This window comes from Mycobacterium sp. NGS49 (assembly GCF_059812565.1).
Map to the genome: position 1 here is coordinate 56498 of NZ_JCALCX010000019.1, position 57671 is coordinate 114168.

The window sequence follows — 57671 nt, forward strand, 5'->3', positions numbered from 1 at the left end:
ACGCTTCGCACAGCAGCAGGCGCGTCTCGTCCTTTGCGCACGCAACGAACGCGCGCTGCGGGAAGTCGCAGCGCGATGTCGTGAATCCGGAGCCGCCGAGACCGTCGTCCACCCTGCTGACATAAGCCAGACGCCGCAGGTGGAGGAGTTGTTCGAACACGCGATGGCAAAGTTCGGCCGGATCGACGTGGTGGTCAACTGCGCCGCTGTTGCTGCGTTCGGCCGCTTCGACGACCTTCCGGCCGCGGTTTTCGAGCAAGTTCTGAAGACGAATGTGCTCGGAGCAGCCAATGTTGCCCGTTGCTCCCTGGCCCGATTCAAGAACCAGGGCGCCGGAGCTTTGGTGGTCGTCGGCTCACTCCTGGGAACGACCGCCGTGCCGTATCAATCCGCCTACGTCGCAAGCAAGTTCGCGCTGAACGGGTTGATACGAGCTCTGCGCCAGGAGAACCGGCGCATCAGCGGCATCAAAGTGCACGGCGTCTACCCCGGCCCGGTGGAAACCCCTGTGTATCACACGGCGGCGAATTACTCTCCTCGCACGCCACGGGTTCCGCCGGCCGCATACTCCCCAGAGACCATCGCTGATGCCATCGTGTGCGCCGCTGGTCGAAGACGTTCGAGCGAACGCCAGGTCGGCGTCGTGAACAGGCCGTTCATCGCCATCTACCGCCTGCTCCCGTGGGTTTTCGATGCCGTGATTACGCCGCTGCTGCACCTCACGTCGTTCACAGCCGAGCCACACCGAATAGCGACCGGAAACGTCTTCGACCACTCTGGTTAGGACGGTTCGATGGTTCCCGCAGCCCTACGTCTGGACCAGAACCGCCGACCGAATCCTCGAATCCATCGGTAGCCGACGAATTAACGACGACTCACGACACTAGGGACCGGTGACGCCATTGGCGCCAGTCTGAGCCGACGAATTGATCGCGTGGACCGCTTGTTGCTGCGCGTTCGCGACCTCGGCGCTCGCGTAGGCACCGCCTGCCGAGTTCAGCGCGGAGACGAATTGATCGTGGAACTGCGCGGCCTGGGCACTCAGCGACTGGTAGGCCTGGCCGTGGGCGCCGAATAAGGCGGCCATGGCCGCTGAGACGTCGTCGGCGCCCGCCGCCAGGACGCTGGTGATGGGCGTTGCCGCGGCCGTCGTGGCGTCGTTGATCTTCGCGCCGACGCTGGCCAGATCCGTCGCCGCCGACCGCAGCAGTTCCGGCTGTGTAAATAAAAACGACATGGGCGCATTCCTCTTGCCATTCGGGGGATTTGAATGACCGGACAGTAATGCATCAGTCCAGCTGAGTACGCGTTTGTTATAAAATCGTTATAGGAGAACCGGGCCTTGTAAAATGCGTGAACAGGGCGCGATCGTAAACGAGTAAATTATTTTGACAAAGAGCACCGAGGGTTGTGGGCAGACGTGGCCCGTCAAGCAGAGCGCGCCCGAAGGGATTCGAACCCCTAACCTTCTGATCCGTAGTCAGATGCTCTATCCGTTGAGCTACGGGCGCCGGTGTTCAATTGTGGTCGAGCAGGTGTTGCGTGGCGGAGGCGAGAGGATTTGAACCTCCGGTTCCCTTTGAGGGGAACAACTCATTAGCAGTGAGCCCCATTCGGCCGCTCTGGCACGCCTCCATGGCCTTCCAAAGGGTACCCGACCCCGGGTACCGAAGCCGCCGGAGGCATAGCGTACACAGCCGCGACATATGCTGTCGAAGTGACCGCCCGCCTGCGGCCCGCGCTGGCCGGGCTGCCCGTTTACGTTCCCGGCAAAACCGTGCCCGGCGCCATCAAACTGGCCAGCAACGAAACGGTGTTCGGCCCGCTGCCCAGCGTCCGCGCGGCCATCCAGGACGCCACCGACCTGATCAACCGCTACCCCGACAACGGCTGCGTGCGGCTCAAGGAGGCGCTGGCGGAGCACCTGTCCGCCGAGGGACGCGACGTCACCCCCGCGCAGGTCGCCATCGGTTGCGGCTCGGTCAGCCTGTGCCAGCAACTTGTCCAGATCACCGCGTCGGCGGGTGACGAGGTGGTCTTCGGATGGCGCAGCTTCGAGTTGTACCCGCCGCAGGTTCAGGTCGCCGGCGCCGTCCCGGTCAAGGTCCCGCTCGCCGAGCACACATTCGACCTCGACGCGATGCTGGCCGCGATCACCGAGCGCACCCGCCTGATCTTCGTCTGCAACCCCAACAACCCCACTTCGACGGTGGTTGATCCCGACGCGCTGACCCGGTTCGTCGAGGCCGTACCGTCGCACATCCTGATCGTCATCGACGAGGCCTATGTCGAGTACGTCCGCGACGGCATGGCGCCCGACAGCCTGGGCCTGGTCCGCGCCCACGACAACGTCGTGGTCCTGCGCACCTTCTCCAAGGCGTATGGGCTGGCGGGTCTGCGGATCGGCTACGCCGTCGGGCACCCCGAGGTGATCACCGCGCTGGACAAGGTCTACGTCCCGTTCACCGCTACCAGCGTGTCGCAGGCTGCGGCCATCGCGTCGCTGCAGGCCGCCGACGAGTTGTTGGCGCGTACCGACGCCGTGGTCGCCGAACGGCAGCGGGTCAGCGCGGCGCTACGCGAAGCCGGGTTCACGCTGCCCGCATCGCAGGCCAACTTCGTCTGGCTGCCGCTGGGATCGCGCACCCAAGATTTTGTGGAGCGGGCCGCCGATGCGTCACTCGTGGTTCGGCAGTACGGCAGCGACGGCGTCCGCGTCACCATCGGCGCACCGGACGAAAACGATGCCATGCTGCGGTTTGCGCGCGGCTGGATCTGACGCCTGCCCTTCGCCGAACGTGAACTGAGGGCGAGCTTTCCGCGATTTTTCCACCGTGGTTTCACGCTCGGCGAGCAGCAGGCCCGCTACCCAGCGGGATTGCGGCCGGTGAACGCGACCAGCCGCGTCAGCGCGTCGGCGTCGTCGGGCACCTCGACCCGGTCAGCGAAGCCGGCGGCGCCGCGCTGTTGTGGTGTGATCAGCGACCGCGCCAACCCCAGCACGTACTCGGCCAGCGAATCCGGTGCGTCGACGTCATGGCCCACCGCGACCGCATAGTCCCACGCGTGCACCAGGAACTCGATCGAGAACACCGACACCGCCACCCGGGCGGGCATCGAGGCGTTGCCGAACGCCACCTCTCCGTCCAGCCCACGCTTGTGCCAGGCGTCCAGCGCCGGCCGGGCGGTGCTGACCACCAGTTGCTCCACCGAGTTGGTGTCGTGCGAGACATTGAATTCCGCACCCACCATGCCGCCCAGGCTGGTGATCGAATTGATCAGATGCTCGGTCAGTTGCTTGACGTTGTACTCCGAGCACGGCGTCTGCTTGGCCTTGTCGGAGCCCGCCACGGTGTGCAGCACCTGCTGCAGCACCCCGAGTGTCAGTTCGGCACTGCGCAGTTCGTCGGTGGGCGGGGATTCCGGGCCGGGTACCAAGTCATCGGACATGCCAGCCACGCTACGGTCTCGCTATGGGCGAAACATACGAATCGGTCACCGTGGAGATCAAGGACCAGGTGGCGCAGGTGACGCTGATCGGTCCGGGCAAGGGCAACGCGATGGGGCCCGCATTCTGGTCGGAGATGCCGGACGTGTTCGCCTCGCTGGACGCCGACCCCGACGTGCGCGCCATCGTCATCACGGGATCGGGGAGGAACTTCAGCTACGGTCTGGACGTGCCCGCCATGGGCGGGTCGTTCACTCCCCTGCTGTCCGGTGATGCGCTGGCCGGCCCGCGCGCGGTCTTCCATCGCGAAGTCAAACGCATGCAGGGCGCGATCACGGCCATCGCCGACTGCCGCACCCCGACCATCGCCTCGGTGCACGGCTGGTGCATCGGCGGCGGCGTCGACCTGATCTCGGCGGTCGACATCCGCTACGCCAGCGCCGACGCCAAGTTCTCGGTGCGCGAGGTCAAGCTGGCCATCGTCGCCGACGTCGGCAGCCTCGCCCGCCTGCCGCTGATCCTCAACGACGGACACCTACGCGAACTCGCCCTGACCGGCAAAGACATCGACGCGGCCCGGGCCGAGAAGATCGGATTGGTCAACGACGTGTACGACGACGCCGAGGCCACGCTGGCGGCGGCGCATGCGACCGCGGCCGAGATCGCGGCCAACCCCCCGCTGACCGTGCACGGCATCAAGGATGTGCTCGACCAGCAGCGAATCTCGGCGGTGTCGGAGAGCCTGCGCTACGTCGCGGCCTGGAACGCGGCGTTCCTGCCGTCCAGGGACCTGACCGAGGGCATCTCGGCGACGTTCGCCAAGCGGCCGCCGCAGTTCACCGGCGAGTAGCGCTCATCCAGAGAGCGCCGGCCAGCCACCCGGTCGACACAGCCAAGCCGGCGAATTCCAGCCACCCGACCGTCGCGCCGCCGCGGTGACCGGTGTCGACGAGGTGACTGAGCGTGTGCAGAGCCCAGTGCGCCGTGGCGAACGCCAGCGCCGGCACTCGCCAGGATGGCCAGCGCAACGCCGCCAGCAGCAGCAGCCCCTGAGGTAACTCGAACGAGGCGTTGTCGAAGGTGTAGTGGTCATTGCGCACGCCGAACGCACCCAAGGTGTCGAAGAACGTGCCCGGCGCCAGGATCATGAACAACCCCAGACCCACCGAGTAGGCACCGAAGACCAGCAGGATCACCTCGACGTAGCGTGAGCGAACGAGCATGTGTCCAAAGCTAGGCTGGCGCGAGTGACCGCAACACCCGATGGCCGGATTCGTGTGCCGGCAGACCTGGACGCCGTGACGGCGAGCGGCGAGGAAGACCACTCCGAGGTCGACAGCGCCGCCGTCGAACGGATCTGGCAGGCCGCCCGGCACTGGTACCAGGCGGGCATGCACCCCGCTATCCAGGTCTGCATCCGGCGCAACGGGAAGGTCGTGCTCAACCGCGCGATCGGCCACGGTTGGGGCAATGCGCCCACCGACGAACCCGACGCGGAGAAAGTCCCCGTCACCACCGACACGCCGTTCTGCGTGTATTCGGCGGCCAAGGGCATCACCGCGACCGTGGTGCACATGCTGGTGGACCAGGGCGTCTTCGCGCTCGACGACCGCGTGTGCGAATACATCCCCAGTTACACCAGCCACGGCAAGGACCGCACGACGATCCGGCACGTGCTCACCCACAGCGCGGGAGTCCCGTTTCCCACCGGACCCAAACCGGACCTGCGCCGCGCCGACGACCACGAGTACGCGCAGGAGCAGCTCGGCAAACTGCGGCCGCTGTACCCGCCCGGCCGGCTGCACATGTACCACGCACTGACGTGGGGTCCGATCATGCGCGAGATCGTCTACGCGGCTGCCGGGAAAGACATCCGGGAGATCCTGGCTGCCCAGATTCTCGAGCCCCTGAACTTCCGGTGGACCAACTTCGGCGTCAAACCCCAGGACATCCCGCTCGTCGCGCCCAGCCACCCGACCGGCAAGCCGCTGCCGCCGGCCATTGCGGCGATCTTCCGCAAAGCGATCGGCGGGACCGTGCACGAGATCATCCCCTACACCAATACCCCGGCCTTCCTGTCCACCGTGGTGCCCTCGTCCAACACCATCTCGACCGCGGACGAGTTGTCCCGGTTCGCCGAGATCTGGCGCCGGGGCGGCGAACTCGACGGCGTGCGGATCATGAGTCCGGAGCGGATGTACGGCGCGGTGCAGGAGTGCCGCCGGTTGCGGCCGGATGTCGCGGTAGGCCTGATGCCGGCACGCTGGGGCACCGGCTACATGTTGGGCACCGACCGGTTCGGCCCGTTCGGGCGCCATGCGCCCAAGGCGTTCGGCAATCTCGGCCTGGCCAACATCGCGATCTGGGCTGATCCGGCTCGCGGTCTGGCGGCCGGTGTGATCAGCAGCGGGAAGCCGGGCAAGGACCCCGAGGTCAAGCGATACACCGCACTCATGGACACGATCGCCGCCTCGATACCGCTCGTCTAGGTGCGGTCGCCGGACGGCGCGGGCACCGGTGATTGACTCCGAGCGTTTTCAAGAGCTGCGTGACACGCCCGGCCCAGCTACGAACATCACCACGATCGCCCCGAACGCGGACGTGCTCTCCGAACAGGGCCCCGCTGCCGGCCCGACGCTGCATTAGCGGGCCGTGCCCTGCGGTGGACGCGCGCCGGAGACGTTTCGCTCCTGTCGCCCGATCAGTTGTCTGGGACGCCGCAGAAGCGAGGCGGGTGATGGGCGGCTTGCCCTCGCAGCCGGAGGTACAGGCCGGCGCTGGCCTGGATAGTTGTCGCTCGGCCGGCAGCCCGCCGTCGGCGGCGGGAGTCCGCGTCTGGGGGCCGCACCGGTGCACCCGGTGAAACGCTTTGTTCGAAACATTGCAGGAATTGATCTTCCGGCGCCTATTGAATTCCCTGCGGCCAGCGTTATGTTTCCTTTATCGATCTTTGCCGCGGGAACCCAACAACCTAGCCCAGGACACGCTTCCAATTTGATGGTGGTGGCGCCCCGGATTTTGGCTGGACATTGAAAGAGGCGGCGATGTCATTCTTGAATGTGGTACCGGAAACACTCGAAGCGGTAGCGGCCGAACTATCCGTCATTCGTGCGGACCTCGTCAACGCCAGCGCCGCAGCCGCGAGACCTACCACCAGTATTGCCGTTGCGGCAACCGACGAGGTGTCTGCGGCGGCCGCGGATTTCTTCGCGAATCACGCCCGACAATTTCAGTTTATCAGCGGTGCGACGTCAGCATTTCACCATCAGTTGATTCAGTCATTGACTTCCGGCGCGACAGCGTATGCCGGTGCCGAGTCGTCCAACGCCGGCCTCATTCAAGAATTGCTCTACAGAGAGCTGCTCTACCAAGTCAATATTCCATTCCTCGCGTTCACGGCGCGGCCGCTCATCGGCGATGGCGCGGACGGGGCGACCGGGACAGGGCAAAGCGGCAGCGCCGGTGGCTGGTTACTGGGTAGTGGTGGTGCCGGCGGATCTGGCGCAACCGGGCAGACCGGGGGTAGCGGCGGAGCGGCGGGCTTGTTCGGTAACGGCGGCGCCGGCGGGAACGGCGGCGCGGGCGCGCCGGGCGGCGCGGGCGGCGGCGGGTGGCTGTTCGGCAATGGCGGCGCCGGCGGCCACGGCGGCGCAGGAGCCGCCGGCGGTAGTGGCGGCGATGGTGGGTTGTTCTCGGGTAACGGCGGAAACGGCGGAAACGGCGGAAACGCGGTTGCGGACCTCAACGGCGGTCATGCCGGGCGCGGCGGGCAGGGTGGCAACAGCGTCCTGTTCGGCGCCGGCGGCGCCGGCGGTCACGGCGGCGACGGCACGGAGGGGTCGGACGCGGTCAATCCCGTCGGCGCGGTCAACAACACGACCGTAGCGTCCGGTGCCGCCGGCGCCGATGGCGCTGTCGGCCAGAACGGCGGAAGAGGCGGTGGCGGCCAGGAGGCGGGGGCCGCGGTCGACGGGCACGGTGGGCCCGGGGGTGACGGGGGTGCAGCGGGCCCGGGCGGCGCCGACGGCGGGGCCGGCGGGTTCGGCGGAAACGCCGGCTATGCCGGGAAAGCGGGCAACGTGGTTGGGGGCGATGCGGGCAACGGCGCCGATGGCAGCGCCGACGGGGGGGCGGGTGGATTCGGCGGTAACGGGGGCCACGCCGTGACCTTCGACGGTACTGCCAAGGGTGGCGACGGCGGCCACGGCGGTAACGGCGCCGACAGCACTCTTTCCGGCGGCAATGGCACCACCGGGGGGGCCGGCGGAGATGGCGGCCGCGGCGGAGTTCTGGTGGGCAACGGCGGTCAAGGTGGCATGGGTGGCCACGGCGGTGGTGGTGGTGCCGGCGCTCCCGGCGGCAGCGGGTCGAGGGGTGGCTCAGGAGGCGGGGCCCGAGGCTGGCTGGACGACCCGTCGGTGCCTGACTCAGTGGCGGGGCGCGGGGGGAATGGCGGTGATGGCGGTGATGCTTTGGGCACCGGGGGCAGGGGCGGTAACGGGGGGGCGGGCGGCAATGGCGGAGCCGGCGGACGGCTCTTCGGTCTCGGCGGAGCCGGCGGGCAGGCCGGCGGCGGTGGAGCCGGTGGGTCGGGCGGCGACGGCGGTGCCGGCGGTCGTGGCGGGGGCGGCGGCACCGCGCTGGCCCAATTCAACACCCGAGGTGGGGACGGCGGGCTCGGCGGCGACGGCGGGCGCGGCGGGGACGGCGGTAGCGGCGGGTCAGCCGGACTGCCCGGATCCGGCGGTGCGGGTGGACTGCTGGGCGGCGCCGGCATGGGGGGCGACAGCGGTGCCGGCGGTAAAGGCGGCGCGGGCGGTGCGGGCGGTGCCGGCGGGGCGGCAGGTGTAGCCGGCGCGGCAACAGCCGGACCTGCCACGAAGTCGCACATCGACGGCTTAGCCGGCGTCGCCGGCCAGCAGGGGTTGGCGGGAAACTTCGGTCACGACGGTTGACCGGCGCGGGATGCGGTTCACCGAGCGGTGGCGGAGGGATTTGAACCCCCGGACGGTTTTAGCCGTCTCTCGCTTTCAAGGCGAGTGCATTAGGCCGCTCTGCCACGCCACCGCCGCTAAGGGTAGCGGGCTGTAGCGTGACCGACATGCGCGCCATCGTCGCTGAATCCGTCGAACAGCTGGTCTGGCAGGACGTCCCGGATGCCTCCGCGGGCCCGGGTGAGGTGCTCATCAAGGTCACCGCGGCCGGCGTGAACCGCGCCGACGTGCTGCAGGCCGCCGGCAAGTACCCCCCACCACCTGGCGCCAGCGAGATCATCGGCATGGAGGTGTCCGGCGTCATCGCCGAGGTCGGCGCCGAAGTCTCGCAGTGGACCGCCGGACAGCAGGTGTGCGCACTACTGGCCGGCGGCGGTTACGCGGAGTACGTCGCCGTCCCGGCCGGCCAGGTGATGCCGATCCCCGTGCCCGTCGACGTCGTGGACGCGGCCGGGATACCCGAGGTCGCCTGCACGGTGTGGTCGAACCTGGTGATGACGGCACATCTGAGTCCGGGCCGGCTGGTGCTGCTGCACGGCGGGGCCAGCGGCATCGGCAGCCACGCGATCCAGGTGGCGCGGGCGCTGGGCGCCAAAGTGGCGGTGACCGCCGGCTCGGCGGAGAAGCTGCAACTCTGCCGCGACCTCGGCGCGCAGATCGCGATCTCCTATAAAGAGGAGGACTTCGTCGCGAGGCTGAGGGAGGAGACCGACGGCAAGGGTGCCGACGTGATCCTCGACATCATGGGCGCGGCCTACCTGGACCGCAACATCGACGCGCTCGCCACCGACGGACAGCTGGTGGTGATCGGCCTGCAGGGCGGGGTGAAGGCCGAGCTCAATCTGGGCAAGCTGATGGCCAAACGGGCCCGCGTCATCGGTACCACCCTGCGGGCACGGCCGGTCAGCGGCCCGAACAGCAAGAGTGCCGTCGTCGACGCGGTGACGACATCGGTGTGGCCGATGTTCGCCAGCCGGCAGGTCCGGCCGATCATCGGTAAGCGACTGCCGATCCAGGAGGCGGCCGAAGCGCACCGCCTGCTGCAGTCCGGCGAGACGTTCGGGAAGATCCTGCTGACGGTCTAACCGAGTGACGCCAGAGCGCGAACCAACTGGTCCACCTCGGCCATCGTCGAGTAGTGCGCCAAGCCGACGGTGACCGCACCGCCGATGTCGTTGACGCCCAGCACATCGAGCACGCGAGAGCCTGCGTTGGCGATCGCCAGGATCCCGTTGTCGGCCAGCCGCTGCACCACCCGGTCGGCCGGAACCTCGTTCACGGCGAAGCTGATCACCGGTATCCGCGCCTCCGGGCGGCCGAGCATTATCACCAGCGGCAGCGACCGCAGCGAAACCATCAGATAGTCGTAGATCCGGTTGAGGTAAGCCGACGCAGAATGCATCGACACCGCCAGGCGTTCCCGCCTGGTCCCGCGCGACGACTCGTCCAGCGAGGCGAGGTATTCGATGCTGGCGACGACGCCGGCCAGCAAACCGAATTGGTGGGCCCCCACCTCCAGCCGAGCGGGCCCGGTGGCGTAGGGGTTGGTGGACACCGAACTGAACGTGTTGATCAGCGCGGGTTCGCGGAACACCATCGCTCCGATCGGCGGCCCGCCCCAGCCGACAGCGTTCACCGCCACCACGTCGGCTTCGATTTCCTTGATGTCGATCAGCCGATAGGGCGCGGCGGCCGAGTGGTCGACCACCACCAGTGCGCCTACGTCGTGCGCCAGCTTCGTCATCGCCCGCAGATCGGTGACGGCGCCCAGCGTCCCCGACGCTGAGGTGACGGCAACGAGCCGGGTGGACTTGTTGATCAGGCTTTCCCACTGCCAGGTCGGCAGGTCTCCGGTCTCGATGTCGACTTCGGCCCATTTGACCTTGGCGCCGTAGCGGTGCGAGGCCCGCAGCCAGGGCGCGATGTTGGCCTCGTCGTCCAGGCGGCTGACCACCACCTCGTAACCGAGGCCGGCGCGCGCGGACGATGCTTCGGCCAGGGACGCCAGCAGCACCGCCCGGTCGGCGCCGAGCACAACGCCAGAGGGATCGGCGTTGACCAGATCGGCCACCGCTTCGCGGGCCGCGTCCAGCACGGCGGCGCTGCGCCGCGCGGAGGGATGCGCCCCCGTCGTGCTGGCCCCGGACCGGCGGAAGGCCGTCGACACCGTGGTGGCCACGGAGTCGGGGATGAGCATGCCTGTCGGCGCATCGAAGTGCACCCATCCGTCACCGAGCGACGGATGCAGTCCGCGCACCCGGGCGACGTCATAGGCCATGCCAGTCACCTTAGAGCTATCGAAAGCCTGGAAAGCTACAGCCATTTTTTGTGTAGGTGTGGTCGGTAGCGGGTGCGCAATCGACCCTCTTGCCGCGACGGCGTCCCGAGTCAACTCACCCGGGCAGCCATACTAGTCGAGTGAGCTTGTGGTTCGGAACGCTGATCGCATTGATACTGCTGATCGCGCCGGGTGCCATCGTCGCACGTATCGCGCAGTTGAACTGGCCGATCGCCATCGCGGCCGGACCTGCGCTGACCTACGGCGTCGTGGCACTGGCGATCGTGCCCTACGGCGCGCTGGGCATCCCGTGGAACGGCTGGACGGCCCTGGCGGCGCTGGCCGTCGTCTGCGCCGTCGCGATCGTGCTGCAGCTGCTGCTCGCGCGCTTCCGCGACAAACAGGCCGAAGCGCGCGCGATCAACCCCGGCCCGGCGATCGTCGTCGCGGCCGGAGTGCTGTTGGGCGCCATACTGATCGGCTGGGCGGCCTTCAGCGGCATCCCGCACTGGCAGTCGATCCCCAGCACCTGGGACGCCGTGTGGCACGCCAACACCGTGCGGTGGATCCTCGACGTCGGCCAGGCGTCGCCCAACCACATGGGCGAGCTCCGCAACGTCGAGACCCACGCCCTGCTCTACTACCCCTCGGTCTTCCACGCGCTCACCGCGGTGTTCTGCCAGCTGACCGGCGCGGCCGCCACCACCGGCTACACGCTGAATTCACTGGCGGTGGCGATCTGGCTGTTTCCCGTCAGCGCCGCGGTGCTCACGTGGCGGGCCTTGCGCACCCACACGACCGAATGGCGCACCGCCGCCACGGCGGCCACGGCCGCCGCGCTCTCGGCGTCGTTCACGGCCGTGCCGTACGTCGAGTTCGACACCGCCGCGATGCCGAACCTCGCGGCCTACGGCGTCGCCATCCCGGCCATGGCCCTGATCACGTCGACGCTGCAACACCGCGACCGCATCCCGCTGGCCGTCCTCGCGCTCGTCGGCGTCTTCTCGGTGCACATCACCGGCGGCATCATCACGGTCGTTCTGGTCGGCGCCTGGTGGCTCTTCGAGGCGCTGTGGCACCCGGTGCGGGGCCGCATCCGCGACCTGGCGGTCCTGGCCGGCGTCGGACTGACGTCCGGCCTGATCCTGTTGCCGCAGTTCCTGAGCGTCACAAAGCAGGAAGACATCATCGCCGGGCACTCCTTCCTGACCTATCTCAGCAAGAGACACGGCCTGTTCGACGCCGTGTTCATGCATTCACGGCATCTCAACGACTTCCCCTACCAGTGGGGGCTGAGCTTCCTGTGCGCCGTCGGCGGGTTCATCATGCTGGCCAAGAAGATGTGGTGGCCGCTGGCCGTGTGGCTGCTGTTCATCATGATCAACGTCGATGCGGGCACTCCCCTGTGGGGTCCGCTCGGCCGGGTGGCCGGGGCAGTCGGCGAGTTCTTCTACAAGGACCCGCGCCGCATCGCCGCGGCCACCACCCCGCTGTTCAACCTGATGGCCGCCGTCGCGCTGGTGACACTGGTCGCGGGCGGGGTCGCCCTGGCCAAGCGGTTCGTGCAGCCGCGAAAGCCGATGCCGTCGAGCTTCTGGGCGGCGGCCACCGCGGTGCTGCTCGTCGGCATCAGCGTGGCCAGCGCGTGGCATTACTTCCCGCGGCACCGCTTCCTGTTCGGCGACAAGTACGACTCGATAATCGTCGACCAACGCGACCTCGACGCCATGGCCTACCTGGCGAAACTGCCGGGTGCGCACAACACGATGATCGGCGACTCCAATGTCGACGGCACCTCGTGGATGTACGCGGTGGCCGGTCTGCACCCGCTGTGGACCCACTACGACTACCCGGTGCAGATGGGCCCGGGCTACCACCGCTACATCTTCTGGGCCTACGCCAAGAAGGGCGATTCCGATCCGCGGGTGCTGGAGGCGATCAAGGCCCTCAACATCCGATACGTCCTCGCCAGCGGCCCGACGATCCGAGGGTTCAAAGTTCCCGAAGGGCTATATTTTCTGGACAAGTCGCCGTACTGGACCATGATCTACGACAACGGCGGCGCTCAGATCTACGAGTGGCATGGCGACACCCCGGTACGCCCGTAGACGACAAAACGAGGACGGTAATTGCGTTGGTTGAGGAAAACGACGGCCGGGTTGCCGACGATAGCGATGGCATCGAGGTGATCGGCGGCGTCGACCCGCGCCTGATGGCTTTCCGTCAGGATGACGCAGACGATTCCGACGAGCGCGCATTGACCGACCTGGTGGAGCAACCGGCCAAGGTGATGCGGATCGGCACCATGATCAAGCAGTTGCTCGAAGAGGTGCGCGCCGCACCCCTGGACGAAGCCAGCCGCACCCGGCTACGCGACATCCACGCCACCAGCATCCGTGAACTCGAGGAGGGCCTGGCGCCAGAGCTGCGTGACGAGCTCGAACGGCTCACCTTGCCGTTCAACGAGGGCACCGCACCGTCGGACGCCGAGTTGCGAATCGCGCAGGCGCAGCTGGTCGGCTGGCTGGAAGGGCTTTTCCACGGTATCCAGACCGCGCTGTTCGCCCAGCAGATGGCGGCCCGGGCTCAGCTGGAACAGATGCGGCAGGGCGCGCTGCCGCCGGGGATAGGAAAGCCGGGCCCACACGGGCACGGCACCGGACAGTACCTGTAAGCCGTGTCGAGCGGTCCGCACATCGAGACCCGCGACGCGTGGGTCGAGTTCCCGATCTTCGACGCCAAGTCCCGGTCGTTGAAGAAGGCCTTTCTCGGGAAGGCCGGCGGTGCGATCGGCCGCAACAGCTCCAACGTGGTGGTCGTCGAGGCGTTGCGGGACATCACCATGTCGCTCGAGCTCGGTGACCGCGTCGGGCTGGTGGGTCATAACGGCGCCGGCAAATCGACTCTGCTGCGCCTACTTTCGGGCATCTACGAACCGACGCGCGGTTGGGCGAAGGTCACCGGCCGGGTGGCGCCGGTGTTCGATCTCGGCATCGGCATGGATCCGGAGATCTCCGGCTACGAGAACATCATCATCCGCGGCCTGTTTCTGGGGCAGACCCGTAAGCAGATGCTGGCCAAGGTCGACGAGATCGCCGAGTTCACCGAGTTGGGCGATTACCTGTCGATGCCGTTGCGCACCTACTCCACCGGCATGCGGGTGCGGCTGGCCATGGGCGTGGTCACCAGTATCGACCCGGAGATTCTGCTGCTCGACGAGGGCATCGGCGCGGTGGACGCCGAGTTTCTGAAGAAGGCGCAGTCACGTTTGCAGAGCCTGGTGGAGCGGTCCGGAATCCTGGTATTCGCAAGCCACTCCAACGAATTCCTGGCCCGGTTGTGCAAGACGGCGATGTGGATAGACCACGGCGTGATCCGGCAGCGCGGCGGCATCGAAGACGTGGTGCGCGCCTATGAGGGCGAGGACGCGGCCCGCCACGTACGTGAGGTACTTGCCGAAACGGCACGCAAAACACCTTGGGCGCAAACGGCTTCCGGGGATGAGTGACTACGTGTTCGCCGTCGTTGTCACCCACCGGCGGCCCGAGGAACTCGCGCGCTCACTGGAGCTGCTGTCCACCCAGACCCGGGCACCCGACCGGCTCATCGTCATCGACAACGACGCCTCCGGCGACAGCCGGGTACATTATCTCGTTGCCGCCCAAGAGATTCCGTCGATCTATCTCAATTCACGGCGAAACCTGGGCGGTGCGGGCGGTTTCGCGCTCGGCATGCTGCTGGCACTGGCACACGGGGCGGACTGGATCTGGCTGGCCGACGACGACGGGCGCGCCGGGGACACCGAGGTGATGGCGACCCTGCTTGCGTGCGCCGAGAAGCACGGCCTGGCCGAGGTATCCCCGATGGTGTGCAACATCGACGACCCGGAGTCGCTGGCGTTTCCGTTGCGCCGTGGCCTGGTCTGGCGCAGGCGGGTCAGCGAGTTGCGCACCGAAGCCGGCCAGGACCTGCTGCCGGGAATCGCGTCGTTGTTCAACGGTGCGCTGTTCCGCGCGTCGACCCTGGAGGCGATCGGCGTCCCCGATCTGCGGCTGTTCATCCGCGGCGACGAGGTGGAGATGCACCGCAGGCTCGTTCGCTCCGGACTGCCCTTCGGAACCTGCCTGGACGCGGTCTACCTCCATCCGTGCGGCTCCGAGGAGTTCAAGCCGATCCTCGGCGGTCGCATGCACACCCAGTACCCCGACGACCCGGGCAAGCGGTTCTTCACCTACCGCAACCGGGGTTACGTGCTGTCCCAGCCGGGACTGCGCAAGCTGCTGCTCCAGGAGTGGGTCAGGTTCGGCTGGTTCTTCCTGGTGACCCGCCGCGACCCCAGGGGGCTGTGGGAGTGGATCAGGCTACGCCGGTTGGGACGGCGGGAGCAGTTCGGACGGCCCGGAGGTTCGCCATGACATTCATCGACGCGGCCGCACAATCCAAGACGTTCGCCCGCGCCCGGGGCGACCTGGTCGCCGGCTTCCGCCGCCACGAACTGTGGCTGCACCTGGGTTGGCAGGACATCAAGCAGCGCTACCGCCGTTCGGTGCTGGGGCCGTTCTGGATCACGATCGCGACCGGCACCACGGCCGTCGCGATGGGCGGGCTGTACTCGAAGCTGTTTCACCTCGACCTGTCCGTGCACCTGCCCTACGTCACGCTGGGCTTGATCGTCTGGAACCTGATCAACGCCGCAATCCTGGAAGGCGCCGACGTCTTCGTCCACAACGAGGGGCTGATCAAGCAACTGCCGACCCCGTTGAGCGTGCACGTGTACCGCCTGGTGTGGCGGCAGATGATCCTGTTCGCCCACAACATCGTGATCTACGTCGTCATCGCCATCATCTTTCCCAAACCGTGGTCCTGGGCGGACCTGTCGGTACTGCCGGCGCTGGTGCTGATCATGCTTAACGCGGTCTGGGTGTCGCTGTGCTTCGGCATCCTGGCCACCCGCTACCGCGACATCGGGCCGCTACTCAATTCGCTGGTTCAACTGCTGTTCTTCATGACACCGATCATCTGGAACGACCAGACGCTGCGGCAGCAGGGCGCGGGCCGCTGGTCGAAGATCGTGGAGCTCAACCCGCTGCTGCACTACCTCGACATCGTGCGGGCGCCGCTGTTGGGCGCCCCCCAGGAGCTGCGGCACTGGGCGGTGGTGGTGGTGCTGACGATCGTCGGCTGGGTGATGGCGGCGTTCGCGATGCGGCAGTACCGGGCGCGGGTGCCGTACTGGGTCTGAGACCGGGCTGCCGGGTGCCCGAAGGTGGGAACCGAACAAACCGGCCGCCCGCTCTACCGACAGTGCCGCCGTCACGAACGGATCGATTACCGCTCGAGGTGAACGTGGCGGTGCCGGCGGCTCGCCGGGCACCGACGGTCTCGGCGGCACGCCCGGCTAGTCAGTCACGAACTGGCCTCGCGAACTGGGGTCGCGAACGCCGCCGGCCCGCGTCACCCCGATAGATTGGGCGGATGAGTCATCCTGCACCCGCTCGGGTGGATGCCGGCCTGCTGACCGGCGTCTCGGAGACGGCGCTGTTCACCCTCAGCGGCAGGGCCTTTCAAGCCGCTCACCCGGACGCGATCATCGACGACCCGATGGCCGTCAGGCTCGTCGACTCCATCGACTTCGACTTCGCGAAGTTCGGTCGCCGCAAGGGCCAGGAGATGGCGTTGCGCTCGCTGGCCGTCGACAAGTGCGCGGTCGCATACCTCGCCGAGCATCCCGGGGCCACCGTCGTCGCGCTTGCCGAAGGTTTTCAGACCAGCTTCTGGCGGCTCGACGCCGCGCTGCCCGATTCCCAGTTCCGCTGGGTGTCGATCGATCTGCCGCCGGTGATCGATCTGCGCCGGCAGCTGCTGCCGCGCTCGCCACGGATCACCGAGATTGCCCAGTCCGCGCTCGACTACAGCTGGATGGACCGGATCGACACCGGCAACGGGGTCTTCATCACTGCCGAGGGCCTGCTCATGTACCTGCAGCCACACGAGGCCATGGGACTGATCACTCAGTGCGCCAAGCGGTTTGCCGGCGGGCAGATGTTCTTCGACGTGCCGCCGACCATCGTCAAGAAGGTAGCCCGCAACGGGATGCGTTCATCCCGGCATTACCGCGTGCCGCCGATGCCGTTCAGCCTCTCGCCACGCCAACTGGCGGATCTGGCGAACACGGTGCCCGGCATCAGCAGGGTGCACGATGTGCCGATGCCCGCCGGGCGGGGCTGGTTCTTCGGGCGCCTCTACCCGGCGCTGTGGCAGTTCCCGCCGCTCAAGCCGTTCCGCGGCGCCTACACCTTGCTCGAATTCGGCTGACCTTCAGCGGGTTTCCCGGGTTACCACCATCTCGTCGTCGCCGGCCGCCCACGCCCGCTGGAACACTTCGAGAGACACGACCTCGTCGGCGCGGGTTGCGCTGTCATTGAGGTGCACCGTGCCGCGGGCCAGATCGACGCCGGTCACGACGACGGCATGGTCGCTCATCGGGTTGCCGCGGTTGTCCGTGGTTTGGATGGGCAGGCCCCAGATCATCTCGGCGTTCACCCCGGCGATCACCTTGTGACCGTCGGCCAGATAGTGCTTGAGTGCTTCCATGCCGGTGTCCGTCGCCGCCTCGTCCTGGCTGGTGGCCACGCCGTGAATACCGTACTGCGCCAACAACACCGGAATGTCGCCCGGGTCGGTGCCGTATCCCGCGCGGTACATCGGTCCGGGGTGGACGCGACTGCCCAGTCGTTGCGCCATCGCAATGATCTCCTGCTCGGACGGCTGCCGTCCGGTCAGCTCACCGATCACGTCGGCCGCCGCCATCAGGGCGCAGTCGTCGAAGGACTGGTTGCGCCAGTACTGGGCGGCGGCGGCCGGGTTGCCGTACATCCCGTTCGGATGCGGGTCCGGACGGGAGGCGGCGGCAGGAGCCACCGCGCCGCACAGCCACGCCGTGCCGACAACCAGTGCGCCCAGACCAAACACAACGGCATTGCGAGTGCTGAGGCAGATCTTGGCGGTACGCATGCGAAGAGATTCGAGGGCGCAGCTTCGCAAATACTCTGCAGATTCTTGGAGCTCCGTTTAGATTCGATCCGCCGCACCATTGCCGCCGTCACTTGGGAGGCCCGTTGTCGTATCTCGTTGCCATACCCGAGGTGTTGGCCTCCGCGGCAACCGATCTGGCCGGTGTCGGCTCGTCGCTTCGGGCCGCCAACACCGCCGCGTCGGTACCCACCACAAAACTGCTGGCCGCCGCTGCCGACGAGGTTTCGATGCAAGTCGCGGCGCTCTTCGGTGAGCATGCCCGGCGCTATCAGGTCCTGAGCGTGCACGCGGCCGCATTCCACCAGCAGTTCCTGCAATCGTTGCATGCCGCCGGAGATTCCTACGCCGCGGCGGAAGCGGCCAACGCGTCGCCGCTGCAGGCCGCAGAGCGAGCCGTGCTCGGCGCGATCAACGCACCGGGTCAAGCGCTGCTGGGCCGACCGCTGATCGGTGACGGCGCCGACGCAACCGCGCCCGGCCAAGCGGGGGGCGCGGGTGGCCTGTTGTACGGCAACGGCGGCGCGGGCGCGGCGGGAGCGACTGGTCAGGCCGGCGGGGCTGGCGGATCCGCCGGTCTGTGGGGCCGCGGCGGGGCCGGCGGCGCCGGCGGCGCGGGCGCTGTTGGCGGCAACGGCGGAAACGGCGGACTGCTGTACGGCGCGGGCGGCGCCGGCGGCGCCGGCGGGCTGGGCGCGACCGGCGGGCTGGGCGGCAACGCCGTCCTGGTCGGCAATGGCGGAGCCGGTGGCGCAGGCGGGCTCGGCGCGGCCGGCGGTGCCGGCGGCAGTGCACTGATCCTTGGCAGCGGTGGCCACGGCGGAGCGGGCGGCGCGGCAACCGTCGACGCCGCCGCCGGTCGCGGCGGGGACGGCGGCGCGGCCGGCTGGTGGGGCGACGGCGGCGCCGGCGGACGCGGCGGAGCGGGCCTCGCGGGGGTCGACGCGGTCAACCCGGCACCGAGCCAGGCCACCGCGCCCGGCGGCACCCCGGGACTGCCGAGCGACGTCGTCGGCCAGAACGACGCCTACGCGGTCGGAATGAATGGCGACTTCGGCAGCGGGGGCGCAACCGGGTGGAATGGCGGCGCGGGCGGCGCCGGCGGCAACGCATCGGCCACCACGACCGACTCGAGCGGCCAGAACACGATCGTCGCCACCGCGGGCAACGGCGGGGCTGGCGGAACGGGCGGAGCCGGCGGGGCCGGCGGGGCCGGGGGTGCAGGAGGTACGGCAACCGCCAACGGCAATTCCGATGGAAGTCCGCCTGACGCGGTCGGCGCGGTGGGCGGCGTGGGCGGCAACGGTGGCGACGGTGGCGCAGGCGGCGGCGCCGGCGGTGTGGGCGGCCGCGGTGGCGACGCGTTCGCGGGCAGGGAGTACGACGACCCCACCGCCGTCGGCGGCAACGGCGGTGGGGGCGGGGCCGGCGGCATCGGCACCACCGGCGGTGCCGGCCAGAACGGTGGCGCCGGTGGAAACGGCGGGCGCGGCGGGCTGCTGGTGGGTAACGGCGGTGCCGGGGGCGACGGCGGCACCGGCGGATCGGGCGGCGCAGGTGCCGTCGGCGGCGTTGGAGGTACCGGCGGGGACGGCGGCACGAAGAACACCCTGATCGCCGGCGAAGCCGGTGACGGCGGCGACGGCGGCGACGGCGGCACCGGTGGGACGGGTGGCGCCGGCGGGCGCGGCGGCGCCGGCGGCAATGGCGGTGCGGCTGGGCTCTTGTCGGGCGCCGGTGGCACCGGTGGCGCCGGCGGCACGGCAGGCAACGGCGGCGCGGGCGGCACAGGTGGCACCGGCGGTCAGGCCGGCGCTTCGGGCGGCACCGGTGGCATCTCGGGGACCGGTGGTGACGGCGGCGACGGCGGCGAGGGCGGCGCTGCGGGGGCAGCGGGCAGCGGCGGTCGCGGCGGCACCGGCAGCGCACTGAGTGGCTCCGCCGGATCGGGCGGCGTCATCGGCGGCGCCGGTTCGCCCGGCACGCGCGGGACCGACGGCGCAAACGGCTGAGCGCCGCCGCCAAGAACGCTCCAAGGATCCTTTGAGAATCCTCCAAGACCGCGTCCGGACACTATCGCGGTGCCTCAAACACTCGTCCGCCAAGACAACGCGGTACCGGGGTTCTCCCTCGACCGGCCGGTCCTGCTCCGCGCGATCCCGTTTCAGGCGATCTGTGAGCAGCATCTGCTGCCGTTCTACGGCGTCGTGCACATCGGCTATCTGCGCGGCGACAAACGACTGAGCCAAGCCGAACTCACCCGCGTCGTGGAAGCGTGCTCCACCGGCGGCATCCAGATTCAGGAAAAGATGACGAGCCGGATCGGCCTGTGGTTGCATCACCAGCTCGGCCCGCGCGGGCTGGGCGTGCTGGTGGAAGGCGGATACGCCTGCACCCCGGTCCGCGAGGGCGCCGCCCTCGCCGGTCCCACCACCACCATGGCCTTCTACGGCTCGATGCGCGACGACGCCGACCGGCAACGTGAATTCATCACCCTCGCAACAAGAAAGAGGAACACTCACCATGCCTGAGATCACCTTCGCCGGGCCCGCCCAGACGGCCACCATGCACCGCGACGACGCACCCGTGGGACGCACGGCGCGGTTTCACCTGCGCAAGCGTTTCAGTGGACTGCACTGCTGCCGGCGGTCGTGGTCCGACAACGGCAAGCGGCTGTTCCTGCACGGCTACGCACTCAGCTTCGGGATCGAGTTCGCTTGTGCCGAAACCGAACCCGACGACCAGGTGCTCAGCCCCGAATGCCTCGACGACATCCGCGCCGCCCTGCAGGCGCACTTCGGGCACACCACCCTCATCGCCACTAACGACCCGCAACGCGACCTGTTCGAGCTGCTGGCCGAACGTGACCTGGTCGACATGCGGATCGTGGACAGCACCGCCCTGGAAGCCTCGGCCGCCTGGGTTTTCGAGACTGTCGAGACGATCGTTACGCAGGCCACGGGCGGCCGGGTTTGGGTGTCGCGTATCGACGCTCAGGAGAGCGGCAGCCGGGTGTTCACGCTGACCGCGCTGCCGATGAAGGACTGGGCGTGACGGCGATAGCCGCACAACCGGCCGTCGCTGCCACTCTGGTCTGCACCGGCCACGCGCATGTCGCCGGAACCGGCATCGACATGTGACCGGCAGGTAGCCCAGGGTGCAGAATGCGACCGTGAGCGCCTCGGTCATCGGCTGCGTGGGCACCGTCATCGTGCCCACCCGCGGCGCGCACGGAGCCGGCGAGGTGCTGCTGACGGTGCGGGGCTCGAAGGAGACCTTCCTGGCCCGCTCCGACGAGCCGCTACCCAAGGGCACCCAGGTGCTCGTCGTGCAGGCCCACGGGCCCCGAACCGTCGTCGTCGAGCCCTGGCACGACCCGGCCGTGACCTCATAACGAAAGACAAGGAGTACGACAATGCTCGGCTACCGGGTACCCGCGCCGGACGAGGCGATGCTGATCTCCGGCGGTAAAGCCAAAGGCAATGCTCCGTTCCGGGTGGTGACCGGCCACGGCGCCTTCGTCATCCCGTTCTTTCGCAAGGCCGCGTTTCTGACCCTGGCGATGTGTGAGGCCGAGGTGGCCGAGAAGTGCGTCACGCAGCAGGGCATCACGCTCAACGTCCGGGCGGTCATCGCTTTCAAGGTGGGCAACGACCCGGAGAGCATCATCGCCGCCGCGCAACGGTTCCTGTCCGAACAAGACCAGATGCAAGTGCTCACCGGGCGGATCTTCGCCGGCCACCTGCGCTCGATCATCGGCTCCATGACCGTCGAGCAGATCATCCGGGAGCGCCAGAAGCTGGCCACCGAAGTGCTCGACGGCTCCAAGGAGGAAATGGCACGCATCGGCCTGAACGTCGACGCCCTGCAGATCCAGTCCATCGACGACGATGGCCTGGGCTACATCAAGGCGATGTCGGCGCCCCACAACGCCGCCGTGCAGCAGCAGGCCCAGATCGCCCAGGCGCAGGCCAACCAGAACGCCGCCGAGGCCGAACAGGAGTCCCAGCGCAAGCAGGCCGAGTTCGCCCGCGAAACCGCAATCGTCAAAGCCCAGTACAAGGCCGAGGTGGACAAGGCGCAGGCGCAAGCCGCCCAGGCGGGCCCGCTGGCCGAGGCGCAGGCGCAGCGCGAGGTGCTGGCCATGCGGACCGAACTGGCCCAGCGGGCGGCGGAACTGCGCCAGCAGGAGTTGGTCGCCGAGGTGGTCAAACCCGCCGAGGCCGAAGCCGAACGAGTCCGGATTCTGGCCGTGGCCGACGCGGAGAAGATGAAGATTCAGGCCGAGGCCGCCGCCTCGCACAACCGGGTGGCGCTGGACCGGATGATCATCGACCAACTTCCCGAGATCGTCGACAAGGCGGCGCGCGGGCTGGCCGGCTCCAACCTGACCGTGCTCAACGGCGCCGAAGGGATCAGTCAGGTGACCAGCGGCCTGGTGTCGCAGGGGCTGGCCATTTTCGACGCGGTGCGCAACGGGTTGTCCCAGTACGACGAGGAGGAGAGTGCCCCCGCGTAGTACGCGCCGTTAACCCCCTGCAAAATAACCGTGACGGCAGGCTTTCAGTGGTGTATCACTGAGACGCCAAATCAGATCGTGCTCGGCGAAAGGGTCGGCGACGTGAGCGAAGAAGCGCAGTCAACGGATCCGGCGGCCTCCCCGCGCGATAACCTCGCCGCCGAACTGGCCCGCCTCAAGCAACGGCACGACCGGCTGGAGATCGAGGTCAAGAACGACCGCGGCATGGTCGGCGACCACGGCGACGCGGCCGAGGCGATCCAGCGGGCCGACGAACTGGCAGTGCTGGCCGATCGGATCAACGAGCTGGATCGGCGGCTGAAGTCCGGGCCGTCCAGTGCGGACCCCTCCGAGGGGCTGCCCGGCGGCACCGAGGTGACCTTGCGGTTCGCCGACGGTGAAGTGGTCACCATGCACGTGATCTCGATCGTGGAGGAAACGCCGATAGGCCACGAAGGCGAGACGCTGACCGCAGGCAGCCCGCTGGGGCAGGCCCTGGCCGGCCGTAAAGCGGGCGACACGGTGACGTACTCCACGCCGCAGGGTCCCAGTCAGGTCGAACTGCTCTCGGTGAAGCTGCCCACCTAGACTCCCACTCAATGATCCCGCCAGAACCAGATGCGCAACCCCCACAACATCACCAGCACCTGCATCTGACGACTCAGGCGTTGCGATTCATCATCACCGGGTCTTTTTCGGCTGTCGTCGACTTCGGCCTCTATCTGATCCTGTACAAGGTCCTCGGCGTGCAGGTCGACCTCGCCAAGGCCACCAGCTTCATCGTGGGCACCATCACCGCGTACCTGATCAACCGGCGATGGACATTCCAGGCCTCACCGAGCACCGCACGGTTCATCGGGGTGATGGCGCTGTACGCGATCACGTTCTCGGTTCAAGTCGGACTCAACCATCTGTGCCTCGAGTTGCTGGACTACCGCGGCTGGGCGGTTCCGGTCGCATTCGTGGTGGCGCAGGGCACCGCGACGGTGATCAATTTCGTCGTGCAGCGAACCGTGATCTTCCGCATCCGCTGAGCCCGGCAGCGGGCGCGGTACCCTCTTTGACGATGTCGAGCAGCGATACGACCACCACGCCCGCCCGGTTGACCGGCTGGGGACGCACCGCGCCTTCGGTGGCGCAGGTGCTGCGCACTCCCGACGTCGAAGCCATCGTCAAGGCGGTGGTCCGCGCGGCCGAGTCCGACGGACGGGGCGTGATCGCCCGCGGGCTGGGCCGGTCCTACGGCGACAACGCCCAGAACGGCGGCGGCCTGGTCATCGACATGGCCGCACTGAACCGGATCCACTCCCTGAACGCCGAAACGAAGCTGGCCGACGTCGACGCGGGCGTCAACCTGGACCAGTTGATGAAAGCGGCGCTGCCGTTCGGGCTGTGGGTACCGGTGCTGCCGGGCACCAGGCAGGTCACCGTCGGCGGTGCGATCGGATGCGACATCCACGGCAAGAATCACCACAGCGCCGGTAGCTTCGGCAACCACGTCCGCAGCATGGACCTGCTGCTGGCCAGCGGCGAGATCCGCCGGGTCACCCCCGATGGTGAAGAGGCCGAACTGTTCTGGGCCACCGTCGGCGGCAACGGGCTGACCGGGATCATCCTGCGCGCCACGATCGAGATGACACCCACCGAGACGGCCTATTTCATCGCCGACGGCGATGTCACCGCCACCCTCGACGAAACCATTGCACTGCACAGCGACGGCAGTGAAGCGAACTACACCTATTCCAGCGCCTGGTTCGACGCCATCAGCGCACCGCCGAAGTTGGGCCGCGCGGCGGTATCCCGCGGCTCGCTGGCCACCCTCGAACAGCTACCCGACAAGCTGCGCCGCAATCCGCTGAAATTTGATGCGCCACAACTTTTCACGTTTCCCGACATCTTCCCGAACGGGCTGGCCAACAAGTACACCTTCGGGCCCATCGGCGAACTGTGGTACCGCAAGTCGGGCACCTATCGGGGCAAGATCCAGAATCTGACGCAGTTCTACCACCCGCTTGACATGTTCGGGGAATGGAACCGCGGCTACGGGTCGTCGGGGTTTCTGCAGTACCAGTTCGTGGTTCCCACCGAAGCCGTCGACGAATTCAAACGGATCATCCACGACATCCAGGCCAGCGGCCACTACTCGTTCCTCAATGTGTTCAAGCTGTTCGGGCCCGGCAATCAGGCCCCGTTGAGCTTCCCCATCCCGGGCTGGAACATCTGCGTCGACTTCCCGATCAAAGCCGGCCTCAACGAGTTCGTCAGCGAGCTCGACCGCCGGGTGCTGCAATTCGGTGGCCGGCTCTACACCGCCAAAGACTCCCGCACCACCGCGGAGACCTTTCACGCCATGTATCCGCGGATCGACGAGTGGATCGCCTTGCGCCGCAAGGTGGATCCGTCCGGGGTGTTCGCCTCCGACATGGCCCGACGTTTGGAGCTGCTCTAATGGTGCTCGACGCGGTAGGAAATCCCCAGTCGATCCTGCTACTCGGAGGCACCTCCGAGATCGGGTTGGCCATCTGCGAACGCTACCTTCGCAACGCCTCGGCGCGAATCGTGTTGGCCGCCATGCCCGACGACCCGGGTCGTGACGACGCGGTGGCGCAGATGAAGGCCGCCGGCGCCCGGTCGGTGGAACTCGTCGACTTCGACGCGCTGGAACCGGACACCCACCCCAAGGTGATCGACGAGTGTTTCAGCAACGGCGATGTCGACGTGGCCATCGTTGCATTCGGCCTGCTGGGCGACGCCGAGGAACTTTGGCAGAACCAGCGCAAAGCCGTACAGATCGCCGAAATCAACTACACCGCGGCCGTATCGGTGGGCGTGCTGCTGGCCGAGAAGATGCGCACCCAGGGCTTCGGCCAGATCATCGCGATGAGCACGGTCGCCGGCGAGCGGGTGCGCCGATCCAACTTCGTCTACGGGTCCACCAAGGCCGGGTTGGACGGGTTCTACCTGGGCCTGTCGGAGGCGTTGCGCGAGTACGGGGTTCGGGTGCTGGTGATCCGCCCCGGCCAGGTGCGCACCAGGATGAGCGCCCACGTCAAGGAAGCACCGCTGACCGTCGACAAGGAGTACGTCGCCAACCTCGCGGTGACCGCGTCGGCAAAAGGTAAGGAATTGGTTTGGGCGCCAACAGCATTCCGTTACGTGATGATGGTGTTGCGTCACATCCCGCGGAGCATCTTCCGCAAGCTGCCCATCTGAGCATGCGCAGCGCGCTGGCCACCCTCGGCCAGATGGCACTGGCGGCTCTGGTGGCCGTCGTCACATCCGCGGCGTCCCTGGCGGCGATATCGCAGGTGCAGTGGCCCGCTTTCCCGTCGTCCAACCAGTTGCACGCGCTGACCACCGTCGGCCAGGTGGGTTGCCTGGCCGGACTGGTCGCCGTGGGCTGGTGGTACCGCCGCTTCCCGCGGCTGGCCCGGTTGGGCGGATCGGTGTTCGTGTCCGCCTTCAGCGTCGTGACGCTGGGTATGCCGTTGGGGGCCACCAAGCTCTTCCTGTTCGGCATCTCGGTTGACCAGCAGTTCCGCACCGAATACCTGACCCGGCTCACCGACAGCCCGGCGTTGCGCGATATGACGTACATCGGGCTGCCGCCGTTCTACCCGCCCGGCTGGTTCTGGATCGGCGGCCGTGCGGCAGCGCTCACCGGCACCCCGGCGTGGGAGATGTTCAAGCCGTGGGCCATCACCTCGATCACCATCGCCGTCGCGGTGGCGCTGGTGCTGTGGTCGCGGATGATCCGCTTCGAGTACGCGCTGCTGGTCACGGTCGCCACCGCCGCCGTCACGCTGGCCTACGGCTCGCCGGAGCCCTATGGCGCGGTGATCACCGTGCTGCTGCCCCCGGTGCTGGTGTTGACGTGGTCGGGTTTGCGGGCCGCCGAGCGCCCGCCCGCCGCCGAGCGTGAAGCTGGCTTCACAGTTGGCGACGAGCGTGAAGCCAGCTTCACGTCCGGGGAAGGGGCGGCCACGGGCAGCGGCTGGGCCGCGATCGTCGGGACCGGCGTGTTCCTGGGCTTTGCCGCGACCTGGTACACGCTGCTGGTCGCCTACAGCGCCTTCACGGTGACGCTGATGTCGCTCGTTCTGGCCGTATCCCGGTGGCGCAGGTACGGGGCGAAGGCCGCCCTGGACCCGCTGCGCCGGCTGTTGGTCATCGCGGTCATCGCCGTGTCGATCGCGTCCACCACCTGGCTCCCCTACCTGCTCAGAACACTGAGCTCGCCGGCCGGCAACAGCGGCAGCGCCTTCCACTACCTGCCCGCCGACGGTGCCGAACTGACCTTCCCAATGCTGCAGTTCTCGCTGCTCGGGGCGATCTGCATGGTGGGCACGCTGTGGCTGGTCGTGCGCGCGCATTCGTCGGTGCGGGCCGGCGGCCTGGCGATCGGCGTGCTGGCCGTCTATGCCTGGTCGCTGCTGTCGATGCTGACCACTCTGGCGCGCACCACGCTGCTGTCGTTCCGGCTGCAGCCGACGCTCAGCGCGTTGCTGGTGGCTGCCGGGGTGTTCGGTTTCATCGAAGCCACCCGGGCACTGGCCGCCCGTAGCCGTGCGGTGCTGCCGGTGGCCGCGGCCCTCGGGCTGGCCGGTGCGATCGCCTTCAGCCAGGACATCCCCGACGTGCTGCGGCCCGACCTGACGATCGCCTACACCGACACCGACGGCGACGGACTGCGCGGCGATCGGCGCCCGCCCGGCTCGGAGAAGTACTACCCGGCCGTCGACGTCGCCATCCAGCGCGCCACCGGTAAGCCGCGCGACCAGACCGTGGTGCTGACTGCCGACTACAGCTTCCTGTCGTTCTATCCCTATTGGGGTTTCCAGGGGCTGACCTCGCACTACGCGAATCCGTTGGCTCAGTTCGACAAGCGCGCCGCGCAGATCGAAAGCTGGTCCAAGCTCAAAACCGCCGACGAATTGATCCAGTCGCTGGACCAGCTGCCCTGGCCGCCGCCGACCGCCTTCGTGATGCGGCGCGGCGCCGGCAACACCTACACGTTGCGGCTGGCCGAGGACGTCTACCCCAACCAGCCCAACGTCCGCCGCTACACCGTCGACCTCAAAGCGGCCCTTTTCGCCGACCCGCGCTTCACCGTGGAAACCATCGGGCCGTTCGTGGTGGCCATCCGCAGGCCGAGCCGCTGATGGCCACCGAAACCGCACCCGACACCGCCGAACAATTACCATCTACCTCCGTGAGCGACGCGGGAGCAAACCACCGGATCGCTCGACTCGTTGCGGTCGTCGCCGGACTGTTGGGAGCGGCGCTGGCGCTGGCAACCCCGCTGCTGCCGGTCAGGCAGACCACCGCGCAGCTCAACTGGCCGCAGAACGGTGCCTTCAGCAGCGTCGAAGCCCCGCTGATCAGCTACGTGGCCACCGACCTGAACATCAGCGTGCCCTGCCAGACCGCGGCCGGATTGACCGGGCCGCAGAACGCCGGCAAGACGGTGTTGTTGTCGACGGTGCCCAAACAGGCCCCCAAAGCGGTCGACCGCGGCCTGCTGCTGCAGCGGGTCAACGACGACCTGGTGCTGATCGTGCGCAACGTCCCCGTCGTCACCGCCCCGATGAGCCAGGTCCTGGGGCCGGACTGTCAGCGGCTGACCTTCACCGCCCACGCGGACCGGGTCATCGGGGAATTCGTCGGCCTCAAGCAGGGCCCGACCACCGAGCATCCCGGCGCGCCGTTGCGTGGCGAGAAGAGCGGCTACGACTTCCGTCCGCAGATCGTGGGGGTGTTCACCGATCTCACCGGGCCGGCTCCGCCGGGCGTGAACTTCTCCGCGACCGTCGACACCCGCTACAGCAGCAGCCCGACGCCGCTGAAGATGGCCGCGATGATCCTGGGGCTGCTGCTGACCGCGGCTTCCCTGGTGGCGCTGCACGTTCTCGACATCGCCGACGGCACCCGGCACCGCCGGTTCCTGCCGTCGCGCTGGTGGTCGGTCGGCGGACTCGACGTGCTGGTGATCGCCGTGCTGGTGTGGTGGCACTTCGTCGGCGCCAACACCTCCGACGACGGCTACATCCTGACCATGGCCAGGGTGTCCGAACACGCCGGCTACATGGCGAACTACTACCGCTGGTTCGGCACGCCCGAGGCACCGTTCGGCTGGTACTACGACCTGTTGGCGATGTGGGCGCACGTCACCACGGCCAGCATCTGGATGCGGCTGCCCACCCTGTTGATGGCGCTGACCTGCTGGTGGGTGATCAGCCGCGAGGTCATCCCCCGGCTCGGCAATTCCGTCAAGAAGAGCCGGGCCGCGGCGTGGACGGCGGCCGGCATGTTCCTGGCGGTCTGGCTGCCCTTGAACAACGGCCTGCGGCCCGAGCCCATCATCGCCCTGGGCATCCTGCTGACCTGGTGCTCGGTGGAGCGCGCGGTGGCCACCAGCCGGCTGCTGCCGGTGGCCGCGGCGTGCATCATCGGCGCCCTGACGTTGTTCTCCGGGCCGACGGGGATCGCGTCCATCGGTGCGCTGCTGGTGGCGATCGGGCCGCTGCGGACCATCCTGCATCGCCGCTCCAAGCGGTTCGGCCTGCTGCCCCTGGTGTCGCCGATCCTGGCCGCGACCACCGTCACCACCATCCTCATCTTCCGGGACCAGACCTTTGCCGGTGAAGCGCAGGCCACCGTGCTCAAGCGGGCCGTGGGCCCGAGCCTGAAGTGGTTCGACGAGCACATCCGCTACGAACGGCTGTTCATGCCCAGCCCGGACGGGTCGGTGGCGCGCCGGTTCGCGGTGCTGGCGCTGATCCTCGCGCTCGCCATCGCGGTCGCAATATCGTTGCGTAAGGGCAGGATTCCGGGAACCGCGGCCGGGCCGAGCCGCCGCATCATCGGCATCACGATCATTTCGTTCCTGGCGATGATGTTCACCCCGACGAAATGGACGCACCACTTCGGGGTGTTCGCCGGATTGGCCGGTTCACTGGGAGCGTTGGCCGCGATCGCGGTGACCGGGGCCGCAATGCGCTCCCGCCGCAACCGAACCGTGTTCGCCGCCGTCGTGCTGTTCGTGATGGCGATGTCGTTCGCCAGCGTCAACGGCTACTGGTACGTATCGAACTTCGGTGTGCCGTGGTCGAATTCGTTCCCGAAGTGGCGGTGGTCACTGACCACCGCGCTGCTCGAGCTGACGGTGATCGTGCTGCTGATAGCGGCGTGGTTCCACTTCGCCGCCACCAACGACGACGGACCGCCCAGAAGCCGGTTCGGCGCACGTCTGTCGCGAATCCTGCAGTCCCCGTTGGCGATTGCGACCTGGCTGGTGGTTCTGATGGAGGTCGTGTCGCTGACTCAGGCGATGATCTTCCAGTACCCGGCGTGGTCGGTGGGCCGGTCGAACCTGCAGGCTTTGGCTGGTTTCAAGACCGGAAAGGCCTGTGGACTGGCCGAGGACGTCCTGGTCGAGTTGGATCCCGAGGCCGGCATGTTGACCCCGGTGTCCGGGCCGGTGGGCGACGCGCTGGGGGCGGGCCTCTCGGAGGCGTTCACTCCCAACGGAATTCCCGCCGACGTGTCCGCCGACCCGGTGATGGAGCGGCCCGGCGACCGCAACTTCGCCAACGATGACGGGGTGGTCACCGGTACCGAGGCCGGCACCGAGGGTGGCACCACGGCCGCACCCGGCATCAACGGCTCCCGGGCGCGATTGCCGTTCAACCTGGACCCGGCCCGCACGCCGGTGCTCGGCAGTTGGCGGGCCGGCATTCAGGTGCCGGCCATGCTGCGGTCGGGCTGGTACCGGCTACCGCCCAAGGACGAGCGACACCAGACCCCCCTGCTGGTGGTGACCGCCGCGGGCCGTTTCGACGCCCGCGAGGTCCAGGTGCAGTGGGCTACCGACGAGCAGGCGGCGGCCGGCAAGCACAGCGGCTCAATGGGATTCGCCGATGTCGGCGCGGCCCCGGCATGGCGAAACCTGCGCGCCCCGTTGTCGGCCATTCCCGATTCCGCCACTCAGATACGGCTGGTGGCCGACGACGACGACCTGGCCCCGCAACACTGGATCGGACTCACTCCGCCACGAGTGCCGCGGCTGCGCACGCTGCAGGAAGTGGTGGGCTCCAAGGATCCGGTGTTCCTGGACTGGCTGGTGGGGCTGGCGTTCCCGTGCCAGCGGCCGTTCGGTCATCAGAACGGTGTGGACGAGACGCCGAAATGGCGCATCCTGCCCGACCGGTTCGGGGCCGAAGCGAATTCGCCGGTGATGGACAACCTCGGCGGCGGCCCGCTGGGTGTCACCGAATTGTTGACGCACCCGGTCACGGTGGCCAGCTACCTCAAGGACGACTGGTTCCGCGACTGGGGCGCGCTGCAGCGGCTCACGCCCTTCTACCCCGACGCCACGGCCGCCCGGCTGGAGCTGGGCACCGTGACACGCAGCGGCTTTTGGGATCCGGCGCCGTTGCGCAAGAGCTAGCGCGCGGACTCCTCCAATTAGGGGAGCAGTTTTTCATCCGCCGAACCGGCCAGTCGGCCGAGGGACCCACGGCGTCGGGTGCCCGAAGGTGGTAGCCGGCGCATAGGTGCAAAAGTCTTCCGGACAGGGGGCGGCAATGGGATTCGTCGTAGCTTCGCTGACTGCGATCGCAACCGCGCAGGACCGGCTGACCGGGATCGGGTCGACACTCGCCGAGGCCAACGCCGCGGCCGCGGCCTCGACGGCCGACGTCGCCGCGGCGGCCGCCGACGAGGTGTCGAAGGGCATTGCAGCGTTGTTCGGTCGGCACGGTCAGCTGTATCAGCAGCTGAGCGCTCATGCCGCGGCGTTTCACCGGGACTTCCTGGCCATGCTGGCCGGCAGCGCCGACTCCTATGCGGCCGCCGAGTCGGTCAATGTGCAACTGAACCTGTGGAACGCGGTCAATGCCCCAGCGGAGGCTCTGCTGGGACGAGGACTGGTCGGTAACGGCGCCGATGCGACCACGCCGGGGGCTGCCGGCGGCGATGGCGGGTTGTTGTTCGGCGACGGCGGTGCCGGAGCGGCCGGAGCGCCCGGGCAGGCCGGCGGCGCGGGCGGTTCGGCTGGTTTGTGGGGTCGTGGCGGGACGGGCGGAGCCGGCGGAACCGGCGGGGCCACCGGCGGTGCCGGGGGCAACGGCGGATGGCTGTACGGCAAGGGCGGGACGGGCGGAGCCGGCGGAGCCGGCGGCGGGAGCGGCGGCCGCGGTGGCGACGGGGGATGGATTCTGGGCGGCGGTGGCAATGGCGGCGCCGGCGGCCTGGGCGGCGGAACGGGCGGGCCCGGTGGGCGCGCCGAATGGCTCTGGGGTGCCGGCGGCGCCGGCGGGACCGGGGGTCCCGGCACCGATGGCGCCGACGGAGCGGGAGCGGGCGGCCCCGGCGGACAGGGTGGAGTGGGCGGCGCCGGCGGCCTGTTGGCGCGTGGCGGTCCCGGCGGCGCGGGCGGCCCCGGCGGCGCCGGCGGCACGGGTGCAGTGGGCGGTGAGGGTGGCCCCGGCGGCCTCGGGGGTGACGGCGGTGCCGGCGGCCGCGGTGCCCTGATACTCGGTCCGGGCGGGCATGGCGGCGCCGGCGGGACCGGCGGGACCGGGGGTGCCGGCGGTGTCGGCGCAGACGGGGCGGTGGCCGGCCTGGGTGGCGTGGGAGCCACCGGCGGCACCGGGGGTACCGGAGGCACGGCCGGTCACGGTGGAGCCGGTGGTGCGGCGGGCGGATGGTTCGGCGTCAGCGGCGCCGCGGGCGGTGCAGGTGCCGGCGGCACCGGAGGTAGCGGCGGGGCCGGCGGGGCCGGCACTGCGGGAGTCGATGCCGCGGCCGGCTCTGCCGCCGTGGGCGGTCCCGGGTTCGCCGGCGGGCACGGCGGGACGGGTGGTCGAGGCGGCAACGCTGTTGGTGGCGGCAGCAACGGCAGTGGCGGGGCCGGTGGCGCCGGCGGTGTCGGCGGTGCCGGCGGAACCGGCGGGTCGGGAACGGTGACGGGCAGCGTCGGTGGAACCGGCGGTGCCGGTGGGTCTGGTGGTAACGCCGGTGCCGGCGGCGCCGCGGGTGCCGGCGGCTCGGGAGGGGTCGTGGGAGCAGCGGGCACCGGAGGGACCGGCGGCCAGGGTGGCACCGGCGGAGCCGGTAGCGCCGGTGGCGACGCCGCGGCCGGGTCCGGAGCGTCCGGGAAATCGGGGTTTGCCGGCGGCGACGGCGGTGCCGGCGGCGCCGGCGGCGATTCCGGTGCGGGCGGCATCAATGGGACCGGTGGCGCGGGCGGCGCCGGTGGCGACGGGGGTGGCGGCGGGGCCGGTGGTTCGGGTGCCGACAGCACGAGCGGAGCGGGGCAGGCCGGCGGACGGGGCGGCACGGGCGGGAACGCCGGGTCCGGCGGCGCGGGTGGAGGCCGCGGTAACGGTGGCAGCGGCGGCGGGGTGGGCGCGGTCGGAGATGCCGGCATCGGTGGGACCGGCGGCCGAGGCGGCGACGGAGGTGCCGGCGCGGCCGGAGCCGACGCTGCGGCAGGTTCGGCGTCCGCAGGTGGACCAGGATTCGATGGCGGCGCGGGCGGTGACGGCGGTATGGGCGGTAACTCCGGTCCCGGCGGCACGAACGGGACCGGCGGCGTCGGTGGTTCCGGTGCTCGCGGGGGCACCGGCGGTATCGGCGCGTCCGGCACGCCGGACGGCGGCCCCGGTGCGGCCGGAGGGACCGGCGGCGCGGGCGGGAAGGCCGGGACCGGCGGAGACGCGGGCACCGGGGGCGCCGGCGGCGTTGGCGGCGGCGGCGGACGCGGCGGGATCGGCGGCACCGGCGGCCAGGGCGGCGCCGGTGCCACCGGACCCATTGCCGGTTCCCGGGGCGGTGACGGTGGTGACGGCGGTGTCGGGGGCAATGCCGGTGCCGGGGGCCTCGCGGTGGGCGGCACCGCGGGCAGCGCAGGTACCGCGGGCGACGGCGGCACGGGCGGGTCAGGCGGCACCGGAGGCACCGGTCCCACGGGGGCGAACAGCTCCGGAGGCGCCACCGGAGGTACCGGTGGCACCGGTGGGACCGGTGGTAACGGCGGCAGAGGTGGCGCCGGCGGCGACGGCATCAACGGGACCGGCGGCGGCAACGGCGGCACCGGCGGTAGGGCCGGCAGTGGCGGCACCGGGGGCACCGGCGGCACCAGCACCGGCGCCTCGGCGGGTGCCGGCGGCGGCGACGGCGGTCGCGGCGGAGTCGGTGGTGCCGGCGGAAACGGCGGTTCAGGGGGTGACGGCGGAGCCGGGGGCGGCATCGCGGGCGCCATGGGCCGGGCCGGCGACGGGGGCGCCGGCGGCGCCGGCGGTCAGGGCGGCACCGGCGGCAATGGCGTCAACCCCCAACCGATCCCCAACGGAGGGCAGGCCGCGTCCGGCGCGGACGGCGCCGACGGCATCCCCACCGGCGAAAGTGGCGATCCCGGGCAGAACGGCACCACCCCCGGGGAGTGGGGCGGCAACGGCGGCGACGGCGGCGACGGAGTGAGCGAGTTCGCGAATCCCATCGGCGGCGCCGGTGGCAAGGGCGGCGACGGTGCTGTTGGCGCGAGCGGTGGCAACGGCGGCGACGGCGGCGACGGCGTGCGACCGCGCCGGGATCCTCGTCCCGCCCGCGGCGGGGATGGCGGCAACGGCGGCAACGGCGGCGACGGCGCCAATGGCGGCCATGGCGGCAACGGCGGCAACATCGATCCGTACGCAGTCGACTTCAATCTCAACTACGGCGCAGGCGACGGCGGCGACGGCGGCGACGGCGGAATCGGCGGCAACGGCGGCAACGGCGGCAACGGCGGCTACAGCATCGGCTTCGTTTACGCCGGCAATGGCGGAGGTGGCGGCAACGGCGGCGACGCCGTCGGGCCGATGAGCGCGGGTGGCAACGGCGGCAACGGCGGCACGGGCGGTGCCGGCGGCAATGCCGGCACAGTGGGTGATCTGAGCGGTGTCGCCGGTGGCGCCGGCGGCATGGGCGGCGCGGGTGGCCAGGGCGGTGTCGGTGCCGATGGCGGCAACGGCGGATTCGGTGGCAGTGGCGGGACGAACCGAAGCGGCGACGTCGAGGCCGGCGATGGCGGTAATGGCGGCCGCGGAGGTCATGGCGCCGACGGCGGCAACGGCGGTAATGGCGGCGACGGAGGAACCGGCGGCGTCGGCCCGACGGGCACCGCGGCCGGTGGAGCGGGCGGCGCCGCCGGCACCGGCGGTACCGGCGGAAACGGCGGAAACGGTGGCGGCGGCGGTGCCGGAGGTCCCGGCGGCGCCGCCGGCTGGGCCGGCCCGGATGGAGAAGACGGTCAGGTGGGTATCGATGGCGCGGTGGGCAGGCACGGCTGACCGGAGACAACGTCGGGCAGCGCCAACCGAATGGTGAATGCCGGGTCCTCAAATAACCGGCATCGAGCAGATTTCCCTCCCCCTGTAGGAGGAGCAAATTTCATCCGTCAAATCGGCAAGTTGGCTGAGGGTCCCGCTGCGCGGATTGTCCGAAGGTAGTAGGCGGAGCAACCGGCTCGGTACCAACACTCGCGCTAAGGGGATCATCCGATGTCGTTCATGATGGCAAACCCGGAGACACTGGCAGCCGCCGCAGCCGACCTGTGGGGTGTCGGATCGGCGCTGGGTTCGGCAAACGCGGCAGCAGCGGCCCGCACGACGGCGGTGCTGGCGGCAGGGGCCGATGAAGTCTCAGTGGCGTTGGCGTCGCTGTTCTCTCAGCATGGCCACGCTTACCGGAGCGTGAGCGCGCGCGCGACGGAGTACCACGACGAGTTTGTCCGGCTACTGGACGCGAGTGCCCGCAGCTATCCCGTTGCCGAATCCGCCAACGCCTCGCCGCTGCAACAGCTGATCAATGCGGTCAACACGCCCTTTCAAACACTGACCGGACGCCCGTTGATCGGCAATGGGTCCAACGGCGCCCCGGGCACCGGGCAAAACGGTGCGCCCGGCGGCTGGTTGGTCGGCAATGGCGGAGCCGGCGGATCCGGTGCCGTGAACACCGGCCAGAACGGCGGCGCCGGTGGTGCCGCCGGTCTGTTCGGCACCGGCGGAGCCGGCGGGGCGGGCGGCAACAGTCTGACCGACGCCGGTGGCGCCGGCGGGTCCGGTGGCGCCGGCGGTTGGCTGGCGGGCAATGCCGGTGCCGGCGGGAGCGGCGGCCAGTCCTCGTTCGGCAACGGCGGGGCGGGCGGAGCAGGCGGCACCGGTGGCTTGTTCGGCGCCGGGGGGACCGGCGGGACCGGCGGGTACGGGGTTGCCTCCGGCGGCGCCGGCGGTGCGGGCGGCACCAGCGGACTACTCGCCGGACTGGTCGGAGCCGGCGGTGGAAACGGCGGAACCGGCGGTTTCGGTGCTAACACCGGTGGTGCGGGCGGCGTCGGCGGTGCCGGCGGAATGCTGGGCGGTCCAGGCGGGTCCGGTGGAGCGGGCGGATACGGCTTCGGCGCCGGCGGCACGGGCGGGGCCGGAGGCAATGGCGGCTTGTTGGTCGGTCCGGGCGGAGCCGGCGGCACCGGTGGGGCCAGCGATGGCCTCGGGGGTACCGGCGGAACCGGCGGGAATGCCGGCCAATTTTTCTCTAGCGCCGGCGCCGGCGGAAACGGTGGCAGCAGTATGAACGGCACCGGGGGCACCGGAGGCGGCGGCGGCAACGCAGGCCTGTTCGGCTCCGGCGGCACCGGAGGAGCCGGCGGAGTCAACGCGTTCCTCGGCGCCGGCGGCGCCGGCGGTGACGGCGGCCGGGGCGGCCTGCTGTTCGGCAACGGCGGGTCCGGCGGCGCGGGTGCGGAAAGCGGCACCGCCGGCTTCGGGGGTGGAGCCGCCGGAGCCGGTGGCAACGGCGGAAACGGAGTCCTGATCGGCAACGGCGGCAACGCCGGCATCGGCGGCGACGGCCCCGCGCCGGGCAGCACCGGAGCCGGCGGTAGCGGCGGACTGGTTTTGGGGTTGGACGGATTCAACGCCCCAGCAAGCCCCAACACGCCCCTTGGTGCCCTGCACACCGTGCAGCAACAGGCGCTCAACGCGGTCAACGCACCCACCCAGGCACTGACCGGGCGCCCGCTGATCGGCAACGGGGTGCCCGGCGCGGCGGGCAGCGCAGCCGACGGCGCGCCCGGCGGATGGCTGCTCGGCGACGGCGGGGCCGGCGGGTCGGGGCCCGCGGGTACGGGGCAGGACGGCGGCGCCGGCGGCGCCGGCGGCCTGATCGGCAGTGGCGGAACCGGCGGCGCCGGTGCAAGCAAGCCGAATTCCTTCGGCGCCGTGGGCGGCGCGGGCGGCCCTGGCGGGGCCGGCGGGTGGCTGTTCGGGGACGGCGGAGTCGGCGGGGTCGGCGGAGCGGCCAGCGGTATGGCCGGCGGCACCGGCGGGGCGGGCGGCGCGGGCGGACTGTTCGGTGCCGGTGGCGCCGGTGGCGTCGGCGGGATCACCTCGTCCGGCAACGCCGGCCGCGGCGGCACGGGTGGCGCCGGCGGGATGCTTGGCGGGTGGCTCGGTGCCGGCGGCGGCAACGGCGGGGATGGCGGCTGGGGCATCAGCGATGGCGGCGCCGGAGGGGCCGGTGGCACGGCGGGGCTGCTCGGCGGAGCCGGCGGAGACGGCGGGGCCGGTGGGATGGGCTTCACCGGCAACGGGGGTGCGGGCGGAAACGGCGGCAATGCAGGTCAGTTGTTCGGCAACGGCGGAACCGGTGGGCCCGGTGGATTCACCGATGCCAACCCGTTCGGTGCGGGAGGCAACGGGGGCGCCGGCGGCGACGCCGGCCGGCTGTTCGGCGGCGGCGGCGCCGGCGGCTCCGGCGGCGACTCGCGCGGCGGCAGCGCTGCCGGTGACGGCGGGGGCGGCGGCAACGCGGGTCTGTTCGGCTCCGGCGGCGCCGGTGGCCTGGGTGGCTTCGGCGGAGCGGCCGGAAACGGCGGGGCCGGGGGCACGGCGGGGCGGACGTGGGGCGTCGGCGGTGCGGGCGGTGCCGGCGGCGGCGGCTTCGGCAACGGCGGAATCGGAGGAGCCGGCGGCAACGGCGTGCTCATCGGCAGCGGCGGCGGTGGCGGCAACGGCGGTGCCGGAGGTCTGGTGCTCGGTACTGGCGGCGTCGGGGGCAGTGGCGGGTCGCTTTTCGGCCTCAACGGACGAAATGGGTTGCCGTAGCAGCCCCGCTAGAGCTGGGCGCCGCGACGCGCAGCGGGTTGCGAAATCCGGCGCCGCTGCGCAAGAGCTGATGGCGATGTTTTCCGAGACGCGCTATGCGCTGAACTGGAACCTGCAAGTCGCATATCGCGCGTCAATGGGCATGCCATCCTAACCCAGGTGGTCGGTATCGCTTACTGGCTCGTGCAGATCAGGCGACACTCGCTAGGTACTCCTGCAGGGCCGCGTCGGGCGAACTCGCGGAATCGAGTGAGCTTGTCGGTCATGACATTTCGAGCGAGCATGATCCCGCCGCCGTAGCCGCTGGATCCACTGCTGAGCAACGCAGTAGGTTCCATGGGCATCAGGTGGAACTCAAATAATTAATTCAAAATCTGAACTACTTAATTACTTACTCTCCCCAAGCAGTCCTGTAGACCTTTTAATAGGTAAGCACATCTGCAATAGTTGCGACTGACTCGATCGAGCCTTATCACCTAATTCTGTCGGGAGTACCGCGATGTCGCATTTGTTTGCAGCGGAGGGCGTTTTCGCCGCCACGACAACCAAGTTGGCGGGCATCGGCTCGGCGTTGAGTGCGGCCGACGCTGCCGCGGTGCTGCCGATAACTGACGTTGTCGCAGCCGCCGAAGACGAAGTGTCAGCGGCGGTTGCCTCGCTATTCTCGAGCCACGGCCAGGCTTATCAGACGCTCAGTGCGCAGGCCGCTGACTTCCATACCCGATTCGTCAACGCTCTCTCTCGGGCCGGGGTGGCTTATGCAGCCGCGGAGGCAGCCAGCGTCTCACCGCTGCAGACGCTCGAGCAGGTCGTCTTGGACGTGATCAACGCGCCGACCAATCTGCTGTTGGGGCGTCCCCTCGTCGGCAACGGCACAAACGGGGCGCCAGGAACGGGCCAGAACGGCGGCGCTGGCGGCATTCTGTGGGGCAACGGCGGTGCCGGCGGGTCGGGCGCGCCCGGGGGATCCGGCGGCGCCGGTGGGGCCGCCGGGCTGATCGGCGCAGGGGGAGTCGGCGGTGCGGGCGGTATCGGCGGCGGGACCGGAGGAGCCGGGGGCACGGGTGGATGGTTATGGGGCGACGGCGGAGCCGGCGGGGCCGGCGGCACGGGGGTAACCGGCGGTAGGGGCGGCACCGGCGGTTATGGCGGTAGCGCACTGCTATTCGGCAACGGTGGCGCGGGTGGCGTCGGTGGAGCTGGCGGCGCGGGCGCGGTCGGCTCCCCGGGCGCCACGGGTACCGCGACGCTGGCAAGCGGCGCCGGCGGCCCCGGCGGTCCCGGCGGTGATGGTGGCAATGCTGGCGCGGGCGGCGCCGGGGGTAACGGTGGGCTGGTCTACGGCTCCGGCGGCGACGGTGGCCGCGGCGGTGTCGGCGGGACCGGTGGGGTGGGTGGCACAGGTGGCGCGGGGTGGGACGCCACGACCACAGTCGGCGCAACCGGAGGTAACGGAGGCAACAGCGGCACCGGCGGTGATGGCGGCAATGGAGGTCCGGGAGGTGCGGGCGGACGTGGCTCCGCCTTCCTGGGCCAGCACGGCGCCAGCGGTGATGGCGGTGCCGGTGGCTCCGGCGGCAACGCCGGAGCGCCGGGCGACGGCGGTACCGGCGGTACTGGTGGTCCGACCATTGCCGCGGGCAATGGTGGCAACGGTGGCAATCCCGGCGGCTTTGGCGTCGGCGGCAGCGGCGGCGCCGGTGGCGGCGCGGGTGCGAGCGCCGGCGCCATCGGCGCAGTCGGCGCCATCGTCCCCGGCAACGGTGGTCATGGCGGTACCGGCGGGCACGGTTACGACGCAGCCACCGACATGTCGGCACCCTCTGGCACGTCCGGCGGAGCGGGTGGGACGGGCGGCAACGGCGGCACCTACGGCAGTGGCGGCACCGGCGGGGCCGGCGGTAACGCCGCAGTGCTGGGCAACGGCGCCGGCGGCAGAGGCGGAAGCGGTGGTACGAGTGGCATGGCCGCCGGCGTCGGCGGTGATGGCGGGTCCGGCGGCAACGGCTCCGGCAGCGGCGCGGGAGGCGACGGCGGAAGCGGTGGTGCGTCAATCAACCAGGGCCCCGGAGATGCCATCGGCGGCCGGGGTGGGGCCGGCGGCAATTCAGTCAGCGGCCGCGGGGGCACTGGGGGTGGCGGCGGCACGGCGACGAACAACGGAACCGGGAACGCGAACGGCGGGTCGGGTGGAGTCGGCGGTGCCGGCGCTGCCGGTGGCGGCAACGGCGGCGCGGGCGGTGCGGCGGTCAACAACGGGACTGGAAACGCCACCGGCGGCTCCGGCGCGGACGGAACCCCGGGCGGTGCAACAGGACTCGGTGGAGCCGGCGGCGCCGGTGGTGCGGCGACCATCAACAATGCCGTGTCGAACGGCGTTGTCATCGGGGGTGAAGGGGGAGACGGTGGCAGCGGCGGTACCGGAGGCGGGAACGGCGGTGTCGGCGGGCAGGCAATCACTTTCGGAACCGGGCAGGCCACTGGTGGCGCCGGGGCGAAAGGCGGTGATGCCGGGGCCACCGGCACCGGCGGACTCGGCGGATCCGGCGGCACCGGAGATATTCGCAATGCCGTCTCCAGCGCCACGGTCACCGGCGGCAAGGCGGGCTCAGGAGGTGGTGGGCCGGCCGGTGGCGGCACTGGCGGATCGGGAGGTGGGGCCTTTACCGCCGGAATCGGGAGCGCCAACGGCGGTGATGCAGGTGACGGGGGCAGCGGTGGCACGACCGGAATCGGCGGAGGTGGCGGCTCTGGCGGCGGCGCGGGTATAAGCAATCTGAACGTCGCCACTACGACCGGCGATGCCACCGCGGGTAAGGGCGGAATGGGCGGCAGCGGTGCAACCGGCGGGCGCGGTGGATCAGGTGGTGTCGCTTCGATGGTGCGGGGCGGATCGGGCAACTCGATCGGTGGCGCGGGCGGCGCCGGCGGGGACGGTCCTGGAGGAGGTGGCATCGGAGGCGAAGGCGGGAGTGTGAACCTGGTCGGTACCGGCAACGCGATCGCCGGCGCCGGCGGAGCGGGCGGCAGTGGCGGCACCACCGGCTCGGGGGGTCGGGGCGGCGCCGGCGGGACGGCGGGCGTTTTTCAGGGCAGCCCGGGCACCGCGACAAGCGGGAACGGCGGCGCCGGCGGCGATGGCGCCACCGGCGGCGATGGCGCTTCCGGAGGGTTCGCGCAGAACACCGGCACCGGGTCAACCACGTCTGGCACCGGAGGTGCCGGAGGCAAGGGCTTCACCGGCAGCGGCGGCACAGGAGGCAACGGGGGAACCGCCAGCACCACCGGCACGGGAACCACCACTGCCGGGGCCGGCGGAGCGGGCGGCGATGGCGCCACCACCGGCGGCGCCGGCGGGGGCGGCGGTAACGCCAACTTGACCAACAGCGGCGCTACCAACAACGTCACCGGCGGTACCGGGGGCGCCGGCGGCCAAGGTGCAACCGGTGCAGGCGGCAAGGGCGGCAACGGCGGTACCGGGTTCACGAGCGGAAAGGGCTCTGCAGCCGCCGGGCAGGGCGGGGCCGGCGGGGCTGGGACTACTGGTGGAACCGGCGGTGAGGGCGGGTTCGCCCAGGTCTTCAACACGTCCGCGACAGGTGACGCCACAGCCGGGGCGGGCGGAGCCGGCGGCGATGGTGGCACAGGTGGGCTCGGAGGCCGGGGCGGTGACGCGAGGAACAACGGAGCGGGGCTGAGCTTCGGCGGAAAAGGTGGCGGCGGCGGCGACAGTTCGTTGCCTTTCGTCAACGGAGGAAAGGGCGGAAACGGCGGCGATGCGAATGCGTCGGTCCTGTCGAATGCCCTCGCCGGCGGCGGGGGCACCGGTGGCAAGGGCGGCATTGGCGGCACAGACGGCGCTGACGGCAGCAACGGCTTAGCTCTTTCCCCGTAGATCGCGACTTGGCGATTAGGCGGGCCGAATCTCGAAGATGAACTCGCATCCCCCGATGGAGACGGTGTCACCATGGGCCAACGTGGCGCTCCCCCGGATCAGTTCACCCCGCACCTCGACCCCGTTGGTCGAGCGCAGATCGGTGATCACAAACCCCGACCCGGTGTCGGCGATGACGGCGTGGTGGCGGCTGACGTCGGTGTCGTCCAGGACGATGTCGTTGTCGGTCAACCGCCCGATTCGGGTGGTCGCACTATTGAGCTGGAAGCGGCGCCCGAAGCGGTCACACAGTTCCGCGACCACCGAAGTCGACAACGTCGTGCGGGTGTCGATCCGGCTGCGCTTGCGGGTGCTCTTGACGGCCTGCTTGATGACGATCGGCTCCTGGCGCAGGATCCGCTCATGCAGGGCGCTGACCGTCGGACCGGGGTCGATGCCCAGGCCCTCGGCCAGCGCCGTCTTCAGTTGCCGATAGGCACCCAGCGCGTCGGACTGCCGCTCGGTGACGTAGTAAGCGGTGATGAGCTGCGCCCACAGCGGCTCCCGGTACGGATGCTCGGCAGCGAGCGCCTCCAGTTCGCCGATTACGGCGTCGGCACGGCCGCAGGCGATCTCGGCCTCGGCGCGCGCACTGTGCGCGGCCACCTTGTCCTCTAGCACCTTGGTGGCGAAGGGAGCGACGAAATCGAAGTCACGCAGGTCGTCCAGAACCGGGCCGCGCCATTCGGCCAGGGCCGTGGACAGGTGACTGCTGGCCTCTTCGAAACGGCCGGCGGCGGCAGCCGCGACTCCCGCCGCCTTGGCGCCGGCAAACCGGCCCAAGTCGTAGTCGGTGTCGGCGACATTGAGCTGGTAGCCCGGCGGCGCGCTCGCCAGCACCCGCACCGGGTCGGCTCCACCGTCGCGCAGCAACCGGCGCAGGTTGGAGATGTGGGACTGGATGCTGGTGCGCGCGGCGGGCACCGGTGAGCCGTCCCAAACCGCGTCGATCAACGCATCGACCGATACCGGCCGGTTGCGATTGATCAGCAGCACCGCCAGCACCGCCCGTTGTTTGGCCGCCCCCACCGATACCGGCACACCGTCCACCAACAGTTGCAGCGGCCCCAGCACACCAAACCCGAGAGTCGAGTTCGTCATCGCGCTGCCAGCCTTCCGGGTGATCGGCGAGTTCTCCGCTCCAATTGTGACCTCTGGTTGCGCCATTGGCGCACAGGCCCACCGTTCCTGACGCCGGCCCGCAGCGCCGCCGGCGCCGAGCCCGCGGTAATGACTTCGAACCCCGCAGCCCGTGCCCCGGCCCCGCATCCTCAACGCACTTAATCGCGTCGCCTACGATCGAGCCTCGTGTCCCCCGACGGTAATGAGCGGTCCCACCGGACCGCCCGGCTGGTAGCCGTCGTCTGCGGAATCGCCGGTCTGCTGTTGTGCCTGCTGATTCCGCTGCTCCCGGTGCGGCAGACCACGGCGGCCATCCTGTGGCCGCAGGGCAGCGGCCCCGACGGCAACGTCAGCCAGATCACCGCGCCGCTGGTCTCCGGCGCCCCCCGCGACCTGGACATCTCCATCCCCTGCCCGGCCATCGCCACCCTGCCCCCCAATGGCGGTCTGGTAGTCGCCACTCTTCCGACCGACGGCTTCCAGACCGGCAAGCACGGCCTGTTCGTCCGCGCGAACAAGGACACCGTGGTGGTTGCGTTCCGCGACACCGTCGCCGCGGCTGCCCCGCGGGCACAGGTCGCAGCCGGCGGCTGCAGCGTCCTGCACGTCTGGGCCGACGCCGGTGGCGCGGGAGCGGACTTCGTCGGCGTCCCGGGCGCCGCCGGAAAGCTCAATGCGGAGAAGAAGCCGCAAGTCGGCGGCATCTTCACCGACCTCAAGGTGCGCGCGCAGCCGGGGTTGTCGGCCCGGGTCGACGTCGATACCCGCTTCATCCTCAAACCCACCGCCCTGAAGACCCTCGCGATGATCCTGGGCGCGCTCGCGGTGCTCGGCGCCATCGTCGCGCTGGCGGCGCTGGACCGGCTGAGCCGCGGGCACACGCTGCGCGATTGGCGCCCGCGATGGCCCAAGATCCGAGGCGTCGGGCTGGCCACCTGGCTTGCCGACGCCACAGTGATCGGAACGCTGCTGCTCTGGCACCTAATCGGTGCCACCTCGTCGGATGACGGCTACAACCTGACCATCGCCCGGGTAGCGCCCAAGGCCGGCTATGCGGTCGACTACTACCGATATTTCGGCACCACCGACGCACCGTTCGACTGGTACCTGTGGGAGCTGTCCGAACTCGCCTCAGTAAGCACGGCCGGGGTGTGGATGCGGCTACTCGCCACCTCTTCGGGAATTGCCTGCTGGCTCGTCATCAGCCACTGCGTATTGCGACGGTTGGGACCGGCCAGAGGCGGGCTGGCCGCCAACCGGGTCGCGGTCTGGACGTCCGGCGCGGTGTTCGTCGCCGCCTGGATACCGTTCAACAACGGGTTGCGCCCGGAACCGTTGATCGCGCTGGGCGTGATGGTCACCTGGATTCTGGTGGAGCGGGCAATCGGGCTGGGCAGGCTTGCCCCGGCCGCAGGCGCGATCCTGGTCGCGATGCTCACCGTGACGCTGGCGCCGCAGGGGTTGATCGCGGTTGCCGCGCTGTTGACGGGTTCCCGCGCCATCGCACAGACGATTCGGCGGCGACGGGCCACCGACGGGCTGCTGGCGCCGCTGGCCGTGCTCGCCGCGGCATTGTCCGCGATCACGTTGGTGGCATTCCAGAGCCAGACGCTGGCCACCGTGGCGGAGTCGGCCCGGATCAAGTACAAGGTCGGCCCCACGATCGCCTGGTACCAGGACTTCCTGCGCTACTACTTCCTCACCGTCGAGAGCAACGCCGACGGTTCGATGTCGCGCCGGTTCGCCGTGCTGGTGCTGCTGCTGTGCATGTTCGGGATGCTGTTCGTGCTGCTGCGGCGCGGAAAGGTGGCCGGGGTGGCCAGCGGACCGGCCTGGCGGCTGATCGGCACCACCGCGATCGGTCTGCTGTTGCTGACGTTCACCCCCACCAAGTGGGCCATCCAATTCGGCGCCTTCGCCGGGCTGGCCGGCGCGCTGGGCGGACTCACCGCCTTCACCGTTGCGCGGATCGGCCTGCACAGCCGGCGAAACCTGGCGCTGTATGTCACCGCGCTCCTGTTCGTGCTGGCCTGGGCGACCTCGGGCATCAACGGCTGGTTCTACGTAGGCAACTACGGCGTCCCGTGGTACGACATCCAGCCCGTCATCGCCAGCCATCCGGTGACGTCGATGTTCCTGACCCTGTCGATCCTCACCGGGTTGTTGGGCGCCTGGTACCACTTCCGGATGGACTACGCCGGTCATACCGAGGTGAAGAACAACCGGCGTAACCGCGTGCTGGCCTCGACCCCGCTGCTGGTGGTGGCGGTGATCATGGTGCTGGGCGAGGTCGGTTCGCTGGCCAAGGGCGCGGCGTTCCGCTACCCGCTCTACACCACCGCCAAGGCGAACCTGGCCGCGGTCCGGTCCGGGTTGTCGTCCACCAGCTGCGCGATGGCCGACGATGTGCTCGCCGAGCCCGATTCCAATGCCGGTATGCTGCAACCGCTTCCGGGACAGCAGTTCGGTCCGGACGGCCCGCTCGGTGGCGTCAACCCGGTGGGCTTCAAGCCCGAGGGCGTCGGCGAGGACCTGAAATCCGACCCGGTGGTGAGCAAGCCCGGCGTCGTCAACTCCGACGCCTCGCCGAACAAGCCCAACGCCGCCATCACCGACTCCGCCGGAACCGCCGGCGGCAAGGGCCCGGCCGGCATCAACGGCTCGCACGCGGCGTTGCCGTTCGGGCTCGACCCCGCCCGCACCCCGGTGATGGGCAGCTACGGCGAGAACAACCTCGCCGCGCGCGCCACCTCAGCCTGGTATCAGCTGCCCGCCCGTCGCCCGGACCGGCCGCTGGTGGTGGTGTCGGCCGCGGGAGCCATTTGGTCCTACAAAGAGGACGGCGACTTCATGTATGGCCAGTCCCTCAAGTTGCAATGGGGCATCGCCAAACCCGACGGCAGCACCCAGCCCCTCGGTGAGGTCTTCCCGATCGACCTCGGGCCACAGCCGGCCTGGCGCAACCTGCGGTTCCCCTTGGCCTGGGCTCCGCCGGAAGCCAATGTGGCCCGCATCGTGGCCTACGACCCGAACCTCAGCTCCGAACAGTGGTTCGCGTTCACGCCGCCGCGGGTACCGGAGCTGGAATCGCTGCAGCAGCTCATCGGGTCGCAGGTTCCGGTATTGATGGACATCGCGACCGCGGCGAACTTCCCGTGCCAGCGGCCGTTCTCCGAGCACCTCGGCATCGCGGAACTGCCGGGGTACCGCATCCTGCCCGACCACAAGCAGACCGCCGTGTCGTCGAACCTGTGGCAGGCCGCTTCGACCGGCGGCCCGTTCATGTTCACCCAGGGCCTGCTGTGGACGTCGACCATCTCGACTTATCTGAGCGGTGACTGGTACCGCGACTGGGGCTCGGTGGAGCAGTACCACCGGCTGGTTCCGGCCGACCAGGCGCCGGACGCCGTCGTGCAGCAAGGGGTGATCACAGTGCCCGGCTGGAGTCGGCAAGGACCGATTAGGGCCCTCCCATGAGCGTCACTCCCCCCGCGAGCGGCGGCAACCCCGCGAGCAGTCGCAAAATCGCACAAAATCAGCCAGATTCGGGCGATTTTGCGTCTGCTCGCGAGCGGGAGGTGCGCCCAGCTCGCGAGCGGGAGGTGCCCCCAGCTCGCCACACAAAGGCGACGCGGTGGGTGGCCACCATCGCCGGCCTGATCGGGTTCGTGCTGTCGGTCGCCACGCCGCTGCTGCCGGTCGTGCAAACCACCGCGATGCTCAACTGGCCGCAGAACGGCCAGCTCAACAGCGTGACGTCGCCGCTGATCTCGCTGACGCCGGTCGACTTCAAGGCGTCGGTGCCGTGCAGCATCGAGCGCGACATGCCGTCCAGCGGCGGCGTCATCCTGGGCACCGCGCCCAAGCAGGGTAAAGATGCCAACCTCAACGCCCTGTTCGTCGTGGTCAGTGCGCAGCGCGTGGACGTCACCGACCGCAACGTCGTGATTCTGTCGGTGCCGCGCGATTTGATGCGGTCGCCGCAGTGCGAGCGCATCGACATCACCTCGACGCACGCGGGGACGTTCGCCGAGTTCATCGGTCTGAAGGATCCGCGCGGCGCCCCGCTGCGCAGCGGCTTTCCGGACCCGAACCTGCGCCCGCAGATCGTCGGGGTTTTCACCGATCTGACCGGTCCGGCGCCGCCGCAGTTGAGCCTGTCGGCGACCATCGACACCCGCTTCTCCAGCACTCCGACGACGCTCAAGCTGCTCGCCATGGTCGGCGCGATCGTGGCCACCATCGTCGCGCTGATCGCGCTGTGGCGCCTCGACCAGCTCGACGGCCACCGGATGCGCAGGTGGATCCCAGCGAACTGGCGCACCTTCACGCTGCTCGACGGCGTGGTGATCTTCGCTTTCCTGCTGTGGCACGTGATGGGCGCCAACTCCTCGGACGACGGCTACATCCTGGGCATGGCGCGCGTCGCCGACCAAGCCGGCTACATGTCGAACTATTTCCGCTGGTTCGGCAGCCCGGAGGACCCGTTCGGCTGGTACTACAACCTGCTGGCGCTGATGACCCACGTCAGCGACGCCAGCATCTGGATGCGGCTCCCGGACCTGTTCGCCGGGCTGATCTGCTGGCTGTTGCTGTCCCGCGAGGTGCTGCCCCGGTTGGGTCCGGCGGTGGCGGCCAGCAAACCCGCCAACTGGGCGGCGGCCATGGTGCTACTGACCGCGTGGATGCCGTTCAACAACGGCCTGCGACCCGAGGGCATCATCGCGCTGGGATCGCTGGTCACCTATGTGCTGATCGAACGGTCGATGCGCTATAGCCGCCTGACGCCGGCCGCGCTGGCCATCATCACCGCGGCCTTCACCCTGGGGGTGCAACCGACCGGCCTGATCGCGGTGGCGGCGCTGGTGGCCGGCGGTCGCCCGATCCTGCGGATCCTGGTGAAGCGTCGCCGCATGGTGGGTACGTTGCCGCTGCTCTTGCCGATGCTGGCGGCCGGCACCGTCATTCTTACGATGGTTTTCGCCGACCAGACCCTGTCGACGGTGCTGGAAGCCACCCGGGTGCGCAGCAAGATCGGCCCCAGCCAGGCCTGGTACACCGAGAACCTGCGCTACTACTACCTGTTCCTGCCCACTGTCGACGGTTCGCTGTCGCGCCGGTTCGGTTTCTTGATCGCCGCGTTGTGCCTGTTCACCGCGGTGTTCATCATGTTGCGGCGCAAGCGGATTCCTGGGGTGGCGCGCGGCCCGGCGTGGCGGCTGATGGGCGTCATCTTCGGCACCATGTTCTTCCTCATGTTCGCCCCGACCAAGTGGGTGCACCACTTCGGGTTGTTCGCCGCGGTGGGTGCGGCGATGGCGGCGTTGACGACGGTGCTGGTGTCGCCAGCGGTGTTGCGCTGGTCGCGCAACCGGATGGCCTTTCTGGCCGCGGTGTTCTTCGTGGTGGCGCTGTGTTTCGCCACCACCAACGGCTGGTGGTATGTGTCCAGCTACGGCGTCCCGTTCAACAGCACCATGCCCAAGCTCGGCGGAATCACGGTCAGCACAGTCTTTTTCGCACTGTTCGTGATCGCCGCCAGCTATGCGGCCTGGCTACACTTCGCGCCGCGCGGCAGTGGCGAGGGCCGGGTGGCGCGCTTGCTGACCACCGCGCCGGTGGCACTAGCGGCCGGCTTCATGGCGCTGGTGTTCGTCGCGTCGATGGGAATCGGGGTCGTCCGGCAGTACCCCACCTATTCCAACGGCTGGTCCAACCTGCGGGCGTTCGCCGGTGGCTGCGGACTGGCCGACGACGTGCTCGTCGAGCCCGATACCAACGCCGGCTTCATGACGCCGCTCCCGGGCAACTACGGGCCGCTGGGTCCGCTGGGCGGCAGCGATCCGGTCGGCTTCTCCCCCAACGGGGTGCCCGAGCACACCGTCGCCGAGGCCGTGGTGATGAAGCCCAACCAGCCCGGCACCGACTACGACTGGGACGCGCCCACCAAGCTGAAAACCCCCGGGGTGAACGGCTCGACAGTGCCGTTGCCCTACCAACTCGACCCGGCCCGGGTACCAGTGGCCGGCACCTACACCGCCGGCGCCCAGCAGCAGAGCCGTCTCGCGTCGGCCTGGTATCAGCTGCCCAAACCGGACCAAGCTTCCATAGCGAGCCATCCGCTGGTGGTGATCACCGCCGCCGGCAAGATCGCGGGCAACAGCGTCCTGCACCACTACACCAGCGGCCAGACCGTCGTCCTGGAATACGCCCGGCCCGGCCCCGGGGCCCTGGTCCCGGCCGGGCGGATGGTGCCCGACGACCTCTATGGCGAGCAACCCAAGGCGTGGCGCAACCTGCGCTTCGCCCGGGACAGGATGCCCGCCGACGCCGTCGCGGTACGGGTCGTGGCCGAGGACCTGTCGCTGACCCCGGAGGACTGGATCGCGGTGACCCCACCCCGGGTGCCCGACCTGCGGTCGCTGCAGGAGTACGTCGGCTCGACGCAACCGGTGCTGCTGGACTGGGCGGTCGGGCTGGCGTTCCCGTGCCAGCAGCCGATGCTGCACACAAACGGAGTCACCGAGATACCGCGCTTCCGCATCACCCCGGACTACTCGGCCAAGAAGCTGGACACCGACACTTGGGAGGACGGCGTCAACGGCGGCCTGCTGGGCATCACCGACCTGCTGTTGCGCGCCCACGTCATGGCGACCTACCTGTCCCGCGACTGGGCCCGCGACTGGGGCTCGCTGCGCAAGTTCGACACCCTGGTCGACGCGCCGCCGGCGCGGCTGGACCTGGGCGAGGCGACGCGGAGTGGGCTGTGGTCGCCGGGGCAGATCCGGATCAAGCCCTAGCGTGGCGACGATGCAGCCCGCGCATGCGGGCTGAGGAGGAACCGGGCAAATCAAGCCCTAGCCTGGCGACGATGCAGCCCGCGCATGCGGGCTGAGGAGGAGCCGGGCAAATCAAGCCCTGACCCTCGTCGATAGTGGCCCTCAAACATACCGCCGGGTGATGTCGGCCCTCGACAGCTCATGACGTTTGACCGGTTTCGACTGTGAGCGTTGGGAATCGGAGATGGCTGCGGATCGGGTGATCGTCCGGTGTCACCGGCCAGGTCACAAGCAGATCAACATCGGTGGCCTCGCAAGTGGCCTGTCGGTGAACAGCAGATTCTGCTGTCATGCAACAGAACTCGAGCCCGGCGTGTCACCGGCGCGCGCGCGAACACCATTGCCGGCCGGCTCACACCTGCGTGTTCGCGTACCCGTGTCTATCGCCATTCGCCACCCAGTCATCAGTTCGCAACCCTACGGCCAACCGTCGGCCACGATGCTCCAAAGCTATTGCCCCACCTGGCATTCGCGCCATGCAGCCTCGTTCGAACGCTGCTACGCTCCCCACTGTGCGCGGCTTCGGTGCACGACGGCGGCTAGCGCGAAGGGACACCCGGGATGTCTTGGCTTAACGGTGCGTCAGATCTGATGACGGTGGTGAAGAGTTTGTACACCGGCGGTAGCGCAGTCCAGAACCAGGACTGGGGTTCGCTCGGCGCGAGCGCGGGCACGATCGTCGGCAAAGGATTGATGTATGCGAGTAAGCAGAGCACGACTCTGGCCAACGCGTTAAAGGCTTCCGGCACAAAAATGCTGCCCACCCCAACAGCTGTCGTCGATGCTGCGGCGATCGCATTGCTGGTCGTGGACTTTCTCAACGGCTTCGGCACTCCCAACTCCGGGTCCGCGGTGTCGACGGCATCGGACAAGTTCGACCTTTTCACCACCACTCTGGTCCCGGGGTGCGTTCCGGACGCCAGGGACTGGTCGGGTCCTGCCGCGACCGCCTACACCGAACAGGTCAACACGCTCAAGAATTACGTGGCAACGATGAAGGGCTACGACAAGACACTGCAGGGGCACTTGAAGAGCCAGGCCGCCGAAGTCAAACGCGCGCATATGTGCATCACCGTCAATGTGGCGGTGCTGACGGCGGCAGCTGGCGTCGCCCTCGCCCTTTACCTGATTCCGGTCGTCGGTCCGGAAGTGTCACTGGCATGGCAGATTGTCGCCGCCTTCGCGTGTTGCTCGGCAGTCTTTGTGATCGAGATGCTCACGCTATCGAACTCGATGACACTGTCGAACGAAGTGGCCGCCTTGGCGCAGCAGTACGTCGCGCTCGGCCGTGAGGTCGAGGCGAAGATGGCGGGCACCTTCGGGCAGATCGTTGGCAAGGTGGCCACGGAGACCTCGTCCAAGGTCTCCGACTTCAGGAACATTTCCGGTGGCCTATCAGACTTCTCGAGCGCGCCGAGCATCTCCGCATTGGCCGTCGCCGCCGGAGATAGCGCGCTGCCGTCACAACGCGCCCTGCTGGACGCATCCGAATCGGCCGGCACCTCGGGAATGAGTTCGGTTGCAGTACAAGCGGAAGCGGCACCCGCGACACCGGTTGCGGCCCCCGCCGCGCCGGTACCAACGATCACGCCGCCCAGCCTGGCGCAGGTTTCTCAGCTGGCGGGTTCGGCCGCGAAGATGTCGCAGCAAGTCTCTCAGCCGCTCAACCAGACGATGCAACAGGTCCAGCAGATCACCCAAATGGGCCAACAGGGCCAGCAATACGGCCACGACGGTGCCGACGCTGCCGCCGACGATCGCGCCGTGCCCGACCCTGACGAGGACACCGCCGCGGCGGCGGGGGCAGCGTCGGGCGAAGGTGGCATGGAGCGTGTACCGATCGATGCCCCGACCGACAGCACCGAGGGGCCCGCGACTGGCCGCGGGCGGGTCCTCTGACGTTGAGCGGCGCAGTGAAACCGTAGCGCGCCAATGCTTTTCCGAGGCGGGCACGAACATTAGGAAAGCGAAGATATGACCGTTCTATTCGTCTCACCGACAATCCTGGAGACCCTTGCAAGGAACCAGACAGACGCGGCGGGCTACGCGCAGGCCGGGGCGGACGCCCTGTCCGGGACCGGTAAGGATTGCTGGATCAGCCATGGGGTGATCAGTGGATCAAGCAACGGGGCGTTCGACACCATCGAAGAGATCCGACAAGCCGCAGGAAAAGCCTTCGCCGACGCGAGTCTCGGCCTGGCCGCCAAGCTCCGGGCTGCCGGGGCGGCCTACGAGGGCGTCGACGGGGAACTGGCCGACAACCTCGACTCCCAAATGCTCGACAGATAGTCATGATCAGTTCCGTCGCCGCCGGATCCGCGGTGCCCGCTGGAGGCGTTGTCGGCGTGGGGGTCACCATCGACGGCTTGTTGGTGATTGCCGACCGGTTGCATCTCTCCGAATTCCCTCCGGCGCTGGGGATTCGACCGAATATCCCGCAAGAGGGTCTGCGTACCCTGGTCTGGGACCAGGTGCGGCGCGACCTCACCGCCCAGGGCGTGCTGGACCATTATGGGCAGCCGCACCCGGCGGTGGCGGCAATGGTGGACACCCTGAGCAGGCCGGACCGCGCGCTGGAGGGCCGCTGGTTTCGGCGAGACGTCGGCGGCCTGATGGTGCGATTCGTTGTATGCCGCAAGAACGACCGCCACGTAGTTGTTGCGCGGGACGGCGACATGTTGGTTCTGCAGCTTTCGGCTCCCCAGGTGGGATTGGCGGGAATGGTGACCGTGGTGCTCGGCACTGCCAAACCCGCTGATGTCCAGCCGCTTACCGGGGTGGCGGCGGAGTTGTCGGCGTGTAGCACCGCAAACCAGTTGATCGAACATGGAGTGGGGGCTCCCTCGGCCCGCATCTATTCCGAACTTATCGGTGCCCCGGACAGCTGGGCGGAAATTACTGCTACCCAACGTCATCCCGGCGGCACGACCACACAAACCCGCGTGGCCGCGGGCGTGCTCGACTCAGCGTGGGGCCGGGTAGTGTCGTTGCCCCGCCGTGTCGGTGGGGAGTTGTACGGAAGCTTCCTGCCTGGCACTCAACAGAATCTGCAGCGGACGCTGGACGGCTTGATGGAATTTCTACCTGCCGGCGCCTGGTTCGACTGAGCCAATCACCCCACTCCATGCTTCCACCGTCCATCCAACCCCGTGTTTCTCGACATTGATTCCGGCCGCCAACACCGCAGAAAGAAGACGACGCGATGCCAGATCCACGCGACCACGACGACCTTGCCGCGTTCGACATCTTCGATGCAGACGAAGTCGACTGCGAGAGCGCAGCAGATCCGGATCTGCTGGAGTTCCCCGGCGATGAGGACTTCTGTATCGAACAGCCAGTTGTTGATCCACTGGACAACGACTACGCACCGCCGGGTGGACCGGCAACGCAAGAAACCGGCAGCACGCTGGACGCCATCGACTCGGCGACCGAGTTCGACGAGGAAGAGGCGCACGGAGAAGAGGAAGCGGGCCTTCAGCTGTTCTCGGTGGTCAACCCCTCCGACACTGTGCTCGTCTCAGCGCTGATGGACGGCAGAACCCAGCGGGTCAAGCTGTCTCCCGAAGCGCTCAGTCAAACCGAATCCGAACTCGCACAAGAGATCATCATCCTTGCTGAGTTAGCTCGGCAGAAAGGCCTGGCCGGCCAGCACACCTACCTGCTCGAAAACGCAGCTCAAGCCGAAGGGCTGCAGGACGTCGGCGATTTCGGGCTGGACGGCACGGAGGTCCTCCGAGCGTTCATGGAGATCGGTATGCAGCTGCCGACACCGGAGCAAGCCGCCGAGGCTGAGGCCGAAGTCTTCGCAGCCCGATACCAGCACCAGAAGGATTGACATGAATTCGGTCACTTATCGTAGAAGTATTGGCGCACAACGGCATATAAAGAGAAGGCAACGTCGCCGCCCAGTGCCGCTCTGACTCGATGTGAAGACTTCCGATCGTGTTCATATTCAATTTGCTTTTCACTTGCGCTCCTTTCACCAATGGTGATGCCGGCGCATGCGCCCTACCCGAAAATTGCTGCCAGCCGAGAGATTTGCAAATAAAGAGGGGTGGCTGAGTATGTTATGGCATGCGCTGCCACCCGAAATGAACACCGCTCGCCTGATGGCCGGCGCCGGCCCAGCCCCGATGCTGGAGGCCGCCGCCGGGTGGGCGGGGCTCGGAAACGCTCTCGAGGCTCAGGCAGTCGGTTTGGCGCAAGCCCTCGTCGCGCTGCAGGGCCTGTGGTCCGGCGCGGGCAGCGAACGGGCGGTAGCCGCGTTCACACCTATGGTGGCCTGGCTCAACGACGCGGCGAGCAAATCCCAGCAACGTGCTACGCAGGCGTCGGCGCAGGCCGAGTCTTACCTCACCGCGCTTGCGGCAACACCGTCGCTAATCGATATCGCGGTAAATCACGTCACGCACGCGGTACTGGTCGCCACCAATTTCCTCGGCATCAACCTAATGCCCATCGGTGCCAACGAAACCGACTATTTCGTCCGAATGTGGAACGAGGCCGCCGCGGCGATGGACGTCTACCAATCGGAGACCGCGGCCAACACAGTCTTCGAGCCGCTGCTGCCGCTGCAGCCCATCGTGCAGCCCGAAGTGGGCGAGATGCTTTCGCCGGGCGTCGGGGGGGTATGGAGCAATGCCCGTCAAGCGGGCACGACGGCGATGCGCCAGTTCGAGGCCGCGGCACAAGGTTTGTCGGATTTGGTCCCCAGTTGGGCCACGTCGTCCGATGAGCAAGCCATGCAGTTGCTGAACCAGCTAGGGCAACTGGGGCCGTTGACCGGACCGATGCAGTCGCTCATGCAGCCGATCCAGCAGCTGACGTCGCTGGTCGGCCAGACCGGCGGCATGGCTGGCAGCGGCATCTCCGGCAGCGACATGGGTGGCAGCGAATTCAGCGCCGCCGCTGTGGGTGGCTCTTCCAGCACTCTAGGCGGAAAGGAACTGGGACAGCTTGGCCTACTAGGTGCCAGCCCGCTGTCCAATCATCCGCTCGCCGGAGGGTCGGGCCCCAGCTTAGGCCCCGGATTGATTCACGGCGGAGCACTGCCGGGAGCGGCGGGATCCGAGCCCCGCACCGCGCTGATGTCGCAACTGATCGAGAAGCCGGCCGACACGGTCTCACCTGCGACACCCGGAGCTGCTCCTGGGTTATCGACCGGCGGCGGCGCAGCGCCGAGGGTCTTGCCGCCAGGGGGCGAAGAGCCGGGGGCGGACACCGAATCGGGTCTGGTGACCACCGCACTGGTCGCCGACCATTCCAGCGAAAGCCAATACGTTGGTCTCGATGAGGGCGACGACTGGTGAACCAACACGCATCGAGTAGCTAGGAGCCCCACATGACAGAGATGAAAACCGATGCCGCCAAGCTCCGCGCGGGGGCAGCGAACTTCGATCAAATTTCGGTCGAATTGCAGCAGATAATCCGCATGGTCGAGAACATTAGTGGCGAACTGTCCGGCCAATGGCGGGGCAAGGCGGGCGCGGCCGCAACGAAGGCTCTGACAAGGTTCCGCGAAGCGGGTCAAGCGCAGATAAGCGCACTCTCCGACATCTCGGCCAATATCCACCAGGCTGGTGTTCAATACGGCAAGTCTGACGACGAACAAGCGGCCGGCTTGGCCTCACAGATGAATTTCGGCTGAACACCCCAGCCCTCGACCCCCGTCAATAAGGGAGAACAGTGATGTCAGACGAACAGACATGGAACTTTGGCGGCATTGAGGCCGGAGAAAGCTCCATCGACGGAGCGGTACGACAGACAGCCGGACTTCTGGACCGAGGCACCCGGGCCCTCAACAATCTCGCGGCGGCATGGGCCGGCAGCGGATCGGATGCCTACCAGGCAGTCCAACTGCGCTGGGACCGCACGTCGACGGAGCTCAATGACTCGCTAAAAAGCCTGGCGTTGCGCATCAAGGAAGCTCGCGAGGCGATGTTGCTGACGGAGTCCAAGGTCACCGGAATGTTCCAGTAGCAACGCTCGCAAAAGGTGAAAGCGCTCAGCATGTCCAAGTCGCAGACGTCGCGTCCGGGGGGAGAGGCGCGAAGCGTAACCCAATTCCGGAGAACCCCCTATGGCTGAAAAATTGAGCGTTGATCCGGCGCTCCTGCAGGCTGCCGCGACGAGGTTGGAAGAATTGACTTATCCAGCGCCCCTGTCTCCGTTCTACCTTCCGGCCCGGGATCCAGTGTCGGCGGCGATTGACGAGACACTGCCGGTCATCGAGGCGCCGGTGATCAACGGGCTTCCCGCCATCAAAGCTGCAAATACCAGGACAGGGTCCCGCCTCGCCGTCGCGGCCAGCATCTACGCCGACACCGATCGGCGCCTGGCCGACTACCTCAGCCAGCTCGAGGTCAGTTCTACGAGCCAGACACGTCCACCGGCTGCGAGCCGGCTGCCGGGCGGCCGGGCCATGCATTGGCCCGACGATGCGAGGAGACACGGACCGGCCCGCGCCGCCCCCGCCGCGCAATTCGTCCCGGCACCTGCGCAGCTCGGCCAGATCAGCGAGCTGGCTACAGCGGTGGGTCCGACCGCGCAGCACGTTCAAGCCGTCACGTCCGTCTTACAAGGAGCTGTCCAGGGCGCCGGCACCAATATCGGCACGCGGCCCGACAACCCGGCACACCCGCCCGCGAAGGAATATCCCGGGGACGAGGGCGACGCACCGGGCGAGCAGGCGCTACCAAACGTTTTCCGGTCGGCGACGGCCGACGCATCGCAGTTTGCACCCACCGGCACCACGTTCTGACTCTGACTGCCGTCCCGAAGCCCTCGTCGAGCCGCCTGTGCCGATTCACGCAGCGTCGGCCAGAGCGGCATCCATGAGTCGAGCGAGACATTTCCAATACAGCCAGTCGGCCACGGCAACGCGCTGGGAGGCCGGATCGGTTGCCTGGTGTGCCTCACTGAGCCGCACCAGTTGAGCACGAGCGGCGTAGGCGCGGAACGCGCGCAGGTGAACGGCCTGGCGGTCTGGATGGCTGCTGGCCAGCGGCTTCGACACGGCTAACCACAACATCGTGAGATGTTCATCCTGCCGACTGGCTGACGCCGGCTGTGGGGGCAACGGGGCGAGATCTCTCACCCGCTTGGCCATCCGCGCTGGAACCACCGGTGCGCCCTTCCCCGGTTCCTCGGACTCGACCGTTTGGCGCGACGGCCGCCGCTCGGCAATTACTGGTGCCGGCGGCAACAAATCGATCAAACGAGCGTCGAGCGTCTCAGCGAGCAGTTCGGCCGCTGCCCGATCGACCACCTCGAGTCGGGTTCGACCGGGCATGTCACCCGTGGCCGGGATGTCGTCCGGCTGCAGCACAACTTTGGCCGCGCCGCAGTCAGAGTTGACCAACTGCTGCTCAGTGCCGATCACAACCCGCAGCTTGCGGTCGTGGTGCGCCGCCCAGCCCTGCACTGCCATTACGGGGTAGGTGGCCCAACGCGCCCGCACAGCTGCCGGGATCGTCGGATCAGCACTGGCCAGGTGGACCTGGTCCGGCAACCGCATGCCATCCGGTAGGTAGGCCAGCCCGTAGCTGTTCGCCACGACAATCGCGCCGTCAGTCGTCACGGCGGTGATCCAAGAGAACCCCAGTTCCACGGGGCGGCCTTTGCCAGGCGCGTTCAACGCCGCCGCGATGCGCCGACCCAACCGCAACGGATCCGTCCCCTGGCGGCGTGCGGCATCGGCAGCGGCGGCCTCGGCGATCGCGTCGCGTTCAATCCGGGCCGCCGAGACAGGGATCGTCGCAGCGGCGCCATCCTCGGTGTGCTCGGCCGGTTGCTCCCGGCCCGTTGAACCGGTCTTGTCATCCGCTGTTGTCCGAGCGGTTCCTACCGCCCGGGTAGCCGCCGCGTGGCGACCCGAGGAGGCAGGCTTGTCTGGAACCTTGCTGACTGGGGCTGCCGTCCCCCCGCCCGAACGGCCACCCGCAGCAGCACCGGAACCGCCGGCTGCCATCGGTCCCATAGGCATGCCGCCCATACCGCTCGACGCCGACGACTGATCCCCCAAAAGGTTCGACGGCGCCGCCACGGACACGGGCCCCCCCGTCTCGATGCCATGCTCGCCCGTGGCCGGCGGTTTCATCGAAGCAGCCGGGTGCAAGGGATGCGCCGGACCGGTTGGAGCCGACGGGGTCGCCGGCCGCGACGGATCGGTCGGGCCTGATGGGGTCGGCGAAGGTGTCGGACCTGGCGGACCCACCGGAGTCGCCCCCACGCGCGTGTTGAGGGGACTCAACGGAGCGGTCGAACCCGACAGGCTTGGCGGACGCGTCGCTGGTGTCGGCGGCCCGTTCCCATTCCCGGCCGCGCGGTCCACGGGTGTCAGCTCGGATGTCCCGGGCAC

Annotated in this window: 43 protein-coding genes and 3 tRNA genes (2 of these 46 running past the window's edge); 36 read left to right on the top strand and 10 right to left on the bottom strand. The window is 69.0% G+C overall.

Annotated elements, in window-relative coordinates:
• On the top strand, nt 1-784 hold the 3' portion of the coding sequence (locus tag AC5Y7D_RS20135) for an SDR family NAD(P)-dependent oxidoreductase (RefSeq protein ID WP_499927027.1). It extends 65 nt beyond the left edge of the window; 784 of the gene's 849 nt are visible here — the last part of the coding sequence; its start codon lies beyond the left edge, outside the window; its stop codon occupies nt 782-784.
• Between the two features lie 99 nt (nt 785-883).
• Here AC5Y7D_RS20135 and AC5Y7D_RS20140 read toward each other — a convergent pair whose 3' ends face one another.
• The 3 genes from AC5Y7D_RS20140 to AC5Y7D_RS20150 form a co-directional block, all read right to left on the bottom strand.
• Nucleotides 884-1237 (bottom strand): PE family protein, encoded by a 354-nt coding sequence (locus AC5Y7D_RS20140; RefSeq protein WP_499927029.1) that lies wholly within the window; start codon nt 1235-1237, stop codon nt 884-886.
• Between the two features lie 201 nt (nt 1238-1438).
• Nucleotides 1439-1511 (bottom strand) — tRNA-Arg (locus AC5Y7D_RS20145).
• A gap of 32 nt (nt 1512-1543) precedes the next feature.
• Nucleotides 1544-1635 (bottom strand) — tRNA-Ser (locus tag AC5Y7D_RS20150).
• An 82-nt stretch (nt 1636-1717) separates the two neighbouring features.
• Between AC5Y7D_RS20150 and AC5Y7D_RS20155 the strand changes: the two genes are divergently transcribed.
• On the top strand, nt 1718-2779 hold the full coding sequence (locus AC5Y7D_RS20155) for an aromatic amino acid aminotransferase (protein WP_499927031.1): 1062 nt from the start codon (nt 1718-1720) through the stop codon (nt 2777-2779).
• Between the two features lie 86 nt (nt 2780-2865).
• Here AC5Y7D_RS20155 and AC5Y7D_RS20160 read toward each other — a convergent pair whose 3' ends face one another.
• Complete coding sequence (locus AC5Y7D_RS20160; protein WP_499927033.1) at nt 2866-3450, bottom strand: TIGR03086 family metal-binding protein; 585 nt, start codon at nt 3448-3450, stop codon at nt 2866-2868.
• A gap of 23 nt (nt 3451-3473) precedes the next feature.
• On the opposite strand from AC5Y7D_RS20160, the gene AC5Y7D_RS20165 reads away from it, so the two are divergent.
• Nucleotides 3474-4298: a crotonase/enoyl-CoA hydratase family protein gene (locus tag AC5Y7D_RS20165; protein WP_499927035.1), complete on the top strand. Its 825-nt coding sequence runs from the start codon at nt 3474-3476 to the stop codon at nt 4296-4298.
• On the opposite strand, the gene AC5Y7D_RS20170 is transcribed toward AC5Y7D_RS20165, so the two are convergent.
• Nucleotides 4285-4671 (bottom strand): hypothetical protein, encoded by a 387-nt coding sequence (locus AC5Y7D_RS20170; RefSeq protein ID WP_499927036.1) that lies wholly within the window; start codon nt 4669-4671, stop codon nt 4285-4287. The genes AC5Y7D_RS20165 and AC5Y7D_RS20170 overlap by 14 nt on opposite strands.
• A gap of 24 nt (nt 4672-4695) precedes the next feature.
• Here AC5Y7D_RS20170 and lipE point away from each other — a divergent pair, with 24 nt between their 5' ends.
• Both lipE and AC5Y7D_RS20180 read left to right on the top strand, forming a co-directional pair.
• Entirely contained in the window at nt 4696-5937 is a 1242-nt protein-coding gene (lipE, locus tag AC5Y7D_RS20175) for a lipase LipE (RefSeq protein ID WP_499927038.1), read from the top strand.
• A gap of 555 nt (nt 5938-6492) precedes the next feature.
• The gene (locus AC5Y7D_RS20180) at nt 6493-8403 is read left to right on the top strand and encodes a PE family protein (RefSeq protein ID WP_499927040.1); all 1911 of its coding nucleotides are present in this window, start codon (nt 6493-6495) and stop codon (nt 8401-8403) included.
• Between the two features lie 25 nt (nt 8404-8428).
• Here AC5Y7D_RS20180 and AC5Y7D_RS20185 read toward each other — a convergent pair.
• Nucleotides 8429-8515: transfer RNA gene (locus tag AC5Y7D_RS20185), tRNA-Ser, on the bottom strand.
• 34 nt (nt 8516-8549) lie between these two features.
• Between AC5Y7D_RS20185 and AC5Y7D_RS20190 the strand changes: the two genes are divergently transcribed.
• A complete protein-coding gene (locus AC5Y7D_RS20190) occupies nt 8550-9527 on the top strand; it encodes an NAD(P)H-quinone oxidoreductase (RefSeq protein ID WP_499927042.1) in 978 nt (325 codons plus the stop codon).
• On the opposite strand, the gene AC5Y7D_RS20195 is transcribed toward AC5Y7D_RS20190, so the two are convergent.
• Nucleotides 9524-10720: a cysteine desulfurase-like protein gene (locus AC5Y7D_RS20195; protein WP_499927044.1), complete on the bottom strand. Its 1197-nt coding sequence runs from the start codon at nt 10718-10720 to the stop codon at nt 9524-9526. The two genes, AC5Y7D_RS20190 and AC5Y7D_RS20195, sit on opposite strands and share 4 nt — an antisense overlap.
• 140 nt (nt 10721-10860) lie before the next feature.
• Between AC5Y7D_RS20195 and AC5Y7D_RS20200 the strand changes: the two genes are divergently transcribed.
• From AC5Y7D_RS20200 to AC5Y7D_RS20225, 6 genes are all read left to right on the top strand, one after another.
• Entirely contained in the window at nt 10861-12828 is a 1968-nt protein-coding gene (locus tag AC5Y7D_RS20200; protein WP_499927045.1) for a DUF6541 family protein, read from the top strand.
• Between the two features lie 104 nt (nt 12829-12932).
• Nucleotides 12933-13394, top strand: a complete 462-nt coding sequence (locus tag AC5Y7D_RS20205) for a bacterial proteasome activator family protein (protein WP_499927139.1) — start codon at nt 12933-12935, stop codon at nt 13392-13394.
• A 3-nt stretch (nt 13395-13397) separates the two neighbouring features.
• Nucleotides 13398-14228 carry a galactan export ABC transporter ATP-binding subunit Wzt/RfbE gene (wzt, locus tag AC5Y7D_RS20210; protein WP_499927047.1) on the top strand — a complete coding sequence of 277 codons (831 nt, stop codon included), beginning with the start codon at nt 13398-13400 and terminating at the stop codon, nt 14226-14228.
• Nucleotides 14221-15135 (top strand): galactofuranosyltransferase GlfT1, encoded by a 915-nt coding sequence (glfT1, locus tag AC5Y7D_RS20215; RefSeq protein WP_499927049.1) that lies wholly within the window; start codon nt 14221-14223, stop codon nt 15133-15135. The genes wzt and glfT1 overlap by 8 nt, the downstream gene beginning before the upstream one ends.
• Nucleotides 15132-15962 carry a galactan export ABC transporter permease subunit Wzm/RfbD gene (gene wzm / locus AC5Y7D_RS20220; protein ID WP_499927051.1) on the top strand — a complete coding sequence of 277 codons (831 nt, stop codon included), beginning with the start codon at nt 15132-15134 and terminating at the stop codon, nt 15960-15962. The genes glfT1 and wzm overlap by 4 nt, the downstream gene beginning before the upstream one ends.
• A 233-nt stretch (nt 15963-16195) precedes the next feature.
• Nucleotides 16196-17035: a class I SAM-dependent methyltransferase gene (locus tag AC5Y7D_RS20225; protein ID WP_499927053.1), complete on the top strand. Its 840-nt coding sequence runs from the start codon at nt 16196-16198 to the stop codon at nt 17033-17035.
• 3 nt (nt 17036-17038) lie between these two features.
• On the opposite strand, the gene AC5Y7D_RS20230 is transcribed toward AC5Y7D_RS20225, so the two are convergent.
• Nucleotides 17039-17734, bottom strand: a complete 696-nt coding sequence (locus AC5Y7D_RS20230) for a C39 family peptidase (protein WP_499927055.1) — start codon at nt 17732-17734, stop codon at nt 17039-17041.
• A gap of 104 nt (nt 17735-17838) precedes the next feature.
• On the opposite strand from AC5Y7D_RS20230, the gene AC5Y7D_RS20235 reads away from it, so the two are divergent.
• The 14 genes from AC5Y7D_RS20235 (at nt 17839) to AC5Y7D_RS20300 (ending at nt 41312) form a co-directional block, all read left to right on the top strand.
• Nucleotides 17839-19764 carry a PE family protein gene (locus AC5Y7D_RS20235; RefSeq protein ID WP_499927056.1) on the top strand — a complete coding sequence of 642 codons (1926 nt, stop codon included), beginning with the start codon at nt 17839-17841 and terminating at the stop codon, nt 19762-19764.
• A 69-nt stretch (nt 19765-19833) separates the two neighbouring features.
• Nucleotides 19834-20283 carry a GTP cyclohydrolase I gene (locus AC5Y7D_RS20240; protein WP_499927058.1) on the top strand — a complete coding sequence of 150 codons (450 nt, stop codon included), beginning with the start codon at nt 19834-19836 and terminating at the stop codon, nt 20281-20283.
• Nucleotides 20276-20806, top strand: coding sequence for a 6-carboxytetrahydropterin synthase (locus tag AC5Y7D_RS20245; protein WP_499927060.1), 531 nt, complete (start codon nt 20276-20278; stop codon nt 20804-20806). Before AC5Y7D_RS20240 ends, AC5Y7D_RS20245 begins: the two co-directional genes overlap by 8 nt.
• Nucleotides 20807-20924: 118 nt before the next feature.
• Nucleotides 20925-21146 (top strand): NfeD family protein, encoded by a 222-nt coding sequence (locus AC5Y7D_RS20250; RefSeq protein WP_499927062.1) that lies wholly within the window; start codon nt 20925-20927, stop codon nt 21144-21146.
• A 21-nt stretch (nt 21147-21167) separates the two neighbouring features.
• Nucleotides 21168-22271: an SPFH domain-containing protein gene (locus tag AC5Y7D_RS20255; protein WP_499927064.1), complete on the top strand. Its 1104-nt coding sequence runs from the start codon at nt 21168-21170 to the stop codon at nt 22269-22271.
• A 102-nt stretch (nt 22272-22373) separates the two neighbouring features.
• Nucleotides 22374-22859, top strand: coding sequence for a GreA/GreB family elongation factor (locus AC5Y7D_RS20260; RefSeq protein ID WP_499927066.1), 486 nt, complete (start codon nt 22374-22376; stop codon nt 22857-22859).
• 80 nt (nt 22860-22939) lie between these two features.
• Nucleotides 22940-23305 carry a GtrA family protein gene (locus AC5Y7D_RS20265; protein ID WP_499927141.1) on the top strand — a complete coding sequence of 122 codons (366 nt, stop codon included), beginning with the start codon at nt 22940-22942 and terminating at the stop codon, nt 23303-23305.
• A 32-nt stretch (nt 23306-23337) separates the two neighbouring features.
• Entirely contained in the window at nt 23338-24720 is a 1383-nt protein-coding gene (gene dprE1, locus AC5Y7D_RS20270; protein WP_499927068.1) for a decaprenylphosphoryl-beta-D-ribose oxidase, read from the top strand.
• A complete protein-coding gene (gene dprE2 / locus AC5Y7D_RS20275) occupies nt 24720-25484 on the top strand; it encodes a decaprenylphospho-beta-D-erythro-pentofuranosid-2-ulose 2-reductase (protein WP_499927070.1) in 765 nt (254 codons plus the stop codon). Before dprE1 ends, dprE2 begins: the two co-directional genes overlap by 1 nt.
• 2 nt (nt 25485-25486) lie before the next feature.
• Nucleotides 25487-27433, top strand: a complete 1947-nt coding sequence (locus tag AC5Y7D_RS20280; protein WP_499927071.1) for a galactan 5-O-arabinofuranosyltransferase — start codon at nt 25487-25489, stop codon at nt 27431-27433.
• Nucleotides 27433-30720, top strand: a complete 3288-nt coding sequence (locus tag AC5Y7D_RS20285) for an arabinosyltransferase domain-containing protein (RefSeq protein WP_499927073.1) — start codon at nt 27433-27435, stop codon at nt 30718-30720. Before AC5Y7D_RS20280 ends, AC5Y7D_RS20285 begins: the two co-directional genes overlap by 1 nt.
• A gap of 136 nt (nt 30721-30856) precedes the next feature.
• On the top strand, nt 30857-34603 hold the full coding sequence (locus AC5Y7D_RS20290) for a PE family protein (protein WP_499927075.1): 3747 nt from the start codon (nt 30857-30859) through the stop codon (nt 34601-34603).
• Nucleotides 34604-34813: 210 nt separating this feature from the next.
• On the top strand, nt 34814-37417 hold the full coding sequence (locus tag AC5Y7D_RS20295; RefSeq protein WP_499927077.1) for a PE family protein: 2604 nt from the start codon (nt 34814-34816) through the stop codon (nt 37415-37417).
• A gap of 499 nt (nt 37418-37916) precedes the next feature.
• On the top strand, nt 37917-41312 hold the full coding sequence (locus tag AC5Y7D_RS20300; RefSeq protein ID WP_499927079.1) for a PE family protein: 3396 nt from the start codon (nt 37917-37919) through the stop codon (nt 41310-41312).
• Between the two features lie 15 nt (nt 41313-41327).
• On the opposite strand, the gene AC5Y7D_RS20305 is transcribed toward AC5Y7D_RS20300, so the two are convergent.
• On the bottom strand, nt 41328-42452 hold the full coding sequence (locus AC5Y7D_RS20305) for a BTAD domain-containing putative transcriptional regulator (protein WP_499927081.1): 1125 nt from the start codon (nt 42450-42452) through the stop codon (nt 41328-41330).
• Nucleotides 42453-42659: 207 nt separating this feature from the next.
• Between AC5Y7D_RS20305 and AC5Y7D_RS20310 the strand changes: the two genes are divergently transcribed.
• The 10 genes from AC5Y7D_RS20310 (at nt 42660) to AC5Y7D_RS20355 (ending at nt 56072) form a co-directional block, all read left to right on the top strand.
• Nucleotides 42660-45950, top strand: coding sequence for an arabinosyltransferase domain-containing protein (locus AC5Y7D_RS20310; protein WP_499927083.1), 3291 nt, complete (start codon nt 42660-42662; stop codon nt 45948-45950).
• Nucleotides 45947-49273 carry an arabinosyltransferase EmbB gene (gene embB, locus AC5Y7D_RS20315; protein ID WP_499927085.1) on the top strand — a complete coding sequence of 1109 codons (3327 nt, stop codon included), beginning with the start codon at nt 45947-45949 and terminating at the stop codon, nt 49271-49273. The genes AC5Y7D_RS20310 and embB overlap by 4 nt, the downstream gene beginning before the upstream one ends.
• Before the next feature lie 630 nt (nt 49274-49903).
• Nucleotides 49904-51211 carry an EspA/EspE family type VII secretion system effector gene (locus tag AC5Y7D_RS20320; protein WP_499927087.1) on the top strand — a complete coding sequence of 436 codons (1308 nt, stop codon included), beginning with the start codon at nt 49904-49906 and terminating at the stop codon, nt 51209-51211.
• A 75-nt stretch (nt 51212-51286) separates the two neighbouring features.
• A complete protein-coding gene (locus AC5Y7D_RS20325) occupies nt 51287-51601 on the top strand; it encodes a type VII secretion target (protein WP_499927089.1) in 315 nt (104 codons plus the stop codon).
• A gap of 2 nt (nt 51602-51603) precedes the next feature.
• Nucleotides 51604-52419, top strand: a complete 816-nt coding sequence (locus AC5Y7D_RS20330; protein ID WP_499927091.1) for an ESX secretion-associated protein EspG — start codon at nt 51604-51606, stop codon at nt 52417-52419.
• A 95-nt stretch (nt 52420-52514) separates the two neighbouring features.
• Complete coding sequence (locus AC5Y7D_RS20335; protein WP_499927093.1) at nt 52515-53147, top strand: hypothetical protein; 633 nt, start codon at nt 52515-52517, stop codon at nt 53145-53147.
• A 229-nt stretch (nt 53148-53376) separates the two neighbouring features.
• The gene (locus tag AC5Y7D_RS20340) at nt 53377-54621 is read left to right on the top strand and encodes a PPE family protein (RefSeq protein ID WP_499927095.1); all 1245 of its coding nucleotides are present in this window, start codon (nt 53377-53379) and stop codon (nt 54619-54621) included.
• A gap of 32 nt (nt 54622-54653) precedes the next feature.
• Nucleotides 54654-54959, top strand: a complete 306-nt coding sequence (locus AC5Y7D_RS20345; protein ID WP_499927097.1) for a WXG100 family type VII secretion target — start codon at nt 54654-54656, stop codon at nt 54957-54959.
• 41 nt (nt 54960-55000) lie between these two features.
• Nucleotides 55001-55291 carry a WXG100 family type VII secretion target gene (locus AC5Y7D_RS20350; protein WP_499927099.1) on the top strand — a complete coding sequence of 97 codons (291 nt, stop codon included), beginning with the start codon at nt 55001-55003 and terminating at the stop codon, nt 55289-55291.
• A 163-nt stretch (nt 55292-55454) separates the two neighbouring features.
• Nucleotides 55455-56072: a hypothetical protein gene (locus AC5Y7D_RS20355; protein WP_499927101.1), complete on the top strand. Its 618-nt coding sequence runs from the start codon at nt 55455-55457 to the stop codon at nt 56070-56072.
• A 45-nt stretch (nt 56073-56117) separates the two neighbouring features.
• On the opposite strand, the gene AC5Y7D_RS20360 is transcribed toward AC5Y7D_RS20355, so the two are convergent.
• Nucleotides 56118-57671: the 3' portion of an EspK C-terminal domain-containing protein gene (locus tag AC5Y7D_RS20360; protein ID WP_499927102.1), read on the bottom strand. The gene runs 684 nt beyond the window's last position; the window shows 1554 of its 2238 coding nt (coding positions 685-2238); its start codon lies beyond the right edge, outside the window; it ends in the stop codon at nt 56118-56120.

Coding starts and splice junctions, on each gene's coding strand:
- embB (WP_499927085.1), top strand. CDS start 45,947: ATGAGCGTCACTCCCCCCGCGAGCGGCGGCAACCCCGCGAGCAGTCGC.
- AC5Y7D_RS20320 (WP_499927087.1), top strand. CDS start 49,904: ATGACGGTGGTGAAGAGTTTGTACACCGGCGGTAGCGCAGTCCAGAAC.
- AC5Y7D_RS20325 (WP_499927089.1), top strand. CDS start 51,287: ATGACCGTTCTATTCGTCTCACCGACAATCCTGGAGACCCTTGCAAGG.
- AC5Y7D_RS20335 (WP_499927093.1), top strand. CDS start 52,515: ATGCCAGATCCACGCGACCACGACGACCTTGCCGCGTTCGACATCTTC.
- AC5Y7D_RS20190 (WP_499927042.1), top strand. CDS start 8,550: ATGCGCGCCATCGTCGCTGAATCCGTCGAACAGCTGGTCTGGCAGGAC.
- AC5Y7D_RS20300 (WP_499927079.1), top strand. CDS start 37,917: ATGTCGCATTTGTTTGCAGCGGAGGGCGTTTTCGCCGCCACGACAACC.
- AC5Y7D_RS20170 (WP_499927036.1), bottom strand. CDS start 4,671: ATGCTCGTTCGCTCACGCTACGTCGAGGTGATCCTGCTGGTCTTCGGT.
- AC5Y7D_RS20165 (WP_499927035.1), top strand. CDS start 3,474: ATGGGCGAAACATACGAATCGGTCACCGTGGAGATCAAGGACCAGGTG.
- AC5Y7D_RS20225 (WP_499927053.1), top strand. CDS start 16,196: ATGAGTCATCCTGCACCCGCTCGGGTGGATGCCGGCCTGCTGACCGGC.
- AC5Y7D_RS20255 (WP_499927064.1), top strand. CDS start 21,168: ATGCTCGGCTACCGGGTACCCGCGCCGGACGAGGCGATGCTGATCTCC.
- AC5Y7D_RS20350 (WP_499927099.1), top strand. CDS start 55,001: ATGTCAGACGAACAGACATGGAACTTTGGCGGCATTGAGGCCGGAGAA.
- wzm (WP_499927051.1), top strand. CDS start 15,132: ATGACATTCATCGACGCGGCCGCACAATCCAAGACGTTCGCCCGCGCC.
- AC5Y7D_RS20340 (WP_499927095.1), top strand. CDS start 53,377: ATGTTATGGCATGCGCTGCCACCCGAAATGAACACCGCTCGCCTGATG.
- AC5Y7D_RS20280 (WP_499927071.1), top strand. CDS start 25,487: ATGCGCAGCGCGCTGGCCACCCTCGGCCAGATGGCACTGGCGGCTCTG.
- AC5Y7D_RS20160 (WP_499927033.1), bottom strand. CDS start 3,450: ATGTCCGATGACTTGGTACCCGGCCCGGAATCCCCGCCCACCGACGAA.
- AC5Y7D_RS20205 (WP_499927139.1), top strand. CDS start 12,933: ATGGCTTTCCGTCAGGATGACGCAGACGATTCCGACGAGCGCGCATTG.
- AC5Y7D_RS20345 (WP_499927097.1), top strand. CDS start 54,654: ATGACAGAGATGAAAACCGATGCCGCCAAGCTCCGCGCGGGGGCAGCG.
- AC5Y7D_RS20140 (WP_499927029.1), bottom strand. CDS start 1,237: ATGTCGTTTTTATTTACACAGCCGGAACTGCTGCGGTCGGCGGCGACG.
- AC5Y7D_RS20330 (WP_499927091.1), top strand. CDS start 51,604: ATGATCAGTTCCGTCGCCGCCGGATCCGCGGTGCCCGCTGGAGGCGTT.
- AC5Y7D_RS20285 (WP_499927073.1), top strand. CDS start 27,433: ATGGCCACCGAAACCGCACCCGACACCGCCGAACAATTACCATCTACC.
- AC5Y7D_RS20230 (WP_499927055.1), bottom strand. CDS start 17,734: ATGCGTACCGCCAAGATCTGCCTCAGCACTCGCAATGCCGTTGTGTTT.
- AC5Y7D_RS20305 (WP_499927081.1), bottom strand. CDS start 42,452: ATGACGAACTCGACTCTCGGGTTTGGTGTGCTGGGGCCGCTGCAACTG.
- AC5Y7D_RS20195 (WP_499927044.1), bottom strand. CDS start 10,720: ATGGCCTATGACGTCGCCCGGGTGCGCGGACTGCATCCGTCGCTCGGT.
- dprE2 (WP_499927070.1), top strand. CDS start 24,720: ATGGTGCTCGACGCGGTAGGAAATCCCCAGTCGATCCTGCTACTCGGA.
- AC5Y7D_RS20245 (WP_499927060.1), top strand. CDS start 20,276: ATGCCTGAGATCACCTTCGCCGGGCCCGCCCAGACGGCCACCATGCAC.
- dprE1 (WP_499927068.1), top strand. CDS start 23,338: ATGTCGAGCAGCGATACGACCACCACGCCCGCCCGGTTGACCGGCTGG.
- AC5Y7D_RS20290 (WP_499927075.1), top strand. CDS start 30,857: ATGGGATTCGTCGTAGCTTCGCTGACTGCGATCGCAACCGCGCAGGAC.
- AC5Y7D_RS20295 (WP_499927077.1), top strand. CDS start 34,814: ATGTCGTTCATGATGGCAAACCCGGAGACACTGGCAGCCGCCGCAGCC.
- AC5Y7D_RS20180 (WP_499927040.1), top strand. CDS start 6,493: ATGTCATTCTTGAATGTGGTACCGGAAACACTCGAAGCGGTAGCGGCC.
- glfT1 (WP_499927049.1), top strand. CDS start 14,221: ATGAGTGACTACGTGTTCGCCGTCGTTGTCACCCACCGGCGGCCCGAG.